Source organism: Microcoleus sp. B4-C1, assembly GCF_036705285.1.
Classification (GTDB): Bacteria; Cyanobacteriota; Cyanobacteriia; order Cyanobacteriales; family Microcoleaceae; genus Microcoleus.
The window spans coordinates 115,343-163,659 of the sequence record NZ_JAUBUC010000003.1; the positions used below are offsets into that span (position 1 = coordinate 115,343).

The window sequence follows — 48,317 nt, forward strand, 5'->3', positions numbered from 1 at the left end:
AGTAGATTTGTAAGGGATTAATTGAGGTTACTGTTATGATTTTATGACAAAACTAACAGCCTGCACCGCTAACCTGGATTTTTACCGTACAATCGAGGTCTACATATTATGTGTTAAGGAGCGATTCGTGAGTCCAGAAACCTTATTAAAAGAACCAAGCGTGCAAGCCGAAGCCAGTCTCTTCAGTTCTGAGAGCTTCGACAGCTATGTAATGACAACTTACGGGCGTTTTGCGATCGCCCTAGAACGGGGCCTCGGCTGCCGCGTTTGGGATACCGAGGGCCGCGAATATCTCGATTTTGTGGCTGGTATTGCTACCTGCACCCTGGGACACGCCCACCCGGCAATGATTGCAGCGGTAACTCAGCAAATTCAGACCCTGCACCACGTTTCTAACCTTTATTACATCCCCGTACAGGGCGAGCTGGCAAAGTGGCTTGTAGACCATTCTTGCGCGGACAGAGCCTTCTTTTGCAACTCCGGTGCGGAAGCTAATGAAGCGGCAATTAAACTCGCCCGCAAATACGCCCACGAAAAATTAAATATCTCGAATCCGACGATCATTACCGCTGTTGCGAGTTTCCACGGGCGGACTTTGGCGACAATTACGGCAACGGGACAGCCTAAATATCAGAAGGGTTTTAGTCCTTTGGTTCCCGGATTTCACTACGTGCCATACAACGATATTAGTGCGATCGAAAGTGCGATCGAGCAACTCGACAAAGACGAACGCCAAGTAGCAGCAATTATGCTGGAAGCGCTGCAAGGCGAAGGCGGAGTTCGCCCCGGAGATATCGCCTACTTCCAGCGCATTCGGGAAATTTGCGACGAAAAAGGCATTTTGCTGATTCTCGACGAAGTGCAAGTCGGGATGGGACGCAGTGGCAAATACTGGGGCTACGAAAACCTCGGCATTGAACCGGATATCTTTACGTCTGCCAAAGGATTGGGCGGCGGTATCCCGATCGGCGCTATGCTGTGCAAATCTTTCTGCGATGTATTTGAACCGGGAAGTCACGCCAGCACTTTCGGTGGCAATCCTTTTGCTTGCGCTGTAGCTTTGTGCGTTTGCCAAACTTTGGAACGGGAAAACCTTCTGGAAAACGTGCAGCAGCGCGGGGAACAGTTGAAAGCAGGCCTCAACAAGTTGGCGGCCACATATCCGCATTTAATTGCCGAAGTGCGCGGCTGGGGTTTGATTGTCGGGATGGAATTGCAAGCTGATATCGAACTTACATCCGCTGATATCGTCAAATCTGCCATCGCCGCCGGAGTGTTGTTGGTTCCCGCAGGGCCGAAAGTGCTGAGGTTTGTCCCGCCGCTGATTGTCACTGCTGCTGAAGTCGATCGAGCTCTGCAGGCAGTGGAATCAGCGCTGCGTTCTCAAGCGGTACAGTAAAATCTACTGAGTTGATTTTTGTTAGCTGTAGCGCTGAAACTCGCGATTGCCCATTGGTGTCAACTTAACGTCAAACCCATTTATAGACCAATACGGTTCACTTAAGACCGATCCCCCCTAACCCCCCTTAAAAAGGGGGGGACAAGAAAGCTCTCAAAGTCAACCCCTACTCCCCTTCTTAAGGGGGATTTAGGGGGATCTCCGGGCATAAATAGTGTTAAGTAAACCGTATTGATTTACAGACAGATGTTTGACTATTAAGGCAAGATTCCCCCTAGCCCTTAATCAGGGGGGGACAGGAATCTTCTCAAAGTCAACCCCTACTCCCCTTCTTAAGGGGGATTTAGGGGGATCTAGACTTTGCCTAAAAGCGAGATTTATCAGGGGTTTCAGGCGATTGTTGACACCAATGGCGATTGCCATATCTAGACCCACTCTTCCTCAGAAAGTCGGTTTCTTTCCAGATTTCTCGTTACTAAACCCAATAGTTTCCCAGAAACCGGGTTTCTTAGTCTAAAATCTATCAGGGTAAAATTAAACCCGCCCCGCTGCAAGTCTGTCGGGGCGGGTTTGTTAAGTTTAAGACTGGTGCAGAAGCCTGTTTTTTTAGGCAAATACGTTGTGGCGATGTGTATGGTGGAAAAATCAGGTTTGTTTAATCCTCTGGGCGACTCCTACCTCCGGTTAGAGATTGAAATTTAAACCAGGAAGTGATTTAATTGCTGCACAGAAGCAGCGATCCTATCGTTAATAATTCGGCGGAATGCACGATGGATGAACAGCGTCGCAAAACTGAGGTTAATATGCTCCAAGCGCTGCTGGAAAATCCTGGGGACTCAGGAATAGATTTGATTTTGAGAACGAACCCAAAGTCGATCGACTTTGAGTTCGTGCAAACGCTTTATGTGGAAGAAGTGGCGCTGACGCGAGAAAGCTTGCTGAAAGCTGCAAAATTTTTCCAAAGGGCGATCGCACCCTTAGAATCTGCAAAAGGGAATTCTAAATTGCCCGCAACCGGGGCAGCATATCTGGCTTTTTTAGCAGAAGTATTGCAGGCAGTGGCGCGCAGCGCTGATTCGCAGCACCTGTACTCGCTGCTGAGAAACAATTTAGATAAACTCGACCAGAATTTTGCACAACTACTGCGCTGCTGGGCAACTTTGGTGTTTTCTGCTGCCAAAGAATCCGAGAGAAGGCGCATTGCAGCGTTAATCGGCAATCTGAGCAACAAAATTGGGCGGTTTCCCCTCGGCAGCAAGGCTAATAACTTGGAAATCGAAATTGCCGGTTACGAAACAGTTGCTAAGGTGTTTACCCGCAAAGACTTTCCCCAAGAATGGGCGGTGATGCAAAACAATCTGGGCAACGCTTACAGCGATCGCCCCAAAGGTGATAAGGCTCAAAATATCGAACAGGCGATCGCTTGCTTTGAAAATGCCCTACAAGTACGCACGCCCGAACAGTACCCGGAACAGTGGGCGACGCTGCAAAATAATCTGGGCAACGCTTACAGCGAGCGTCTCAGGGGAGATCCGGCAGACAATCTAGAACACGCGATCGCCTGCTATCAAAACGCGCTGCAAGTTCGCACCCGCGAAACTTTCGGGGAAGAGTGGGCGAGCACTCAAAACAATCTCGGCCGTGCTTACAGTCGGCGACTGCAGGGCAACCGAGCCCAAAATCTGGAACTGGCAGTCGCTTGCTACCAAAATGCTTTGCAAGTCTACAACCGCAAGGTGTTTCCCCGGCGTTGGGCCACAACTCAAAATAATTTGGCAAATGCTTACTGCGAGTTGCTGCGGGGCAACCGAGCTGAAAATCTCGAATATGCGGTTACTTGCTATCAAAGAGCTTTGCAGGTGCGGACTCGGGAAGCTTTTCCGCAGCAGTGGGCGACGACTCAAAGGAATTTGGGCCGGGTGTTTGTCGATCGCATCAAAGGCGATCCGGTGGAAAATTTGGAAATGGCGATCGTCTGCTATCAAAATGCTTTACAAGTCTACACCCGCATCAAATTTCCCGAAGTCTGGGCTTCGATCCAAACTTACCTCGGTAGGATCTATACTCGGCGGGTGAAAGGGGAAAAAGCCGAAAATTTGGAAATGGCGATCGCCTGCTATCAAAATGCTTTGCTGTTTTGCAACCGCCAAAAATCTCCCGAACGCTGGGCAATGCTGTGTGCTTACCTTGGCCGCGCTTTCTGCGAACACGTGAAAGGGGAAAAAAACCGCAACCTCAAAAGCGCGATCGCCTGCTATCAAAATGCGGGCGAAGTCTACACCAGGCAGGCATATCCCAACCGCTGGGCAATGCTGCAAATTTATCTCGGTAGGGCTTATTCGCAACTGACGGAGGCGGAAAACTTGTCGCACATGGAAAGCGCGATCGGCTGCTATCACAGCGCCACCCAAGTCTACACTCGCGAAACCTATCCCCACCGCTGGGCTGAAATTTTATTTTATTTGGGTCAAGCTTACCGAGTTCGAGGCGACTTGCTTCGCGCTTACGGGGTTTTTACTGCTGCTGTCGATACTGTTGAATTCTTGCGTTGCGAAGTTGGGGTTGATACAGTCGATTTTGGCGATTCCCTACGGGATAGCTACGCTTCACGGACGAGTACCGCAAAAGTCAAATTAACCCGCACCTGGGCTGGACTCTATAAATGCCTGGTGCAAGTTTGCCTGGAACTAGGCGCCAGCCAACCTGAATATTACGCTAAGGCTCTGGAATACGCCGAACGCCACAAAAATCGGAATTTGGTAGAACTGCTGCTTAAATGCCACTTGACTCCGAAAGCCGAAATTCCTGCAGCGGTGCGAAGCGAGTTGGAGTCGCTGCAACTGGAAATAGCGGGGGAACAGCGGCACCAAGAAGAGGGAGAACCTGAGCCGAACACGACTTTGATTTCTGAGGGCGATAGCCAAGGTTTGAACAGCGGTTCTCTAATGCCGAACTTGGACTTCATGCACTTAAATCAATTGTGGAAGCAGTTTGATAGGTTGATTGCGCGGGAGGTGCAGGCAAACGACCCTTTCTTCAGCCTAGCTCACAAAGTTGAACCGATCGCTTTTGAGCAAATTCGCCAATTGTTGCCTGATGACAATTGCGCTGCTGTGGTGTGGGCGAGTTTGGGGGAGTTGCTGGTTGCTTTTGTGGTGGTAAAGAGTGCACAATATCCCGCCGTTCACCTGTGTTCGGCGGAAAATGCTTTGGCTGCCGAAAGTTGGGGCCAGGAGTACCTCACCGCTTATTCTGAACAAAAAGGTCGCTGGATCAATCATCTGCAGACTCGCCTCAAACGCTTGGCTACGATGCTGGAAATCGATCGAGTGGTGGCGCTGATTCCCGATAATTGCGATCGGCTGATTTTTGTGCCGCACCGATTTTTGCACGCTTTGCCACTCCACGCTTTGCCTCTGGCGGGGAGAGACGGATTTGAGGATGGTGGGGGAATTTTTAGGTCTGGGTGGAGCGATCGCAGCGGTTTTGAGGTGGAAACCTACAGCCTTTCGGATTTTTCTCAAAGTTCGTCTTTTGGCGACGTTGCAGCGCCTGCTACTTATTTGATCGATCGATTTCCCGGAGGAATTCGCTATGCTCCTAGCTGTCAGCTATTGCTGTTGAGACAAAGTGCACACGGAGCGGCTATTGGTCGGTACAGACCCCGTTTGCAGCAGCTTTTGGCCATTCCAACTTTCACCAGAGATGCGTTCTACAGCAACATTGAAATCGGCACTATTTCCCAGTATTTTGCCAGTACAGAAGTTGTGCGCCATAAGCCGGCAATTAAAGAGGCTTTTTCCCCAGAAATGTCTGCTAATAATGGGGAGTTGCCCCAACAAATAGGGCATTTGCAGCAGAAGAAATGCGCTCATTTTGCTTGTTTTAGTTTGCTTAATTTGGCTTGGCCACTGAAATCCGCAGTGTTTTTGAGGAATGATTCTCTGAGTTTGGAGGAAATTTTAAATCTGGATTTTAGACAATATTTTTTAGTTACTTTATCGGGTTGCGAAATTGCCGCTGGCGGAGTTAGCGGTGCTGGAGGAGATTTTGTGGGTTTGTCGGCGGGTTTGTTGTATGCTGGCACGTCTAGTGTGGTTAGCAGTCTTTGGAAGGTGAACGATGTTTCTACGCTGCTGCTGACGAGCAAGTTTTATGAAAATCTGGGACGGTTTTCTCGGTTGCAGGTGGGAGATGTGGCGATCGCACTCTTGGACGCTCAAAGGTGGCTGCGGGATTTGACTAGCGAGGAATTGGAGGTGTTGTTGGCGGATTTTCAACCTCAAATTTCGCAAATGTTCGATCGGCTTTCTCAAAGTTCTCGCCTGATTGCGGAGGCTTCTTTGCAGCAAATTCGCAACCGCAAACCCTATCCTTTTGCCAATCCTTATTATTGGGCGGCTTTTACTGCGGCTGGGGTTTAGTGATTAGTTATTAGTGATTAGTGATTAGTCATTAGTCATTAGTCATTAGTCATTAGTCATTAGTCAACAGTCATTAGTCATTAGTCATTAGTCAACAGTCATTAGTCAACAGTCATTAGTCATTAGTTATTAGTCATTTAAAAACCAGGGCGGTTTCATTCTCAGAAAAACCAGGATTTTGTAGGGGCGGTGCCCCCGTGCCCGCCCAGGCCCAGACACGATAAATTGGGCATTTCAGCGATCGGGGCAACCACGGGGGGTTTGCCCCTACAAAAGAATGAAACAGCCCTGATTTAAAAACCCGACACTAACAACTTATTTAAAGTTATCAGTGTCGGGCACAAATTCAACAAATTACCAGCAAAAGTTTAGGACTTTTTGCCGAAAACTTGTTCTTTCAAGGCTTGAATTTCTTGACCTAATTGTTGCCGATTGGACGATCGCAGCAAATAGCGGTAGACAAACCACCCGGTGTATCCGATACCAATTAGCTCGAATGTCGGTGCTAGCAGGGGGATGTCGTTGAGTTCATCTATTACGCCCAAAAGCACTTTCAAAGAGACAATCGAGGCTATAATTACACCGATAACAGTCAGGGGACTTTTGTACTGTTCGTAAAAGCTGCCGATGTAAGCGGGAAACTCGGACAAAATTGAGATAATTTGTTCTTTGATCTGCTGGGCCTGACTTGGCGGTTCGTCGGTAATTATGACTTTTGTGGTATCGCTGGAACTGTCTGCTTCATTTCCGGCAGGAATTTCGGTGATGATAACGGTTGTTTCTGGTTCGTTTGATGAAGTCATTTCTCCACTCGCAATAGTTTTTTGCTGGTTGGCGGCAGGTATTTCAACTGCTGCTGCGGCTGTTTCAAGAGCCGGTATTTCGACTGCTGCAACCTCCCCGTCGGTTGGTTCAAGAGCCGACACTTCGCCTGTTTCTGTAGTCGGTATTTCGACTGCTGAAACGGGCGCCGCCACTGCTTCAGGAGCCGATATTTCGACTGCTGAAACCTCTGGTGCTGAAGTCGGTATTTCGGCTGGTGAAACGGACGCTGCCGGCTGTTGTGCGACAGAAGTTTCGGTTGCAGTTTCCGCGTTTTGCTGTTCTGGGGTTGGAGTTTCGGCCGCCACACCAACACCAGGCAAATTCAAGTTGCTAATGGCATCAAGCAAACGGGTTTTAGCCGTTCCTCGCTGGTGAAGGATTACCCAAGATTCTATCAGGTCGGGGCCGTGCATTGCACCTGTCAGAGCGGCTCTGAGCGATCGCATAATTAGCCCTTTGTTAAGATTTTTCTCTTTACTGAGCTTTTTAGTGATTTTCTGAGCTTCCGCTGATGTCAGGGATGAATGACTTTCCATCGCTTCTACAACTGCTTGTAAAGCCTGTGCAGCCCCTGGTTGCTGCAATTGTGCGAGTGCTTCTTCTTCGTATTCCACCGTGGTGGAGAAGAAAACCTTGCACATATCCACAGCATCGGTTAAGCGAACGAGACTCGGGCCGATTAAAGCAGCTATTTGTTCGAGCCAGGGGCGATCGGCCTCTGAGTCAAACTCATAACCGCCTTTCTGCCACCAATAAGGTATCAGCAAATCTGTCAATTGCGGCACTGGCATTTTGTGCAGGTATTGACTGTTAAGCCAATTGAGTTTATCCCAATCAAATTTTGCGCCCGCTTTGTTGACTCGATAGAATGTAAATAATTCTGCTGCTTCCGACAGTGTAAATATTTCCTGCGTTGAATCCGGCGGAGTCCAACCGAGCAAAGTCATGTAATTAACTAAAGCTTCGGGCAGGTAGCCCATATCTTTGAAGTCAGAAATCGAGGTTACGCCGTCGCGTTTAGAAAGCTTTTGTCCTTGGGAGTTTAAAATCAGCGGCGTGTGGCCAAATTCTGGGATTGTCGCGCCCAAAGCTTCGTAGAGCAATATTTGTTTCGGAGTATTGCCGATGTGATCTTCGCCGCGGATGACGTGGGTGATGCCCATGTCGATGTCATCGACAACTACGGCGAGGTTGTAGAGTGGTTGGCCGATGACGCCGCCGCTGGATGCACGGGCAATCACCATATCGCCGCCGAGGTCGCTACCTTTCCAGGTTACGGTGTCGCGCACCATGTCGTTCCAAGAAATTGTGCGATCGTCGTCGATGATAAACCGAATCACAGCTTGTCGCCCTTCGCCTTCAAAAGCAGCGCGCTCTTTGCTGGTCAAGTTGCGGTGTCGGTTGTCGTAGCGGGGGGCTTGTTTGTTGGCTTTTTGTGCTTCCCGCATTTCGTCGAGTTCTTCCGACGTGGTGTAGCAGCGGTAGGCGAGTCCATTGTCGAGAAGGGTTTGGACTGCTTGGCGGTATATTTCCAGACGCTGTGACTGAAAACTCGGGCCTTCGTCCCACTCCATACCCAGCCAGGTGAGGCCTTCGAGGATGTTATCGGTGTATTCGCTTTTAGAACGTTCTACGTCTGTGTCTTCTACCCGCAGGATGAATTTGCCGCCTTGATTGCGGGCAAACAGCCAGTTGAATACGGCGGTTCTGGCGGTACCGATGTGTAGGTTTCCGGTGGGACTGGGGGCTAGACGGACTCTGACATTCATGTAGATTTTTGCTTTTAGATTGGGGGCAATTTGCTGGTTGGGGGAATAGCTGATGTTTAAGACTTTAAATTTTATTATATTTGGTTGCCGAATTAACAGTTGTGCTGGGCAGGTGCTTTGCCTCGAATTGTTTGATATTCGACTATCGGGCGATCGGGCGAAAGTCTCCGGCAAGGCAGGAGAGGGCATCTTGATGATAATAGCTTGCGGGTGGCCAAGACTGGATTCACCTTTGGGACTATTTTTCACACCACAAATAACTGCTTTAGGAGTACCGAAGGCGCACCTGATAACTATTGATGCTTGTAAAATGTTTGTGTGCGATCGACGACATTAAAATATATTTCCCTATGTCTGCTGCTAAAACTGAGTTTTCCGAATCTGTTGCGCCCTCACCCAACTCTGTTGCGCCTGCTTGGCAGATTGAGTTACTGTACGACGGTGAATGTCCTCTGTGCGTGCGAGAGGTTAATTTCTTGAAAAAACAGGACGCGGGGCGAGGTTTAGTCTCGTTTGTGGATATTGCGGAGGATGGCTACAACCCGGAGGCCCACGGCGGAATCGACTACGAAACGGCGATGGGGCGGATTCACGCGGTGTTACCCGACGGTACGGCAATTAAAAATGTGGAGGTTTTTCGCCGCACCTACGAGATTTTAGGGATGGGCTGGGTTTATGCTGTGACTAAGTTACCAGCGATCGGGGCGATCGCCAATTGGCTGTACGGAATTTGGGCTGACTGGCGGCTGCTGTTGACGGGAAGACCGGATTTAGCAACAATTATGAGCGATCGAACTCAGCGGATCGAGTGCGAAAGTCAAGGCCGCTGCCAACCAAACTCGAAATGAGTCATATTTAATAAGTTCGATCGGTCTATCTGAAGATGTCAGCAGAAACAGACTGCAACTAACCTTAAAGATGGACTACTATTAAAGGTCAAAAAAAATGCAAGATGCAGGCTATACAGTCTTCATGGGCTTCGGTGGTCTCTGGATACTTATGGGAATTGCCGCTGTGATTTTCCTCTTCAAATCGGACGGTCAAAAACTTAGGTTTGGCAAATGGGGACTACTTGTGGCGATTCCGATTCTCGTGCCCATCGTCCTGGTTTTGACATATCAGATAGCCCGACCGTTTATTTCCTCGCACCTTTGAGCGCTGCTGGGAGTCGATCGCGCGTGGGAGAAATGAATTAGTTAAATTAAGTTTAGTATTATTGCTCATTTTCGGGCGATCGCAACTGCTCCCTGACCCATACTCGCAAAGCGTCAATTATAGTCGTATCATCCTCCGTCTCGGCCATCTGCAAAAATTGATTGATTATTCCTGAAGAAACAATCGGAAAAGCGCCACTGTATTCACAGCTTGCATATTCTCCGTTCTGAAGTTGAAAAAATTGTACAGTCTCTCCGAGATATCTCCAAATTTCAGGAACTCCTAAGTTTTTATAGATAGTCAAGCGATTAGTAGATGGACTGGTGAGATCGACTTCGATGATTAAATCTGGTGGCGGGTCAATTGACAAGTTAATTTTTCGGCCACGAATGCGATCGACATTTTGGATATAAAAACAGGAATCTGGTTCTGCACCTTGTTTTAAATCTTCACGGTTGAGAGTCGTCGAACCAAATCCCTTGCGTTTCAATTTTAATTCGTCACTTAAAGTAGTCACAAACTGTTTCAACAAACAGTTAACAGTTTCATGCAAATCTGATGGCATGATAATTTCTAATACTTCTTGAAAATAGGAAAACCGCGAGGATCTCTTGTCTCCGGCTTCTGCTAACAAGCTTTGGTAAGTCTGCCAACTGATATTAGATAATACCACCCGTTGTGTGGTTTTTTCTGGGGAGGAGTTAATGAGCGTAACGGTCATACTTCCCTCCCTTTTAATCTATAAAAATCTTCAACTTTTTATTTTGGACTTCCGAGAGAACGGGACAGACGGGGCTCGAACCCGCAACTTCCGCCGTGACAGGGCGGTGCTCTAACCAATTGAACTACTGTCCCTCGTTTTGCCGTTTTTTCAGGCACAATTTCTATTATGCCTATAACTTCACCTTTTGTCAAGAGGTTTTTTGAACTTTTATTTGGAAGCCCAAAATCTGAGTCTCTTGCAGCGGACTGAAGTTGTTGTCGCTCACCAAAATCAGACCTCTGCTACCATCGCCTAACACCGGCCCAAATGTCAACCCCTCAATGTTGTCTAGGGGAATTTTCAGCGTTTCCAAATCCAGCAGCAGGCGTTTTTGAGCGGGAGAAACCTCGCCCAGACGGCTTTTGAGGCTTTCGAGTGCTTCAATACGATCGCCCTTTTCCAGAGAAATCTCAAAAATTCTGATAGTTGTGCCGGTTTCCAGGGAGAAAGCACGCTCTAAACTCAGCAAGCGGTTATCGTCGATCGCCAACAAATCCACTAAACCGTTAGTAGTTAATTTTCCCACAGGATTCGCACCGGTGGGTAGCGGTTCGGTGATGTAGAGAAACGATGCTTCTGGATTGCCACTCACCGCATCGTAGCGCAAAATCCGGCACGGGCTCCCGGTTTCCAGGGAAGCTACGGCGCCATCTTGAACCAAGGCATTTTCGGTGGCTGTAAATAGGTATTTGCGATCGGGCGTTAAAGTTAAACTTTCAAAAGCGAGATTGTTGCGGATGCCTTTACTGCCTTTGTCATCTGGCAAAAATAGTTGAGGAATTGCCAGCGTTTTCAGGAGTTTACCATCGAGGGAGAACTCTTTGATAAAAGGATTTATTTGGCGATCGACATCTCCCTCAGAAGAAACAAACACGCTCTTGCCAGTAAAAGCTATCCCTTCCGGGTCTAAACTTAATTCAGGAAAACCTTTGCCGTTTTCATCTAATAAAGTAGTGACACCAGTAAAAGTAATTTGCTCTTTTTCCAGTTTACCAGATTGCAAGTTAATTTTGAGAGTATAGAAGCGCGCCGGAGCCTTGCTGCTGCGGTCATCAGAAATGGCATAATAAACTTGTTTCTCGGCATCATAAGTAATGCCCGAAAGTCCGCCAATTTCCGTCCCCTGAAACGGAGAACCTGTAGGAAATATTGCTCTGCCGATAAAATCTATTTTCGTAACAGCGAAAGATTGAGCTGATTGATTTACCCAAATAGCAACAGTTGCTGCCATCAAAAAACAGACAATAAATATAGTTGCTTTTACTAGCTTTCGCATTTTACCAATAAATACATTATTACCTTTCTTCCTCTTCCCTTTCTTCCTTCGCGGTTCATTACATCTCAAAATCACGGCTCATGATTCAGCAAAAAATTGGTCAACCAATCTTTTACCACATAAGTAGCACGACAGTCGTCCTCATTGTACCGGACGATCGCCTCCAAGAGCGATCGATCGCCAGTTTTGAGCCAATCGTCGTACCAGCAGACGCACTGAGCACCATTCGCCTTAGCATCTCGCCAGTCAAAACCCAGCCAGCGGGCAATTGGTTTGAGTGCGTAACTTTCCACCGGCATAATCGCCTTTTGCGTCACTTGTTTGTGAATATCTACAAACCTTTTCAGCACGGGTTTCCACAAATAAGCTGGAGTATTGTAAAGTTTAGCCAGCCGCTTAAAAGTCTTGACTTCGTAGTCGCAAAAATGGAAAATCGGAGCAATAGGATAAGCCCACATTAATTCTAAGAATTGCTCCCAGATTGCACCTTCTTCTGCTGCTGATTCTGCTAAAAAACCGTGGAATTTTTCCGTATTGTTGTACCTGTCAACAACTAAGACTCCGTGGAGGTAATCTAAGTTTAACTCAGGTTCCGCTTCAATGTCAAAGTAGAGTTCGATTGGGGCGATCGGCAAAAACACAGATTGGGAATAGGGAATTGGTTTCTTGCGGAGAATTGGCGCAGGTATAGAAGATGTCGCAGTTTTATTTTCTCTAATTTTTACTTCCTCAACTGCGATGTCATTCAAGATATTGTCTACAATATCTGGTACTATTTCAGATGAGTTAATTTCTTCTGAATTCTCACTTCTACGTTCTTCTCGATCGTTAATCCGTGTATCCGTGTCAAAATCCGTGTCGTGCCTTCCTTCTTCCTTCTTCCCTCTTCCGACGGACATCGGACTGACATCCGTTACATCCGTTACATCCGTTACAGAATCCGTTGCCGAACTTCCTTCTTCCCGCAACAGCGGTTGATTTAGCAAATGCGATTGAGCTTGCTGCACCACATCAAAAGCAACTCTGTCGGGGAATTCTGGATACTCAGCAAGCAGTTTGGAACTAGCATTAGCGAGAGCTTCTACATGAGTAATTTCGAGAGTTTTTAGTCTAGCATAGCGGCTGGCAGTAACTCCCGGCAATAACGAAAGATGTTTAATAGATTCGGCTTCCGCGTGACAGATAGTATACCAACCGCAAAGATTGCACTTTTGCCGGGAAATGAACACCTCTGGTTTATCCCGATTTTCTATCATCTGAATGCAATCATCTAAAATCTCGAACATCTGAGGAGTTCGCTGGTCGAGATTCACCTGCCACAGCCCTTTTTTTCGCAGCATCAGCCACGCAGTCTCTGGCATTGTTTCCTGCACAGAAGCTAAAACTTGGGCGTGAAAAGCTGCGATAATTTGATACTCTTGTTTTGGTCGTTTGCTAAGCCAAATATCCGCAGTAATATAACTCCAATTGCCAAATTTTGATTGTCCCGGCTGTTTGATTAATAAATGGGGGCGGCTGATTAGGGTAATGTTTGAAGAGGGAAGATTGGAGGATGAAAGATGAACGGGAGTTTCGGGGATTTCGCCAAATTCTGGGAAATATGGACTGTCAATTCCTACCAGAGAATTTGTTGCGGCGTTGGTTTTGCCGAATTCGCCCTGGATCAGAACTCCTCGGTAAATGCGATCGACCCCTTGCTGCATTAAACTCAATGTAGCGGCCGCGCCGGCTTCCCAATCCCCTCTAGGATAATATGGTTGTTGGTAAGTCTCGTTTTCCAAAGCTTGCTGCTGGTATGTCGCGCTGTCGCGCATCAGTTTCAGCAAAAAGTCGCTGGGGGGATCTAGTTGTTTCCAGTCTCCGCAGGTGTCTAAAAATGCTCGGAGATGGCATCGTTGATAGGAAAGTAGCAGTTTGTCAGTTATTAACATTTAGTATTCGCAAGGCATAGAATAATTAGAAGGAAAGCACGACACGGATTTTGACACCGATACACGGATTGATTATTTAGCTTGAGGCAAAAGTCAAAGGATAGAAAGTTCACACCATCAGTTATTCAATATTAACGCTATCAATAATTCGCCAAAAAAAATGACAAAGGACAATCACCGGCAACAATTCCCAGCTTTGGCCAATAAAGCTTATTTTAACTACGGCGGACAAGGGCCGCTGCCTGAGCCTGCTTTAGAGGCGATTTATGAGGCTTACAAACGGGTGCAGCTTGGGGGGCCGTTTTCGGGGGAGGTGGGGGCTTGGGTGGTTCAGGAGGCGATGCTGACGCGACGTGCGATCGCATCTGAGTTGACGGTACCTCCTGAAACCATCGCCCTAACTGAAGATGTCACCGTCGGCTGCAATATTGCGCTGTGGGGCATTGACTGGAAAGCGGGCGACCATTTGCTGCTTTCTGATTGCGAACACCCCGGCATTGTAGCTAGTGTAATGGAACTTCAGCGCCGTTTCAACATTGAGGTTTCGGTTTGTCCGTTGGCGGCTACTTTGAATGAAGGTGATCCGGTGGCGGTGATTGCTGATAGTTTGCGGCCAAATACTCGCTTGTTGGTTATCAGTCACATTTTATGGAATACTGGCCAAGTTTTGCCTCTGGCTGAGATTGTGAAAGTGTGTCATGAACCCCCCCTAACCCCCCCTTGCCAAGGGGGGGGACAAGAGAGTTTTCATGCTAAAAGTCACAAAGTTAGAGTATTAGTTGATGCGGCTCAATCTGTGGGGGTTTTGCCTTTAAATTTGATTGAATCGGGGGTTGACTTTTATGCTTTTACTGGTCATAAATGGTGGTGCGGCCCGGAAGGTTTGGGGGGGCTTTATGTGAGTGCGGAAGCTTTGGCAGATTTGCATCCGGTGTTTATCGGTTGGCGGGGAATTGTGACCGATGCTAATGCTAAGGTGCTTGGGTGGAAGTCTGGATCGCAGCGCTATGAAATTGCGACTTCGGCTTATCCTTTGTATGCGGGTTTGCGGAGTGCGATCGCCCTGCAACATGAATGGGGTAAGATCGAGGAAAGGTATGCAGAAATTTGCCGTTTGAGCAAGTATCTCTGGCAGGGTTTGTCGGAACTTTCCGATGTGGAATGTTTGCGGACATCTGCGCCGGAAGCGGGTTTGGTTTCGTTTCGATTAACTAACGGGATGCCGCACAAAAAGCTGGTTGATTTGTTGGAAAAACAGGGAATTATGGTAAGAACTATTCTTAATCCTGATTGTGTGCGGGCTTGTGTTCACTATTTTACCACTGAGGCGGAGATTGATAAGTTGGTTGGGGCGATCGCTCTAGTGTAAACTGCGTCGCCTTGAGCTATTTCAAATAGCTGGAAAATCTCATAGCGACGCACCTACAAAATTAGGGGCGAGCACACTCCACTGCGAAAAATATTATTTCAAACTAGGATGCAAGAGGCGTTAGTTTTTTGTGGGGTTTACCTTATAATATGGTAAATATGTTGCAAGCACATTTTTTGAATTGGGTAAGTAAAAGCGTGAAGATAATTTTAGAGTAATTACGGAGGGCAATAAACGATGAATTTAGAGCAAGCAGTTTTAGATAAGTTGCGGGCATTGCCCCTAGAGCGACAGCAAGAAGTTTTAGATTTTGCTGAATTTCTTCAACAAAAAACTATGGCTAAACGACCGCTAAAGAGTGCCAAAGGGTTGTGTGCTGACTTAAAAGTAGATATTACGGAAGAAGACATCGCCCAAGCCCGACAAGAAATGTGGGGAAATTTTCCCAGGGAGATTGTTTGATGCCCTCAGTCGTAGCAGATACCCATACCCTAATTTGGTACATTTTTGAACTGCCAAGATTGTCGCCAGCAGCATTAACAGCATTAGAACAAGCGGTTAACGAGGGAAATTTTATCTACTTTTCCGCAATTACAATTGTAGAAATTTCTTACTTGATTGAGCGAGGGCGTTTGGCAGGCGAGGTGCTGACACGAGTTTTAAATGCTGCGGACGATCCAAATGTGGGGATTATGCTAGCACCTTTGGATCGCAATATCTCGGCAACTATTCAACAAATTGACAGGGCAACGGTTCCTGATATGCCAGACAGGATTATTGCCGCTACTGCTTTGTCTTTGAGTCTTCCGTTAGTCACCCGCGACGCGAAAATTCAAGCGTTAACTACTATTCAAACAATTTGGTGAGTATGACAGGAAACTTTCTTCGTTCCCTACAGTAATACCTTCGGGTGCGTCGCTCCCGGTAGCTATTTCAACTAGCAGGAAAATCTCACAGCGACGCACCATACAAATAGCAATATTGTGTCACCCAACTTCGTTCCCCATAGCAACTCCACTGTCAATCTCATTATGAAGATTCTCAAACGCGATCGCCTCAACCAACTCCTCAAGGGAATACCGCCGACGAGTTACGGGTTCGATAATTTGCTCAGCGGCAATAGAGGCATCTATTTCCTGACAGTGGACTGCATAAAAAGCGAAAACATCGTTCACTTGAGCTTCACTTAAATCATACTCAATGGCAATTTGGTTTGGCGAAAAACCCTATTTCTGGGCTGAAACTACTACTGTTTGCACCCGCAAGCGATTGCAAACAAAACGGGTACGAGTTCGCCGCTAGCGCCCCGCACATAGGTAATTTCAGGAAAAGTGCGATCGTCTGATTTATTCAGCCCCGTGAACTTCATGCTTTTAGAATAACAACGGCTCTATTTTAGCTTGTACCTCTTCAATTACATCTTGAGATACCGACTCAACCAATCGAATACCGCGAGCTTTCCAGTCTAAACACTTAATTTGATCGGCAAGAATTACTCCCTGAACTTTTAATCCAGTGGGTAGGATAACTTCAAAAGGATACCCTTTTTGTTGTTTTGTAATCGGCATAAATAGAGCTAAGGAGCTTTTCTCGTTGTAGGAGCGAGGCGACAGCACAAAAGCAGGTCTAAGTCCTTTTTGCTCGTGTCCCTTAGTTGGGTCAAAGTCTAAATAAACGATATCGCCTCGACTCGGAATGTAGGGATTTGATTGTGTCACCAAACTTCGTTCCCGACAGCAACTCCAGTATCAATCTCATTATGAAGATTCTCAGGCGTCATTGCCTCAATGAGATCCTCAAGCGAATACCGCCGACGAACGATAGGCTCGATTGTCAGCTTGCCATCTATCAAGACAAGCTTCACTTCAGAACCCTCAGCTAAGTTAATCTCTTTAGCTAAATTTTGTGGAATCCGAATAGCAAGACTGTTTCCCCATTTTGCGATCGTCGCAACCATAGCCTGAACCTCTAGTTAGTGATATCACTCTGAGGACTTCACCCTTTTTTTAAGGGCGTATATACAGAGTATCTACAGTGTAGCAACTAAGAAGAGGGTTGACAAGGCGTTGGTTTTTCCTACGCCGTTGCTCCGAAGCCGCGACTTTAGTCGTTGGGCTGAAAATATCGATTTTTAACATACTGTTTCATAACTGGATTGAGACTAAAAAATGTTGTTTTACCCTGCTCTTCCGCATCCAGAAATGATCGCATCCCCAATGATTGCATAGCATTTAATAAGTCTGATGTCGATAACTGTACTGTCTTGAAAATTGGCGGCAAAGAAAGGGGTTCATTTTCCTTAGCAAGCTGAATCATTATTGCCAGTTCCTGCTGCGTTAGACGCTGGAATTGTTGGTCTAATTGTGCTTGCAGAGATTCGCTTAAAACCACGCCGTCGCATTGTAAAAACTCGGAGACGCTACCACCAAACAAGTCTTGTACGATCGTGGTGGTTAACTCTAACCAGAGAGGATTTCCTTGATAAGTATTAATCAAAGTTTCCCAAGCATCCTCATCTGATAAGTTCTGCTGTTTCAGAATTTCTTTGGCTGCGATTCCTAAGCTACCCAAAACTAAGGAATGCACGTAGTTATTTACTCTTTCTAATTTAGCAATTTCTCTCGTTTTTTCCCAACTAATCAAGATCGAGCAACTGTGGTGACAAACTTCGGCAATTAGTTTAAAAAATAGCTGATAATCTTCATATCCAGTTTTATATTGTCCCGCCAGTTGTCCGCTGCTAAAAAGCATCTGTACGTCATCCAGGATAATCAGACAGCGATACTTCCGCAGGTTGTCGAGGAGTTGGGGAATTTGGGCTTCGATGTTTTGGGGGATGTCTGTTTTGTCGGAGAAGATTTGCAGGAGATTGATGAGAGTTGAATTGAGGGTGGGGGAAAAGCGGAGACTGCGATAAATTACGTAATCAAAATTAGTTTGGATTTGTTCTATGAGTCGGACTACAAGGATTGTTTTGCCTATTCCGCTGATTCCTAGGAGTGCGATGAGGCGAGTGCGATCGTGTAATATCCAGGTTTCGAGGGTGGCGAGTTGCGGAGTGCGATCGTAGAAGCTGAAGATTTCGGGTGCGTCGCCTAAGTCCATGTGCGGTTGGGTTTGGGTTTGTTGGGGTTTTTGCGCGACTTTTGAAGATTGAGATGTTTGTGGACAAATATTGATGTCACCAATTCGTAAAACATTTTTTCCGAAAGGAGATGAAATGTTTGCTAGTAAAGACCTTTCTAGTGTTACTCGAACATTTGTTTTACTAACGTTTTGTCCTAATACCTCTGAAAATATTTTCCACATCTCAGAAGCAACACCCCTAATGTATCCTTCGCTACAATTCCGGTCTTGTGCTATTTTTGCATATCTCTGACCTTGGAAGGTTTCCCTTAATATAGCCTGTTGCAGGTCATCTAAGTGGTTTCCAGTCTTGGAAAACACTAACTCGTCGGCAAATCTTAAAATTTCCTTAAGCTCCATAATTGTCGGCTCTGTTGGTTTTTAGCTATTTTATCTAATTTTTTATGACATTATCTTACATTTTATCTGACAGAATACAACTTTTTATCATGCTGCAAACTAAATTCCTCTCCGCATGATTGTATGATGTCTTAGTATAAAAACTTAATTCTTCACACATCCTAGTTAAATTCTACAAAACAATGCGTACAAAGTTTTTATTGGTTTCAACTTGTCTTGTTTTAGGTTTTTTAGTAACTGCGCCTGTATCTATTGCTAGAGATCCTTGGGCATTATCAGGCGATCAAAAAAGAGGACGTTGCCAATTTAGTGACGGTCAGGATGAATGTGGTTTTGGACAATATCCTGTAAGAGATAGAGGAAATGCTAGACAAATAGGAGGATTTTATATAGACCCTTTAAGCCCTTTCCAAGCAGGTGATTCAATAGCATTTTTTTACAATGTGCAATATTGCGGTAGCAATGATTGGTCAGGTGTTGATTTTCATATACTTTCTAATCGAGGAAAAAATTGGATCAAGTTTCCAGGAAATGTATGTAAATTTAGGTACGGTATTGGGAAACGTCAAGGAGGAGCTTCCACTCTTGAATTTGAAATGAACTATTATTTGGATTACTAGCAATATATTTTTCATTTTAAAAGCGATCGCCCTTTCTCTAAAAAAAGCAAAGGACGATCGGCTTTTTACCTCAATATCAAGATAGGATTAGGTTCGCCACTGATTAAGCCAGCGGACTTGCCCTTTCCAGTCAGCAGATTGTGTTTCTGAAAGCAGGCGATCGAGCGAAGCAATTAGACTAGATAATGTCCAACTGTTTTGAGCAGCCAAAATGATGCCACCATGTTCGGGATAACGCTGAGCTAAAACCTGAAAATCCCGGATATTAAACGTAAAAATACACCGCCCTCGCGCTGTTGCTTCTAGCAATTGAGCCTCATCGCTAGCATCTAAAGCCATCCACTCAGTCGGTGTCCGAGTGACATCGTGACTGTGAGATAAAAGGGCGGCTTGCAAAGCTTTAATAGAGGTATCGGCATCTAGATGCAATAGCGGTTTAGACATTAGCAGCTTCAATAATTTGCTCAGCGGCAATAGATGCGTCTATTTCTTGATGGTGAGCCGCATAAAAAGCGAGAACATCGTTCACTCGATCTTCACTTAAGTCATACTCAGTGGCAATTTGGTTTGGAGAAAAACCCCATTTCTGCGCTGCGATGACTACTGTTTGCACCCGCAACCGAGTGCCGCGCAAAACCGGAACGAGTTCGCCGCTAGCGCCGCGCACATAGGTGATTTCAGGAAAAGCCGGATCGTCATTCCGCTGCTTGAGAGTAGCGACTTTTTCGGCTACAGCCCAGAGAATAAACTGATCGAAGGAAATGCCTTGGAGTGTGGCCAATTTTTCAGCTTCTTGCTGTAACTGAACGGGTAAGTTTAAGGCGTAGGATGTCATTGATATAACTTCCGTTTGCTAAGAGAATGGCAGATGGGGCGGTGGTTGAGTTTAACAGTGTCTAAATTTTTCAAATCTTGGAAAAACTTTAGTTTTCATCTTAACGCAATATCTCTAGGGGGTGTTGCGTAATTCCTAAGAATTCATAGCTGCTTGTAAAAAAGTCGATCGCCCTTTCCCTAAAAACACCAAAGGACGATCGCCCTTTTCGCCCAAACTTCGACCTACGCACCCCAAAAAAAGAAACCGGGTTTTTCACTAAATCTGCCATTTCCATGCAGTATCTTCGCAAAAAACCCGGTTTCTGAGCTCTCAGGCCTAAGTCCTAATTAATGACTGTGCCCGTGCCCGCCATGAGAATGTCCGTGATCACCATGAGAATGCCCACCGTGAGAATGTCCACCGTGATTGTGTCCGTGATCGCCATGAGAATGCCCGTGTTCCCCGTGAGAATGGCTGTGCTCGCGGTGCGCCACAGCCAAACTCGGATTAACAGCGATCGCAGTTTCACTCAACAACGCTTCAATCTGCGGATTTGCCCACTCAGCCGCCATTTTCAGAAACTCTGGATGGTCGTTAACGCAAGGTAATTTGCGGTAAGTAACTCCTTGACGCTGTTTCTGCAAAGACTCAATAACATGGTCAACATCTAACAATGTTTCGTGATTTTCTGTCGCAAATCCGATCGGCATAAAGACGATCGCAGTTGCACCCAAATCAATCAAATTCTTCGCAGCCAACGTCGCATCCGGCTGTGTCCATTCAATCAGTGGCGTGTCGTGATTCAGCCAACCCACCGAAATCAAAGGATAGCGATACATCAAACGTTCCCGCACGCGATCGTACAAAGCTTGACTTTCCACAATACCCGAAGTAAAGCCCTTCGCCTTGTGCGGACAACCGTGATTCATCAGCACAATCCCAATCTGAGAAGGCAAATGCGCTACAGCTAAATCGTTCTTAATTTCCTGTTCAACCAAATCCGCCATTAGCTGGATGTAAGCAGGTTCATCGTAAAAAGAAGGAATGTAGCGTTGTCCTTTTACCCAATGTTCCTTACCATCAAAGGTTTGTGCTAAAGCTTTATTCACCTGTTCGACTGCAATGCCACTGGTGAAAACAGAATCAACTACCAACAGCGGATAAATCAGAATTTTGTCAAATCCTTCTGCTTGAATTTGCGGAATTACTTGTTCCGGCAAAAACGGCGCGCAAAAGTTAAAAGCTTTGAACACTTTTACTTTATCGCCCCATTTCTCCTGTAAATTCTTTTCAATCCCAGCGCGCTGCTGTTCAAAAATTGCATTGTGCGGCGAAACGAATTGACCGTGTTGGTGACTCCACTCGTGCAAGTCAAAGATTGCTAAAATCTTCGCCAGCGGCGGATAAATCCAAAGCGGTACTGGCGCAAACTTTGCCGTAAGCAAATTTAAAGCTTGTTCGTTGTAGTTGGCAAAATCGTCGTAGCTTTCGACTTCGCCATAACCCATCAGCAATACAGCAACGCGATCGTTACTTGCGGGTGCTGCAGATGTTTTGAAATCGATTTTTTCTGGAGAAGCAACCACTTTGTATTCCTCAATTTTATTTATTCTAAGAGATCCAAACAGGATGAAGGGTGAATCGGAGATTTTTCATTGTGTGCGATCGATCGCACGACTGACGTGCGCGGGGCTGATTCCCGGTTTCTGCGCCCATACTTCCCGGTTAAACCTCTTATTTATCCTAGAAACCGGATTGATGGGCATCAGTCCTAAGTAGGTTTTTTGACCAAGAATTTCAAAGGTGGTACCCGCCACGTGATTTATCCGTGGAATCAATCCCAAATCGAAAATCCTTGCCTCCCCCCCATTTATCTCGCGCAAGTCAATCTAAAATCTAAAATCTAAAATCTAAAATCGATTGACCCTGACCCGAAATTCGTAGGGCAGCTAAGCTGGCAGGCCTCTTAATTTTCACAATCCTGTTTGTTTAAGCTTTTGTGGGGTCAGCTTCGACGCCGCCCCAAAAGTTAAATCTAAATACAGAACTGCTTAAAACTAGAATCAGCCTTTGCTAAGCTTGACAGGAGATGGGGCGGGGGGGGATAAGTTTCATGTTTTCTTAAGACTCCCTGACCTTGCCTCAGATTAATGGGGTTTGGAGCGTTCCCAGGTTTTAACTTGGGGGGATACTCTTCAAACTTGACTCTATTATAAGTTTAACACCCTATCCCCTGGGGTAGTATATGATATAATAGCTATATGATAAAGTTATGTTGCGAACTATATTAACTTTCTTGACGAACTATGAGACTGGTAATTTGCCCCGGAGTTCACGAACCAAAGCTAACCGACTGTTTCCTGACGGGACTTTCGGGGCTTTGGGGAGTGGCAGCCGATCGCCAAAACCAGCAAATAGTCGATCGTGTCAAGATTTTTCCCGCTCATAAATATCCGCCTTTCTCAGCTCTTGACATATTGCACTTTTTGTGCAGCGAAAAGTTAGCAGGAGAAAGTCTAGTATTTGTCAGCTTTTCGGCAGGAGTAGCCGGGGCGATCGGGGCGGCTTGGATGTGGCAGCAACTTGGTGGCAAAGTCGGGGCTTTTTTTGCCTTAGACGGTTGGGGAGTACCCCTGGGGGGCAATTTTCCCATCCACCGAATCAGCCACGATCGCTTTACGCACTGGAGTTCGGCAATTCTCGGTGGCGGTGGAGAAAGCTTTTATGCAGATCCCGCGATCGAACATTTGGATTTATGGCGAGCTCCCCAAACGGCAAAAGGCTGGCACCTCAGCCAAACCGCCGCCGGCATTGAGACTCTCGCACCCACAACCGCAGCACAATTTTTAGTCCACCTATTGAAACAATACGGAGTCCAATCAGTTGTTTAATCTAAATTTAGTATCCTCAGCGATCGCACCTATTGCCACCATCGCCCGCCTCGACAATTCTGTCTCTTCAGCCACAACAAACAGCATCAAACAGTGGTTGATATTTAGCGCCTCAGCATTTTTAGTCTCAATTCCAGTCTTCGTGCAAGCACCCTTAGTGCGTTTATATCCAACCATCAGTTTGCTGTCAACTATCCCCTGGTTCGTTTTGAGTTTAATTCTAATTTTCCGCCCCAAAACACAACTTTGGGGAGATTTATTATTAGGATTTGCCGGATGCTGGCTGGCAGGTTCTATCTATTGGGGCTGGTTTAGATGGGAACCAATTTTACATCTACCTATAGAAGCAATTGGCTTGCCTTTTGCTATTTGGTGCTTGGGCAAATCTTGGGGAAAAGTTGGCAGCTATTTTTACTTGGGTTCCCTATTTGGCACTGCTATTACCGATTTATATTTTTATTTAACTGGGTTGATGCCCTACTGGCGGCAAGTGATGCACGCGGAACCGGAATTAGCTATGCCGATTTTTCAAAGTGCGATCGGTCAAATCGAAACTCCTTGGGGCATAGGCTGTGCTTTAGTTTTAATCGCTGTGTTGCTAACAGTCGGTTTGCTGAGTTTGCGCGATCGAGAACTGCACTGGCGCGCTTTCAGCGGCGCGGTGTTAAGCACGCTTTTGGTAGATGGTTTATTTTGGTTGGCTGCTTCTGCTGCTTAAGATTTATGATTAGTTTTTATGTTGGTATTTTTTGACTGCAGATGTGGGCAAATTGACGCAGATTAACGCAGAATTTTTTGAGGGATGTAGTCTTGAGATTCCTGACTTTTTAAAGAAGTCGGGAATTTTGGTATTTACTGAACAATTATGAGTTAAAATCTAAAATCTAAAATCTCAGAATCCCAAATCAATATCATGTCTTTCATTTCAATTCGCGGTGTAGAACATTATTACGAGTGGATAACGGCAGATAACAGTACCCAACCCAGCGGGAAACCAGTGATGGTATTTCTCCACGGCTGGGCGGGATCAGCGCGCTACTGGGAAAGCACGGCACGGGCTATTGCTGATGATTTTGATTGTTTGCTCTACGATATGAGAGGTTTTGGTCGATCGCCCTTGCCGAAAGAGCCTCCTGAGTCCAGCTACGAACTCGAAACCTACGCCCGCGACTTAGCTGAATTATTAGAATCTCTGAATTTAAGCCGCGTCTTTCTCAATGCTCACTCCACAGGAGCATCAATTGCTACTTTATTTCTCAACCTTTACCCCGAAAAAGTAGAAAAAGCAATTCTCACTTGCAGCGGGATTTTTGAATACGATGAAAAAGCCTTTACAACTTTTCACAAATTCGGTGGCTATGTGGTAAGATTTAGACCCTCTTGGTTGGCATCGATTCCCTTTGCCGATCGGCTATTTATGGCCCGGTTTTTGCGCCGTTCCCTGCCCACAGAGGTCAGTCTGGCGTTTCTCAAGGATTTTTTAATGGCAGACGAGCAAGCTGCTATAGGTACAATGGTGACGGCAGTCAGTAAAAGAGCAGCCGAGGAAATGCCCCAAGAATTTGCGCGGCTGAGTGTTCCCACACTGCTTGTGGCCGGAGAATTTGACCAAATTATTCCCGCCGCCATGGGAGAGCAAGCAGCCTCCCTCAGCAAAAAAGTAGAATTTGTTATAATTCCGAATACGGCTCACTTTCCGATGCTGGAGGATGCCGCAACATACTTGCAGCGAATTCGAGACTTTTTGCCAGCAGCGGCTTAGCTGAGTTATTGTTCATCTAATGTACGATCGGACACGCAAGCTTTGAGAACGGCTTTTGCTCCGATCTTAATTTTTAATTTCTAATTTCTTAAAGCGAAAGGTGGTACAATGAACGACCTCGACCAATACTATAAAGTGCTGGGACTGTTGCCGGGAGCTTCCAGAGAAGAAATTAGCCAAGCCTACAAGGATTTAGCGTTCATTTGGCACCCCGATCGCATCCCCAAAGACAATCCCAGACTACTACAGAAAGCTGAAGAGAAGATTAAGGAAATTAATCAAGCTCGCGAACAATTGCGATCGATTCAACCAAGAGGTCAGAATCAAAACGTTCAGCACAAACATACTCAGCACAAACACACCCAGCAACAAAACACCCAGCACAAACATACCCAGCACCAAAACACCCAGCAACAAAACGCTCAGTACAGAAACACTCAGCAACAAACTACCCAGCAACAAAACGCTCAGTACAGAAACACTCAGCAACAAACTACCCAGCAACAAAACGCTCAGTACAGAAATACTCAGCAACAAACTACCCAGCAACAAAATACTCAGTACAGAAACACTCAGCAACAAAACACTCAGTACCAAAACGCTCAGCAACCCAATACTCAGTACCAAAACACTCAGTACCAAAACGCTCAGCAACCCAATACTCAGTACCAAAACGCTCAGTACAGAAATACTCAGTATCCAAACACCCAGCAGCAAAACACTCAGCCACCACCGGCCACCCCAAAAGAACCCCGCTACTCTTCTGAACCCTCTTCAGGGAAATATCCTGGAAATTATGCGGGAAACTATGGGGGAAACCCTGCAGGGCCCTATTCAGAGGCGTCCCGCTACCAATCGCAGCCGCCGCCATCTCAGTCTTACCGCCAAGCTGGGCCCCAAGCTCCCGATTTGAGCGGTTCCAACTTCAAAGGAGCTTCCTTAAAAGAAAAGGATTTTTCAGGGAGAAACTTGAGCAATGCAAACCTGAGTGAAGCCGACTTAAGTGATGCTTTTCTACACAACGTCAATCTCACAGGCGCGAATTTGCACCAAGCTAACTTGTTCAGGGCTAATTTGTTAGGGGCTTGTTTGATCAATGCCAACTTGAGAGAAACCAACTTAATCGGAGCCGATTTGAGCGGTGCTGACTTGAGCGGTGCTGACTTAACAGGAGCGAAAATCGGTTACGGCGATCGAGTTATGGTCAAACTTACCCGGACTACATTAACAGGTACAATCTTACCCGACGGTACTGTTCATAGCTAAATTATTTAGTTTTTAGTCAGTGGTTGTAGACGCGGGTTTTACCCGCAATATTTGCTGCAACTCCAAATACAAAAAAATCCGCCCTTTGCGAATTTGGGATTAAAACTTATATTCTTTCCGCTAGCACAACCGCAATAAAATTGGTTCGTAGTGAGGGCATTCGTCGTCAGAATTCTATGAGGACTTGCATTCCTCGCTGCGTACCCATAATGCTTAAATTACTTGACATGATATTACGCGATCGCGATCGCACAAACCGAGTTTTTTTACCCGGTTCAACAACTGCAACGAGATTTGTTCGTTCATCAAACCCCCTTTCTGTCTCCCACACGGCTAATCGAGATTCATATTACAGCAACCGCCAACATGGTTCCTGTTCTGTTTTTTCCTTCTTCCTTCTTCCTTCTTCCTTCTTCCTTCTTCCTTCTTCCTTCTCCCCGACATCCGTTACATCTCGCGCCAGCGAATCCGTTGCCGAACTTCCTTCCCTTATTAATTACTTCCACCACGGCGATTGCGTAACTTTCGTCCAGCAGCCAGCATAGCGCCTCCCGCCATCAAACCCCCCACAGTCATCGGTTCGGGAACCGGCTCAGGTTGAACCGTCTCCAGAGAACCGCCTTTAATAAATACAGCAGAATCTAAATAGCCATCGCCCACATCTTTAATGCGGATGCTGAGAACATTCGTCTGATTTTGCTTGAGCAAACCCTCAAAACCTAAAACTTTAGTAAAACCGTCGAGCTTAATGATGTTAGCAGCAATACCTGTCCAACTTGGGTTGTCAATATAGTCGGGGTGATCTTTAGAGCGATTATATGGATCGGGAACAAGATTATTAATCGTAACAGTTTTTCCGTCGCTCAATTTTGCCAAATTAGTGCCGTTCAGCAGCAGTTCAAAATTGTCATTATATTTATTAGAACCGCCGAACTCAGGAAACTCCTCAGAAGCAAATACATATTGAAAGAATAACTTTTGAACAGTGCTATTAGCAAAAAAGCTGAGGTTTAGCTGAGTCGTATCCCCTTGTTCACCCTTAGCACCAAAATCCGTGCTTAAATCGCTGTCCTCTGTCGTGAAGTTATCTTTCCGATTCTGACCCGGTATATCGGTGACTCTACCAGTGCTCAGAACAACTCCTGATGTCAAACCGAAGGGGTCATTAGTGAAAGTACCAAAAGCAGCCGAATTACCCGTAATTGAAACAGAAAAATTACTCAAGCCGACTGTATTAGCTCCCAATAAATTATTTTTCAAAGTCTCAGTGTTATTCGTTGCCCCTACCGAAAATGCCATGGCTGGCGCTGCCAACAAACTCAGAGCAGTAGTTAATGTAGCTGTTAAGGCAGCAGTTTTGTGAGTAATTATCATAAATTTTTCCTAAAAGATACAAACCTGATTCTCTGCACACCTTAATTTTTACATTATATAACTATTAATGTCTAGTAGCTTTACAATAACTTTACATATAAGTAGATTTACGCTTTGTGTGGTTATTTTTTTGGGTAGTTATTGGCAGTTTGTCAGCCTATAAACCTCAGCGCAAAAATACGGAGGCAAAAATACAAGTACACAGACTAATAATTTTATGCCTTACGCACTGGCAACCCAAAAAACCTGGTTTTGATACCGTTGGCGCTCTCCCAAATGACTCATGACTAATGACTCATGACTAATGACTCATGACTCCTGACTAATAGCTAATGACTAATGACTCATTACCTCGCCAAAAAAAACCATACAAGCCCCCGATTCCTGTCGTAGAGAGATCAAAATTTTTGACCCTAGTTCAATATCCCAGATTGATCTCTGGAGTAAATCTAAAATCCTTCGACTGAGTGCGACTCGACGGCGCGTCGAAGTCTAAAATCTCTAATCGACTGACTGTTGACTAAAATCCCCTTGCTTCTCCTTCGCCGCGCCGATCTGCAGCCCCTTCCAACCAACCGTCTGCAGTCAGGACGATCGCATTGGCATTGCCCCAGCCATCACCTTCGACAATCTGGTGTCCCCGCCGCCGCAACTCCGAAAGCGTCGCAGCCTCAAAACCTCCCCGTTCCACCATCAGCCGATCGGGCAGCCACTGATGGTGAATCCTCGGTGCGGATACAGCCTCACCAACATTCATGTCGTAAACCAACACATTCAGCACAATTTGCAACACCGTAGTAATAATCGTGCTGCCTCCGGGAGCCCCCGCAGCGAGGCGAAATTTGCCATTTTCTGTCACGATGACCGGCGTCATGCTGGATAAAGGAGTTTTCCCAGGGGCGATCGAATTTGCCTCCCCGCCCACCAAACCAAACAAATTCGGCACTCCTGGCGCCGCTGCAAAATCATCCATCTCGTTGTTGAGCAAAATTCCCGTACCTGCAGCCACGACTCCAGCCCCAAAACCGCCATTCACTGTAAACGTCAAAGATACCACATTGCGCTCTTTGTCAACTACCGTGAGGTGGGTAGTTTCGGGAGACTCCCACAGGAGACGGTTCAAAGTTTCAGCGTCAACAGCTTTTACCTCGCTGGAGGGTCTGGCTTTTGACATTTGGATTTGCGATCGTCTCAATTTGGCATAATTGGTGCTAGTTAGAGCTTTGACTGGTACACTCACAAAATCCGGGTCGCCCAAATACTCAGCCCGATCAGCATAAGCAATCCTCATGCTCTCCGCCAGCAAGTGTAAAGTATCTGGACTTTGCCTTCCCAACCTCTTGAGATCCGTATCTCCCAGAATATTTAAGATTTGCAACAAATGAACGCCGCCGGAAGAAGGAGGCGACATCGCGCAAATTTCGTAAATCCGAAAGTTGCCACAAACCGGATTTCGCCAAATCGGCGTATAGTTTTTCAAATCTTCGAGAGTGATAATGCCGCCATTTTTAGCCATGTCGGCGGCGATCGCCCGCGCAATGTCCCCGGTATAAAAACTTTGCGGATTTTGTGCAATCTGTCGCAATGTCCGCGCCAAATCCCGCTGCACCAAAAGCTCACCCGGCTGGTATAAAATGCCACCACGAGTAAAAACCTCCCGCGCCGCCGGGTTTTTTTTGAGCACATCCTGTCGTCGCCCGGTAGCCGTGGTAAACCGCGAACTTACCGGAAAGCCTTTTTCAGCCAGGGCGATCGCCGGCGCCACCACCTGTGCCCACGGCAACTTACCATACTCGCGGTGCACCGTATAAAGTCCAGCAACAGTGCCCGGAATACCCGCCGCCAAATGCCCGTCCAGACTTGCCCTTTGGCGCACCTTGCCTTGCTTGTCGAGGTACATATCCCGCGTCGCCCGTTTCGGAGCTCGTTCCCGGAAATCCAGCGCTTGCACAGTCCCCGTTTCGGCCCGTCGCAGCAGTAAAAAACCCCCGCCACCGATACCCGCCGAAAAAGGCTCCACCACCGAAATCGCCAAAGCAGTAGCAGCCGCTGCATCCACTGCATTACCGCCCTGTTGCAGCAGGGCCAGCCCCGCAGCGCTCGCCAGAGGGTGAGCGGAAACTGCCATCCCCTGTTTGCTGCGCTGCTGCTGCAAGGTTGGCTGTAGCTGTTGCTGGCAGCCACCCAACACCAAGACTGTTAGGCAACAAGTATAAATTCGTACTTTACTCAATAAATTTGGCAACATTTTTTACGGGTGAGGCGAGGGTTTTTTATCAGAAGATTGGGTTTAAAACCCCGTCCTTTTACGACGGCTTTTTCCATTTTCAAGTAAATTAACACATCCATCTAAACAAATGAATATGGTACAATAAGCCCGGTAAGCTCATCTAATTTGGTATAGAACCCATTTGACATCTTGGAGGGTGCGAGTCGATCGCCCGTTGTCTGTCGATCGCCATAAATATCTCAAATGGGTTCAAAAGAACCGCTATTGACAGGATGCTCCTTTATATCTTGCCCTTAAAGTCAATCGATTTTAGATTTTAGATTTTAGATTTTAGATTAAAGAATTGACTTGCGCGAGATAAATGCTCTTTCTTGAGGATTTTCGATTTTCGATTTTGGATTGATTCCACGGGTAAATCCGGGGGCTTGATACCACCTTTGAAATTCGTGGTCAAGTACAATTTATAGAACCAATTTGGGATCTTTTCCCTCATCAAGTTATAATAACGCTCTGCGATCGCGGAGGGTGACAAGGGAGCATCTCAATGAAAGCAGACTAGCTAGAAATTAGAGTTTTGAGGCCATCTTGCTGCGGGGCAGGAGGAAAAAGTCAGAAGGAAGGAGCCAGAAGAAGTGTTTTTACAAATATTAAGATGCTCCCGAAAGATCGGATGAGTAGTACGAATACTCAACCCCTGCGCTTTAAGATTGATGGCTAACCAACTTGAAAATATCAGTGAGTTGCTTTTCGGTTTTCAGTGCCGAGATAAACCAGTTCAATCATTCAGGTAACGTCAGCAATTACTCCAATCAGCTTAGTTGATTTTTCCGAAAATTAATTCACCCTGATTAGCAAGGGGGATGCGAGGAGGATCTCGCCCGGAATAAACAGTTTTAACCCAAGCGTAAGCTGTTCGGCATTTAAAAGACGATAGTAGGGTGCCCAGCGTACAGAAGTGTTTCCCTTGTAAGCGTAAGTGTTCACTCCTGACGCACCATACAAGCCTCGTTAGTGGTTTAAATGCTCCACAGCTTATTGAGTTAAAACCGACTCAAAACTCAAACAGAAAATAAAAGAAAATATCCTCATCAGCCCTCATAGCGAGGACTTCCGCTTTCAGACAGGGATTTTTAACCCCAGGCGGACTCAACCGCATTTGCCAATGATGATTCCGCAAACCGAACCTCCACAGACGGATAACACCCTAATGGAAGCATTAACATCGCCGTTACGTTTCGTTACGATAAGGAGACAGAGAGAAAAACCTCTCCTTCGTAAAATCAGAGGTAGCCATTATGAACGGTACATTTCGCGTCGGCAACCTGTTTGGGATTCCCTTCTTTGTCAACGCATCTTGGTTTTTAGTTCTGGGTTTAGTAACCTGGCAGTACGGCGGCGCATTAGCTGCCCTGTTTCCCACATTGGGCCCCGTAGCGCCCTGGATGCTGGGATTATTCACAGCGTTACTGTTATTTGCTTCCGTCTTAGCCCACGAATTAGGACACAGTTGGGTAGCCATTAAACAGGGAATTGGCGTGAAATCGATTTCGCTATTTCTGTTTGGCGGACTGGCTAATTTAGAAAGAGAATCCAAAACCCCAGCCGAAGCATTTTGGGTAGCAATTGCGGGCCCGTTGGTTAGCTTATTTTTATCCGGTTTGTTAACAGCCATAGGCATCGGTGCTGGACTCACAGGCCCCGCAGCAGCCATCGTGGGACTTTTAGCTTCCATCAACTTAGTTCTAGCCTTATTTAACTTAATTCCCGGTTTGCCCCTCGACGGTGGCAACATCCTCAAAGCAATTGTCTGGAAAATTACTGGCAACCCTTACAAAGGTGTAATTTTTGCTAGCCGCGTCGGTCAAATAATTGGTTGGATTGCCATTGCTACAGGCGTGTTCGGCAATATTTGGAATTTAGTAATCGGTTGGTTCTTACTGCAAAATGCCGGTCAATCTGCCCAATATGCCACAGTCCAAAATCAACTGGCAGGATTGACAGCCGCAGATGCTGTTACCCCCGAAAGTCCGATCGTCTCCCAAGACTTGTCCCTCAGAGAATTTGCCAACAACTACGTTATCGGTAGCGCTCAAACCTGGCGCAGGTTCCTGGCAACAGATGATGCCGGACAATTGGTAGGTGCGATCGACCTTGATGACCTCAAAACCATTCCTACCGGACGCTGGCCCGAAGTTTTAGTCAAAGAACTCCTGAAGCCGATCGAATTTTCCACCACCGTCAAACCAGAATTATCCCTCCTTGAAGTCGTCACCCTTCTGGAACAACTCAAAGTACAAGAACTCCCCGTCATTCGCGAAAACGGTGTCCTAGTAGGACTTGTAGAAAAAGCTGAAATTGCCCGCCTGTTACAAAGACGAGCCGAAGCGAACCCTGCTTGATATCCTCAGATACTTGACAAATAAGAGTTAACCCCCTCGATTTACCCTTACCAAAAGGGCGATCGGGGGGGTTAACTTTAGCTTCAAAAAAGTCAAGTCAACCACTCAATTATTAGCAGTAAATCAAACATGATTATCATAGTGTATTGAGAGTCTGAACGAACACCTTATGCCATCTCATGACTCTTGTGGCAGCAGCTAAAATAACTGTTCGGGGAGCATCTATGCAGAACAGCTACTTTATAGATAAGGTGGGCTTCGGCGCACTCGAAAGCTCAGCCCCCTATCGCTCAATTTCATCAATCAAATCTAGTATTTTTTGATAATCAAAATTATATAGATGATTCATCAGAATTTCCGCAAAAACATCATTATCGCTGCCGATTTCCTCAATACTTGTGGCAATCAAGTCAAAGTCAGCCTCACGGACTGCCTGTTTTAGATTGCTCGTCCATTCTGGGGAAACTTTCGGCTTGGAGTCCAGCGTAAATATTGCAGCACTATCAGATATTTTTTCTTGTACCATTCTTGAACTTTGTGATAAATCATTGACTTCAACATATTTATTGATGACTTCACCAGCACCCGCTGCGGTAACAACTTGAATATCAAACTTGAAGACAGTCCCTTGTCCCACTTCGCTCTCGACGGTAATGTCGCCGCCCATTAATCTTATGAACTCGCGGCTGATATTTAATCCTAAACCCGTACCTGTTTGAACTTTTTTTTCAGATGCAGTTTGCACCAATAATTCAAATATGCTTTCTAATTTGTCCGGGAAAATACCAACTCCTGTATCTGCTATTGCAAAGGAAATAATGACTGTATTTTGAGTTTCCACAAAATCAAAAGCTTCGTTCAATATAGGCTTGATTATTTGTTTTTTATTCGGCTCCACAGTAACTGAAACTGAACCCGAAGTGGTAAATTTAACCGCATTATCTAATAAATTAATTAGGACTTGTCGCAACTTGACATCATCAGTTTGCACGTATTGGGGAACATCGGGAGAGCAGTCAATAATTAATTGCAATCCTTTATTTGTCGCCGGAATCTGAAACATATTTTGCACGTCCCCCAGCAAGCGGTACAAGTCAAAAAATTTGGCGTTGAGTGTCATGCGCCCCGCTTCAATTTTAGATAAGTCTAAGACTTGATTGATCAGTTGGAGCAGGTGTTCTCCGCTGCGGCGAATAATTTTGATATTTTCTTTTTCCGGCAAACTTAAATTAGCGCTGGGTTCCATTAATTGAGCGAAGCCGAGAATGGCGTTGAGGGGGGTTCGCAATTCGTGGCTCATGTTGGCGAGAAAGAGGCTTTTAGTTTTGTTGGCAGCTTCTGCGGCTTCTTTGGCTTGTTGGAGTTCTTGTTCTGCTTGTTTGCGATCGCTCGTATCAAGGATTATGCCGTGCCAGACAATATCTCCATTTTCGCGCAATTCTGGTCGAGAATAACCTTGCAGCCATTTGAGTTTTCCCGATGCTGTCACAATCCGCCACTCGTGGGAAAATAGTTCTAGATCAGTGGCACTTTTGACAATTGCCTCGAAGTGACTGGATCGATCGTCCGGGTGCATTTGTTCGTAGAGTAAAGCAGAGTTGTTCTGGATTGCCTCCGGCTCTAATTCTTGAATTTCTCGGCACAGAGGGCTGATATATTCCATCTTGACTGATCCGTCGGGATGCTGCACGAATATGTAAAGTTCTCCGGGAACAGTGTTGGCTAATTTGTGAAACAGAGCTTCGCTTTTTTGCAAGGCTAATTGTGCTTGTTTGCGCTCGCCAATATCAATCCCAAATCCAAACAAGAAATCCAGGCTGCCACCTTCGTCGAGCACCGGTGTGCCGTGCCACTCAACTAACAAAGTCCGATCGTCAGAAGTGAGAATGCGATGTTCGTTAACCGTTTGCTCCCGCGCTGTTACGCCCGTAAAAATCGAATGTAATCCGGCTCGATCGCTTGGGGGTACAAATGTCGCTAAGTAATCCTTGCCTACAACTTCTGTGGCAGTATAGCCCACCGCTTCCAGCATACAGTTATTCGCCAGCAGGATTTTACCCTCAGAGTCGATCGCCACAAAAAAAATCGGAGAATTTTCGATAATCTTTAAGTTAAAGTCGCGCTGTTGACGGATAATTTTTTCATCTTGCTTGCGCTCCTCAATTTCGAGCTGCAAGCGGGCATTGATCGAGGCTAGCTCGATCGTGCGATCGACTACTTCAATTTCGAGAGTACGGTTGTAGTCAGCCAATATTTGCTCTGCCTGTTTGCGAGCCGTAATATCTTTAAAAACATTAAGAACATAAAGGATATTCCCCGCACCGTCAAACACCGGCAGCGCTCGCACTTCCAAACGAATATTTTTCCCGTCTCGGCGAATATCCATATCTTCCGCAATCACCTCGAAGCCACTCAACGCCCGTGCAAACGGCATTTGAGCGGCCGGGTAAAGTTGATCGGTTCCTGTTATATAAGTTTGATAAGCTTGTGGTAGCTCTGCTGCGGTAGCATCGGGCATTTCTCCCCTGCCCAATATCTGCTCTCCCGCCGAATTCATGAAAATAACTGCGCCGCCCGGAGTCATCGCCGCGACTCCAACAGGCAAATTTTCTACCAGTTGGGCAAATTTTTCTTCACTTTCTGCCAAAGCTTGAAAAGACTTTTTCAGTTGAGCTGCCATCTCGTTGAAAGACTCGGCTAATTCGCCGACTTCCTCAAGCCTACTGACAGCAACAGGGCGATCGAACTCTCTGGCGGCAATATCTTTAGCTGCTTCGTTGAGCCGCAGCAGCGGCAGCGTTACCCACCTCGCTGTCAGCACTCCAGCCATGGTCGATAGCAGTAGCGCCACCAAACAAAGTAAAATTGTAGTGCGCGTATTTTTGTTAATTTGCCCCATGAAATCGGATTCGGGAACTGCGATCGCAATCAGCCAGTTCAAACCATAAACATCAGAAAACGGCAGCACTTCCACAAAATATTCCTGCCCGTCTCGGCTAAATTTCAGTTGCTGCCGCTGCTTAATGTCGCCAAAGCCCCCGAAGTGTTCGTACAAATATTTAGCTGCCGTGCGAATGACAGGAGTTTGGCTCTCTAAAACATTTAGCCGCTGCAGTTGCGGGTTTCCAGAAATCTTTCTAAAGGGTGATTCTTTACTCGAACTGGCAACCACCAAGCCCGATCGTTCGATCGCGAAAATTTGTCCCGTTTTGCTAAGCTTGATGCGATGGAGATATTGCTGAAGATCCGAGAGCGAGAAGTCTACGGCACTAACTCCCAGCAATTTACCATTTCGATCGCGAATCGGTTGGCTAGCAGCAATAAAAACAGTCCCTGGAGTAAAACCCGGATAAATGCTCGTCCAAATCGGTTTGTTAGCTGCGACAGCTTCTTTGTACCAGGGGCGGAGACGGGCATCGTAGGTTCCGGGTTCTGCCTTTAATTTAGCGGTGCGAGTGCCTCTGCCGTCTGTAGCGTAGTATATGCTCTGAAAGTTGGTAGACTTGTTCGCCGCGACAATTTGCAAGCTGTGATCCGTGGGGTTGCGCCAAATGCCGAGATATTCTCCTGATTTTTCAGCACCGAAGGATATCCATTGAATGTTTTTAAAAGATCGCATTTGTTGCCAGAGGAACTTCTCTCCCCCAGGCTGTGGCTTTTCTAAGTGTAAGTTTAATTCACCGCGCTCGATCGCCGAGGCGTTAAGTTGATTTACCCACTGGGTAGGTTCGAGAAAAGAAATCAGCTTTTCTTCAACTCTCTTCCCCGTCTCCGCGATCAATTTCTCGGCGAGCTCTTCGACTGCTTTGTCTCCGTTGCGAAAGGACAGATACCCGACAATCCCGACTACGGCGACGATTTGCAGCACAAAAGAGGCCACTAGAAGGTGACGCAGGGAGATTTTTGTTTGGTGTTGAGAAGTTTTACTCGCGAATTGGGGCAACGGCATAGGCTGATGACTAATTGCTCCCTAACACTTTAACTGTTCCAGCCTGTAATTTCACTTACGGGCGATCGAGGTGTTTCCTTCCCCTCAAAACCCCTCCCACACAGACACAACTCAGGAGCAAGCACGAGACTTATACAATTTTAGATTTTAGATTTTAGATTTTAGATTAAATAATTAGGGATGAATGAGGAAGCTCGTGCTTTGGAGTTTGCCGACAGTTGCATTATTTTTTTTAAATTTTAAACGGGTATTACGCACTCTTGGCCCAGAATACCTCCGCCATTTTCTTGCTTTGTTCGGTTTCGTAGCTCAACCTAACCTGCTTCTTGCCTGGAACCTCGACCATCGAAACTTAACATTCATCCGTTAAATCCGCTATACAATCCCTTGGTGAACATCCATGCCTTACATCCGTTAAATCCCGTACACAATCGGCTGCAGAACTTCTCTTCAACAGCTACGCGGAAAATCCCCCGCTTGTCCAAACGGATATAGCGAGGGGCGAGAATAGGTATTCTCGCAAAATATAAAGTGGTGGCAGTGGCTTTTGTCGAGCCATTGCCATCTATAGAAGCCATAGTGTTTTAGGCTCGCAGAAAGATTTCAGAGCCAATTCTCTGCTCGCAGTCAATGCTTGAAGTCAAACCAACCAGTTCAAGCAAGAAGTCAAAGCAAGTCGTAAAAGCCTAGGATTCTTCTTCTTCGCGATCGATTTGGCGCAGGTGAATGTGCTTGCGTCCCAGAGAGATTTCAAATTCATCTCCTGGCTGGAGTTCCATCTGTTTGGTGTAGGCAGCTCCAATCAGTAAGTTGCCGTTAGATTGAACGCTAATCCGATAGCTGGCAGAGCGTCCGCCGCGTCCATTGCCGTTTTGCTTCCCGTCTAGCTGAATGCCTTCTGCATCAATCAGCGCATTCAGGAATTTCATCATGTTGACCCGTTCTACGCCGTTCTTAGTAACGGTGTAGTAGCCACAGGCTCTAGCTTTTTCTTCCTTGGTAAGGTTCTCTAGGTCTTTGACCTTTTTGATCAGATCTTCGCCTTCAAGGGGTTCGATATTTTTCTTTTTAGCCATTTACTGAGTCCTGAAATATTCAACTGGTGTACGGATTTTTTCTCGGTTGGTTTTTGGTTTGACCAAGAAACTTTAGCTTTATAGCTGGTCGTAAAACTATATTACACCGATCGGCTCAATTGTTAACCACTATTATCTAAATATTTTTAACAACCTGCAGTCTTTCTTGAGGAGTAGCTGCAACCGGTGCGAGCAATCTCTAAACTCGGTAGCATAAGCTATCAGCTATCAGCTAGCTGAATATTTGCCCCGCTCTTAAAATCCCATGAAGTTAACCACACGCGGACACTACAGTGTCAAAGCATTACTGGATCTAAGTTTGCAACCTCGCTTTGGCCCGACATCGGTGAAATCGATAGCGAAGCGACAGGAGTTACCTGCTCCGTATCTAGAAAAATTGCTGATTGAAATGCGACGAGCAGGTTTAGTCCAATCTGTTCGGGGTTCCCAAGGTGGATATCAATTAGCCCGTATGCCCGCTCAAATCTCTTTAGGACAAATCTTAGAGGCTGTAGGTGAAACTATTGAACCTTTACCTCGACATTTTCCCGACGCGACGCAAGCAGAGGACTGGGTAACATTCAGTTTGTGGAACCGATTGCACAAAAAACTTGCCGAAGCGCTGTACAGTATTTCCCTCGAAGACTTATACTATGATGTCCGCAGTTGGCAAGCGGCTCTTGGGGAAGAAACTAGCTTTATCATTTAAATGGTAAGTTCATTCATTCGATCGCCAGCAATCACACATGGACGCAACACTTGTTACTTACTTTGGTGGCTGTCACTGCGGAGCTGTCCGCTTCCGTGTAGCCGTTGACAAACACGAAGCATCTGATTGCAACTGCTCTATCTGTCAAAAGAAGGGATTTTTGCATCTCATTGTGCCGCCGGAACGTTTTACCTTGCTCAGTGGCGAAGATGTTTTGACAACCTATACATTTAATACAGGAACTGCTCAACATACTTTCTGCCGAATTTGCGGCATTCACTCGTTCTATCGCCCCCGATCGCATCCAGATCATTTCGATGTCAACGTCCGCTGTCTTGACGACGATGCCATCAAACACTTTGAGATTCTACCGTTTGACGGTGTTAATTGGGAGGAGAACGTACACTTGCTGGGCGACTACAGTAATCTCAGCAGTTAGAGCAACCACGCCTGATGATGATGAGGTTTTGAATTGCTCAAACCCTTGCCTTTATTGCTTCTTCCTTCTTTCTTCTACTATAAAATCGCCCCTCAAAAAATCAAAGTCCGCAAGGGTAGCAGGAGTTAAAATCTGCTCTCTGGGGCGATAACTCCTGCTGTGACAATGAAGGAAGATGGTTCGGCCCCCCGGATTCATCCGTGGAGCGAGAAAAAAGATCCTCGCTCCCCATCGCCAGTCCCCGGATCGATCGGTGGAGTCGCTTTCTTCAATTCTAAAATCTAAAATCTAAAATCTAAAATCTAAAATGGATTGACGGACTATCAAGTTTGACACAATATATAATGATGCCGGATGAATTTCCTGTTTTAATTTTAGCTGCGGTGTTGGATTATTCGATCGGCGATCCTTGGGGTTGGCCGCATCCCGTGCAGGCGATGGGTTGGGCGATCGACCGTTATACTCGACTTGTCTTTAATATATGGAATAATCCCGCAGGCAAAATGCCTGAAGCCGGGGATAGTCCCGCTGGCGAGCAGCACAAACTGCTGCTACGAGGTGCTGGTACAATACTAGCGATCGGGCTGATTGTAGGCAGTTATACTGTCAGTTGGTCGATCGCCCAAGCTGCTAGTTGGGTACATCCTCTTTTAGGTATTGCCATACAGACCATTTTGCTGGCAAGCTGTTTTGCAGGTCGCAGTTTGAGGGCGGCAGCAGAGGATGTGCTAGCACCTTTAAATGTTGGAGATTTAGTCAAGGCGCGAGAAAGGTTGAGCCTTTACGTCGGCCGGGATACCGAAAACTTATCCGAGCCAGAAATTCTGCGAGCATTGTTAGAAACTGTAACAGAGAATGCAGTCGATGGCGTGACAGCACCGCTATTTTATGCCTTACTTGGGTTCGCTCTGCCACATCTATTATTAAGTGTTACCGGTGCGCCGATCGATCCTAACTCGATGTGGGCGAGTGCTATAGTCCCCTTGGCGATCGCTTACAAAGCAGCCAGCACATTAGATTCTACGATCGGCTACAAAGAAGCGCCATACACTGATTTAGGATGGTTTAGCGCCAAACTAGAAGACGTGCTGACGTGGATTCCTTGCCGGCTAACAGTGATTACTTTAGCCGTTATATCGGGCAAACCGATTTACATTTGGCAGATTTGTCAGAGAGATGCTGTTAAAGATGCCAGCCCCAATTCCGGTTGGAGCGAGTGCGTTTACGCCGCCATCTTGGGAGTGCAACTAGGAGGTACTAATTCCTATCGCGGAGTTCTCAAACACAAACCGCTGTTAGGCGAGCCGGTTCACCCGATCGCAGCGCCGCTAATTTGCCAAGCATTGCAATTAACTCGGTATTGCTTTCTGATTTGGTTGGGACTATCATTGCTTTTTTATACCTTATTATGTTTGAGTCGCTAACTGATGACCTCACTAGAACAGTCCAGCAGGCATAAATAACGTATTTCTGTGATTGTTCGTCCTCGGCTAAGCAATCGCAGCATCTGCTTTTCATCCGTTCCGGGTAAGCCCAGCAGAAGACAGATATAAGCCACCGACAGAAGCAAAAAAAGTTTTGACAATTCCCGCATCCAGGATACCCGCCACGTGATTCATCCGTCCAGAAATAAAAAACCTGTATCCGAGAAACTTGCCGAACGTATTTATCTCGCGCAAGTCAATGCTAAAATCTAAAATCTAAAATCTAAAATCGCGCAATCGATTGACCTTAGTTCAAACCCCCAGATTCATCTGTCAAGTCAATCTCAAATCTCAAATCTCAAATCTCAAATTGTTCGATATGCCAACAGCCAACAATTAGCTCGCAGCAACCCATGACTAAAATTATCCAAATTTTATCCCCTGATGAAGTGAGGCGCACTCTCACCCGCGTCGCTTCCCAGATTGTCGAAAAATCAGGGAATCCCTCGGAGTTAGTGCTGTTGGGCATTCATAGTAGAGGAGTGCCTTTAGCTCAAATTTTGGCAGATCAAATTGAAGTCCTCGAACAAGTCAAAGTATCCGTGGGCGCTTTGGATATTACCTTTTATCGAGATGACTTGGATCGAGTTGCGATGCGGACACCGGCTAAAACAGAAATTCCTTTCGATTTGACGGGCAAAACTGTGGTGTTGGTAGATGACGTTATATATAAAGGCAGAACGAGTCGAGCGGCTTTGAATGCGGTAAACGATTACGGGCGGCCGGAGAAAATTTGGTTAGCGGTATTAGTCGATCGCGGCCACCGAGAAGTACCGATTCAGCCGGATTTTACGGGTAAAAAGTTGCCGACTGCAAAGGAAGAACAAGTTAAGGTTTACGTTCAAGATATCGACGGGCGCGACGGAGTGGAGTTAATTAAGGGATAATACGATTTTAGATTTTAGATTTTAGATTTTAGATTTTAGATTTTAGATTGGGCACAAATGACTGTTAAACAATGTCCAGCTAAATAAACTACTTAGGGTGCGCTGTAAGTAGCGCGTCAAGCCACTTTTTGCGTCCATCACCGAGCAAAATACTTCGTTTCCGCCCGCTGACAACGTAAAAAACCCGGTTTCTACCAGAATAGGGGCTTTTGGGTAAGCAATCCTCTAGGAAGAAACGGGGTTTTTCGGGCGCTGAGCGTCCTAAGTTATTAAAAATCGGCAGTGCAGGAGTTGAACCTGCCTGGGGCGAATTATGAGTTCGCTGCCTAAACCGCTCGGCCAACTGCCGTTAAATCGATTTCTTCGACCTAACTCAAAATGAATTATAACATAATTTCTCAGTCCGTGCTAGAACTAGAGAACAAAAATCAAAATCTTTAGAGCGGCTGAGTCCCGATCGCCTGTTAGCCAATGTTAGGCAAGCCGATCGACCGGACAAAGCAGTTTCTAGGACTCGGCATAAACTTATAGGCAATGGCAGTGAATTCGACGGTAGTGCTGACTCTAATTCTGCTCGCTCTCATGTTTGGAGCAGGCGTGACGAGTTCTGTTTGGGGATTTACTATAGGTCGCGAAGCCTTGCAAGGAACGACTCAACCCGATGTTCGTCCCAGCAACAATGCTGGCAGCGGCAAGCCTGGAAAGACCGCTAGCAAAGACCAAGTGAGCATTTTGAAAGAAAAAGACATTCTCACAACCGTCAAAGCACGGGTAGAAGGTCGCGATCCCGAAAAAACGGCCGGGGCAAATACTAAAACAGAGAAGGCAAGCTCTAAACCAGCCGCGGCCAAAAAACCGGCTGCACAAAATGCCAGCGCCAAGTTTCCCCTGAACAGTCGCGACGGGGGAATAACTCTGGAAGTGAGCGCGGCCAGTCAGCGCAACAATTCCATGCTGCTAGACGTGAGCATGAAAAATGAAGGCTCCCAAGCTGTGAGGTTTCTCTACAGTTTCTTGAACGTCACTGACGATCGTGGCCGGGCCCTGAGCGCGACTGCCGAGGATTTGCCGTCGGAACTGCCCCCCAACGGGCAGGTGTTTTACGGTACGGTGAGTATTCCCACAGCTTTGCTAGAAAATGCTAAGGAAGTTTCGTTGACGCTGACAGATTATCCAGGTCAAAAACTTCAGTTGCAAATATCTGGCATTCCAGTGGCGAAGTAATATAAAAGAAGACCAAACCTGCAGACTGATTCTCAGGTTTGATCGAGAAAGTTTTTTTAGGGAGCATTGTGTCACTTTTAGGGGCGAGAGTGCAGGAGATATCTGATTTACCCGCGATGAGTTGGACAGAGGTGCTGTCGCGGTTGCTGTCAGTGCTGTTGCTGATTGCGATTAATGCTTTTTTTGTGGCGGCTGAGTTTTCGATGGTGACGGTACGCCGATCGCGCATCAATCAGTTAGTGGAAGCTGGCGACGTTGCAGCTTTAACTGTGCAATCTTTGCAGCAAAGTATTGAGCGATTGCTCTCAACAATGCAGTTGGGAATCACTCTTTCTAGTTTAGCTCTCGGCTGGATTGGAGAAAGCACGATCGCCGTGCTAGTGAGAATGTCGATCGGCTATTTGCCACTGCCAATTTACATCAAGTCGGCGATCGCCCATTCTTTTAGCATATCAATAGTAACTTTTTTGTTGCTAGCTTACGTGCAAATCGTACTGGGCGAACTCTTTCCCAAATCTGTAGCGTTGCTGTATTCCGAACAGCTAGCCAGAAGTTTAGGGCCTCCGAGTTTATTGATTGCCCGTTTGTTCAAGCCCTTTGTGTCGTTTCTCAATCAATCTACTCGATCGCTTTTGCGGTTTGCGGGCATCGAATACGATCTAAGACACCGACCGGTTACGCCCGAAGAACTGCAATTAATTATAGCTACTTCCAGCGAATCCAGCGGCCTGGAAGCAGAAAAGCGAGAATTGCTCAACAACGTGTTTGAATTTGGCGAAGTTTGGGTAGAAGAAGTAATGGTGCCGAGGCCTAGCATTGTCGCACTTCCCAAGACGGCCACATTTCAAAATTTGCTCGACGAAATGGCGATTTCTAACCATTCCCGCTATCCCGTGACGGGAGATTCCTTAGACGACATTATCGGCATTATTGGCTTCAAACAACTTGCAAAACCCCTAGCTGAAGGTTTGCTATCTCCCGACACGCCAATTGTAAATTGGATGGGTTCGGTGAGGTTTGTGCCGGAGATGATGCTGCTGGGGGAACTGCTGCCTTTGATGCAGAGTTCGTCGGAAGAAATTGCGATCGTAGTTGATGAATTTGGCGGCATTTCCGGGTTAGTGACGCTGAGGGATTTGATTGCGGAAATTATCGGCCGCAGCTACGAGTCGCCCGACAGCAAAGAAATTGCTTTGCAAGTATTGGACGATCGCACTTATTTAGTGCAAGCGCAGTTAAATTTAGATGATGTGAATCAAATATTGAATGTGGATTTGCCAGTAACTGACGAATATCAGACAATTGGAGGTTTTCTGAGTTATCAGTTGCAAAGAATGCCGGCAGTTGGGGAAGTTTGGCGCGGCGAAAATGTGGAACTTACGGTTATTTCTGTGTCCGGGCCGCGGTTGGATCAACTTCAAATTCACTTGTTGGAAGGGGCTGCGGGCGATCGAGCTTTAGATGGAATTGCAGCAGCGGATGAGGAAGTTGTGGGGAAAGGGCGCAAGAATAGCGGGTTGAGTGGTGTGGCGAAATTTTCTAGTTGAGCATATTTTAGCTAATGCCTACATAATCTACTCGCTCGAAGTCGCTGCGTACTAAATCATCTAACGTCGGGCCTTTGGGGCGTAAATTAATGCGATCGCCAACCTTCACATTTTCGTAATGTGCGTTGGGAATATATATATCTTGCTCCTGCATAAAAGCGTAAGTAAAGCGAAAGGCACTGTCAATGTCCTCAGCTTTGACCTCACGAAAGTCAGAGAGGAATAGGAGATCCATTTCTGCTTCAAAGTACAGCATCTCTGCAAATGCACCTCCGTCGTAGCAGTTATAACCAATATAGCCGCAAGTGTCGCTACCTGTGTAGTAGAGGGCGCGAGTGGATGGGAAGCTGGAAAGGGTGATAGCATCTCCTACTCCAAATACAAGGTGACCGGGCTGATAATTCAGTTGTTCAACGATCGTCCAAGGATGTCCTCGGAACTGAAATACAATATAGCTTTCGGCCGTAATTTCGATTTCGCGATCGTAGATATCCCGTTCCCAGACATCCGCGCGTCTCGCCCTACTAAGCTTTTGCGCTACTGATTCAATAGGAGCCCGAACGAGAAGTAGATTTTGGTTTCTGTCAATTGTTTCAATACCTCGGCGCTCTTCAATAGACATATCTTTTAACTTGGGAAAAACAATCAATAATTAGTCTACCTCTTTTTCTGACTGTAGCGACTGATCAGGAAGAACCAGGGTGCTTTATAATTGATTCATCAGGTCAAGTAAATAGACTCGATCCTTTATGCAAGCGCGATGAACAGCAGAAATTAAGAAATGCTATGAAAGCTCAAGAACTTTATCAACAAGGATTCGACCTTGCTCGCAAAGGACAATATAAAGAATCAGTTGAACTTTTAACTCAAGCAATTAATCTCAATCCTAGCTTTCCAGAAGCGCATATTGTTCGCGCTGATGCTCAAACTTTATTAGGAAACCTACAGGGTGCAGCAGAAGATTTTCAGAAAGCTATAGATATCTACAGGGCTAGAGGACAATCGCAAATAGCTGATATGCTTTTAGTCCCATTGAATTCGCTGCAAAATGAAATTAAGGATGAACAGGAAGACCAGGGTCAACCGGAAGTTGAGGATGAGCCGGAAGGTAAATAAGCACTCGGATGATTCAAAACTAACTAAGAATCAATTTTAAAAATTTTAGTCATGCAGGACTTACGCATCAAAACCCAAGAAACCGGGTTTTTGGCAGTTTCTGCCATCTGTAATATATTCTTGCGAAAAAACCCGGTTTCTGACCACCCGCTGCGATGCTTAGAAACCGGGTTTTTTACCGTTTCGGCGGGCGGAAGCGAAGAGACTCGAAAAAACCAGGTTTCTGGGCCGTCGTGTAAGTCATATTTAAGCGTAAGGCACCGGATCTTTCAAGCCCAATTCCTCAAAAGCCGCCAGCCGCAGCCGACAAGAATCGCAAACGCCACAGGCATTTTCCCCGCCTGCATAGCAAGACCAAGTTTGCTCCCAAGGTACTCCTAATTTGTTGCCCAATTGAATAATTTCTGTTTTTTTAAGTTCGATCAAAGGTGTTATAATATTAATAGCATTTCCTTCTCTACCCTGCTTGGTTCCTAACCGAAATACTTCCTGCATGGCTTGGATGTAATCGAGGCGACAGTCGGGATAGCCGGAATAATCTAAAGCGTTGACACCGATGTAAATACGATCGGCTTCTAGAGTTTCTGCGTAGGCAAGGGCAAAACTGAGAAAGATTGTATTTCTAGCTGGAACGTAGGTAATGGGGATGTTTTGAGACATTTCTGCAAGATTGCGATCGATCGGCAATTCCATCTCATTATCCGTCAAAGCCGAACCGCCCCACAGTGTTAAGTCAAAGTTTACTATCTGATGTGCCTTAACCGCTGCCGAAAGTGCGATCGCCCTTGCTGATTCCAACTCCCGCCGATGTCTTTGCTTGTAGTCAAACGAAATCGCGTAACACTCGCAGCCGTCGGCTTTGGCTTGATACAAAACAGTTGAGGAATCCAGCCCTCCCGACAATAAAATAACTGCTTTCACTTAAAACATCCTCACTCGACTTAGCTTTTATATTTATATCAAATTAGTTGCAATTTGACAATAATAATAGTTGTGCAGAACATCTAAATGTAGCGTATGCACTGCACGCCTTACCCTAAAAACTAACTGGTTCCTAGGCTCTGCCTGGGAACCATATCTAGAGGCTCTGCCTCGCATTGCGATAGAGAAAATTGGAGGCAGAGCCTCCGGATCTACGTTACCAGGCAGAGCCTAGTAACGAGTAGAACCAGTAGAAAGAAAATTTATCTTTTGTGGAACAGGCCGGAGAGCCTGTTCTTGAGATTGATGCAGCCAGTAGAAAGAAAATTCATCTTTTGTGGAACAGGCCGGAAAGCCTGTTCTTGATATTGGTGCAAAATGTCAGATTTCAGTTGCTAACAAGTCGTCTAGTTCGCGGTAATCGGGCAAAGTTGTATCAATTTTAATTCCCTGCCGTAAAACTGTGCGATCGCCCTGCGCTCTAGATAACAATTCGCTGAAATTCCGCGCCTTAAACAAAATCAAATCTGCTGGTAAACCAACTGCAATTCGTCCTAAATTCGGCAATCCCATTAAATCGGCTGGAGTCTTTGTCACTGCACAGGGCCAGTCTCCATAGGGTCTATCTAAATGGGCGATGCGGACTGCCATATTAAAGACTTCCAAAACATCATGATCGCCAAATCCGTAAAACGGATCGCGACAATTGTCGCTAGCAACTGCAACGGGAATTCCGGCTGCTTTGAGTTCGTGCAGCAGTGTCACACCTCGCCAGCGAGGTGTACGCTGAGATTCTCGGTCTTGCAGGTAAAGGTTACACATCGGCAAGCTGACAATGCCAATATTTGCTTCCTTGACTAATGCGATAGTTTCTGTTACTAAATCTGGCGGTTGTACAGCTAAACTACAGCAGTGTCCGCAGATTATTTGACCGGAAAATTGATGGCGGATGGCGGTTTTTGCGACTTCCCGCAGTGTTACTGAATCTGGATCGTCGTTTTCGTCGGTGTGGAAGTCGAGGTTTAAATTTCGTTCTTTGGCTAAGGCAAAAACTCGATCGAGTTGTTTGTCTAAGTCGGGATTCATATAGGCGACGCCACCGAGTATACCGCCGATTTCGGCTATGCGATCGGCTAATTTTTCGCCGGCGGGTGTCAGGTAATAGTCGAGGGAAACCAAGGAAGCTGCTTGCAAGATCAGCCGATCGCCCCATTCGGCTTGCAGCGCTTCAAATACTCCCCAACTAACGGTTCCCTGTTTGCCCGCGCTATCTATGTGAGTGCGGATGGCCTTGGTTCCGTGGGCGTAGCTGCATTTGAGGCCGAACTCCATTCGCCGGTAAACATCGTCTGCATTCCAGTTTTTTTGAGCGTCAGCGCCCACTGCTTCGATCGCGCTGGCAAAAGTTCCATCGGGATTGGGCGATCGTTCCCAAATGTGGCCTTTGTCTAAATGCGTGTGCATATCCACAAAACAAGGCCAAACTAAGCCGCGGTGCAAATCTACAACTGGGATATCTCCATAGGAGGATACAGGTTTTCTACCTACTGGGATAATTTGGGCGATCGTCCCTGCTGCAATTTCCAAATCCACCAAACAAAAATTGTTCTCACTCCCCGTTGTGGCGACAGTAGAAGCTGACGGGGCGATCGATTTCATCTCTAGAAGAGAGGCGGGCACGCGAGCATTTTTGAGCAAATAATTAGATGTACTTGGCAACATTAATTTTGTGAGTTAGTATTTTTGTAAGAATTTAGCCCAACCGCAAAAACGCTACCGACAATCATTGTCTGTTGAGCGTCGGTTGTCTTATAGGTAACAAATGCTACCTTCTCAGTCTAACCATTTAGACATAAAATTGTACAGCGCCGCTTAATCGGGGGGCGAGCGCCAACAACCCAAGCATCTACTACAAATACTAATTCGCAAATAAACCTAGTTTTCGATCTGCTTGCAGTGGTGCACTCTACCAGCTCAGCTAATGGTAATAAATTGTGGTCGTTCCACTGCCCTTAGCAACTGTACAAATCGTGAAACTGAACCATGCAAAAATTTACAAATTGCCCTGTTTGCAGCTCCCAAAAAATCAGCTTCCAGTACACAGCCGGGACAGCCCGCCAACCAAAAGAGGCTCCTAAATGGTCAGTTTACGGATGCGAAGATTGTGGCTTAGTATTCGTAAATCCCCGCCCGACATGGGATGAACTGAGCGATTATTACCCCGAGGGCTGGCAGTGCTACAATACTTACGTACCAGAGGAAGAAGACGTAGTAAAAGAAGCCAAAAAACTCAATGAATACCGACACATTCCTATCCCTGTAGGCAAGCGGCTGTTAGACGTAGGATGCGGGGGAGGTTCCATTATCCAAGTCTTCAAAAAACTCGGAGTTGAGGTAGCAGGAATTGAGCCTAGCTCCTCAGCAGCAGCAGCAGCCAGGGAATGCGGTGTCGATGTTTTCACCGGCACTGTAGAAGAATACGTTGCAGAAAAAGGTACTGACGAAAAGTTTGATGTCATACTCTGTTCACACGTTTTGGGAGCAACGCCTTTGCCTGCAGAAACACTCGACTGCATGAGGCAATTGCTGGCTCCAAACGGTTACATTTGGGTGGCTGTACCGAACGCGGACAGCCCATACGCGCGGCAACTGGGCTGGCGCTGGCACAGCACCGATTATCCCTACAATCTGATCGGTTACACTCCAAAAACTTTGGCTCTAGCCGGGGAAAAGGCAGGTTTGGCAATTCAGCGAAATTACACATACTCTTTGCCGGATGCCCTTCGTTACTCTATCTGTTTGTGGCAGCGCTATCGGTGGTTTGTACCGCACAAAGTTACCCGCTTCTTCCTTTCGGAAGAACGTGTTGAGTGCATGGCGAAGGAATTGGACTCGCGCGGCGAAGGTGAGGCAATTTTAATGGAATTCTGTCACCCTCAAAGCCTGGATTAAGACGTTTTTACCAACAGTATTTGATTTGAAATTTGAGATTTGAGATTTGAGATTGACTGCACGTCGGCGGCTCAGAATCTCAAATCTTTTTTTTTCGCGCATCTCTTAAAACTTCACACTTGCCGTTTGGCAGTTGTGCTGTCTTTGGTGTTGGCTATACTGTCCAAGATCGAACTCTGGACTTAGGAATGAGAATTAAATAACTTCCACTCTTGAAAGTGGGATGGGCGTCGGGCCCGTCCAAAAAGGACGGGCCC

General features: G+C 46.3%; 42 protein-coding genes, 2 tRNA genes and 1 pseudogene. 21 read left to right on the forward strand and 24 right to left on the reverse strand.

Annotation, left to right across the window (positions count from 1 at the left end; translation table 11 throughout):
- The first annotated feature begins 127 nt into the window (after positions 1-127).
- A complete protein-coding gene (locus QUB26_RS02150; protein WP_333243903.1) occupies positions 128-1,399 on the forward strand; it encodes an aspartate aminotransferase family protein in 1,272 nt (423 codons plus the stop codon).
- Between the two features lie 770 nt (positions 1,400-2,169).
- Entirely contained in the window at positions 2,170-5,823 is a 3,654-nt protein-coding gene (locus tag QUB26_RS02155) for a CHAT domain-containing tetratricopeptide repeat protein (protein ID WP_333316355.1), read from the forward strand.
- A gap of 368 nt (positions 5,824-6,191) precedes the next feature.
- Here QUB26_RS02155 and QUB26_RS02160 read toward each other — a convergent pair whose 3' ends face one another.
- Positions 6,192-6,626, reverse strand: coding sequence for a CAAD domain-containing protein (locus QUB26_RS02160; RefSeq protein WP_333243985.1), 435 nt, complete (start codon positions 6,624-6,626; stop codon positions 6,192-6,194).
- Between the two features lie 348 nt (positions 6,627-6,974).
- A pseudogene (gene gltX, locus QUB26_RS02165) lies at positions 6,975-8,417 on the reverse strand (glutamate--tRNA ligase); the annotation flags it as partial.
- A gap of 299 nt (positions 8,418-8,716) precedes the next feature.
- Here gltX and QUB26_RS02170 point away from each other — a divergent pair.
- Both QUB26_RS02170 and QUB26_RS02175 read left to right on the forward strand, forming a co-directional pair.
- Positions 8,717-9,265, forward strand: a complete 549-nt coding sequence (locus tag QUB26_RS02170) for a DUF393 domain-containing protein (RefSeq protein WP_333316357.1) — start codon at positions 8,717-8,719, stop codon at positions 9,263-9,265.
- Positions 9,266-9,362: 97 nt separating this feature from the next.
- On the forward strand, positions 9,363-9,572 hold the full coding sequence (locus QUB26_RS02175) for a hypothetical protein (protein WP_006632034.1): 210 nt from the start codon (positions 9,363-9,365) through the stop codon (positions 9,570-9,572).
- 58 nt (positions 9,573-9,630) lie between these two features.
- Here QUB26_RS02175 and QUB26_RS02180 read toward each other — a convergent pair whose 3' ends face one another.
- The 4 genes from QUB26_RS02180 to QUB26_RS02195 form a co-directional block, all read right to left on the reverse strand.
- Positions 9,631-10,293: a Uma2 family endonuclease gene (locus tag QUB26_RS02180; RefSeq protein ID WP_333243911.1), complete on the reverse strand. Its 663-nt coding sequence runs from the start codon at positions 10,291-10,293 to the stop codon at positions 9,631-9,633.
- A 60-nt stretch (positions 10,294-10,353) separates the two neighbouring features.
- Positions 10,354-10,427 (reverse strand) — tRNA-Asp (locus tag QUB26_RS02185).
- Between the two features lie 56 nt (positions 10,428-10,483).
- Positions 10,484-11,611: an esterase-like activity of phytase family protein gene (locus tag QUB26_RS02190; protein ID WP_333316359.1), complete on the reverse strand. Its 1,128-nt coding sequence runs from the start codon at positions 11,609-11,611 to the stop codon at positions 10,484-10,486.
- A 71-nt stretch (positions 11,612-11,682) separates the two neighbouring features.
- Positions 11,683-13,542: a TM0106 family RecB-like putative nuclease gene (locus QUB26_RS02195; RefSeq protein WP_333316361.1), complete on the reverse strand. Its 1,860-nt coding sequence runs from the start codon at positions 13,540-13,542 to the stop codon at positions 11,683-11,685.
- Between the two features lie 160 nt (positions 13,543-13,702).
- On the opposite strand from QUB26_RS02195, the gene QUB26_RS02200 reads away from it, so the two are divergent.
- The 3 genes from QUB26_RS02200 (at position 13,703) to QUB26_RS02210 (ending at position 15,777) form a co-directional block, all read left to right on the forward strand.
- Positions 13,703-14,911 carry an aminotransferase class V-fold PLP-dependent enzyme gene (locus QUB26_RS02200; RefSeq protein WP_333316363.1) on the forward strand — a complete coding sequence of 403 codons (1,209 nt, stop codon included), beginning with the start codon at positions 13,703-13,705 and terminating at the stop codon, positions 14,909-14,911.
- Positions 14,912-15,148: 237 nt separating this feature from the next.
- Positions 15,149-15,373, forward strand: coding sequence for a DUF2281 domain-containing protein (locus QUB26_RS02205; RefSeq protein WP_333316365.1), 225 nt, complete (start codon positions 15,149-15,151; stop codon positions 15,371-15,373).
- Positions 15,373-15,777 carry a type II toxin-antitoxin system VapC family toxin gene (locus QUB26_RS02210; RefSeq protein WP_333141637.1) on the forward strand — a complete coding sequence of 135 codons (405 nt, stop codon included), beginning with the start codon at positions 15,373-15,375 and terminating at the stop codon, positions 15,775-15,777. Before QUB26_RS02205 ends, QUB26_RS02210 begins: the two co-directional genes overlap by 1 nt.
- 120 nt (positions 15,778-15,897) lie before the next feature.
- Here QUB26_RS02210 and QUB26_RS02215 read toward each other — a convergent pair whose 3' ends face one another.
- From QUB26_RS02215 to QUB26_RS02230, 4 genes are all read right to left on the reverse strand, one after another.
- A complete protein-coding gene (locus tag QUB26_RS02215) occupies positions 15,898-16,086 on the reverse strand; it encodes a hypothetical protein (protein WP_333316367.1) in 189 nt (62 codons plus the stop codon).
- 198 nt (positions 16,087-16,284) lie between these two features.
- Positions 16,285-16,629, reverse strand: a complete 345-nt coding sequence (gene mazF, locus QUB26_RS02220) for an endoribonuclease MazF (protein WP_333243988.1) — start codon at positions 16,627-16,629, stop codon at positions 16,285-16,287.
- On the reverse strand, positions 16,626-16,868 hold the full coding sequence (locus tag QUB26_RS02225; RefSeq protein ID WP_333243931.1) for an AbrB/MazE/SpoVT family DNA-binding domain-containing protein: 243 nt from the start codon (positions 16,866-16,868) through the stop codon (positions 16,626-16,628). Before QUB26_RS02225 ends, mazF begins: the two co-directional genes overlap by 4 nt.
- 146 nt (positions 16,869-17,014) lie before the next feature.
- Positions 17,015-18,397, reverse strand: a complete 1,383-nt coding sequence (locus QUB26_RS02230) for an ATP-binding protein (protein ID WP_333316369.1) — start codon at positions 18,395-18,397, stop codon at positions 17,015-17,017.
- A gap of 182 nt (positions 18,398-18,579) precedes the next feature.
- Here QUB26_RS02230 and QUB26_RS02235 point away from each other — a divergent pair, with 182 nt between their 5' ends.
- Entirely contained in the window at positions 18,580-19,017 is a 438-nt protein-coding gene (locus QUB26_RS02235; protein ID WP_333316371.1) for a hypothetical protein, read from the forward strand.
- Positions 19,018-19,104: 87 nt separating this feature from the next.
- Here QUB26_RS02235 and QUB26_RS02240 read toward each other — a convergent pair whose 3' ends face one another.
- The 5 genes from QUB26_RS02240 to QUB26_RS02260 all read right to left on the reverse strand — a co-directional run bounded on the left by QUB26_RS02240 (position 19,105) and on the right by QUB26_RS02260 (position 21,651).
- Positions 19,105-19,461: a DUF5615 family PIN-like protein gene (locus QUB26_RS02240; protein WP_333316373.1), complete on the reverse strand. Its 357-nt coding sequence runs from the start codon at positions 19,459-19,461 to the stop codon at positions 19,105-19,107.
- Entirely contained in the window at positions 19,454-19,852 is a 399-nt protein-coding gene (locus QUB26_RS02245; protein WP_333133341.1) for a DUF433 domain-containing protein, read from the reverse strand. The genes QUB26_RS02240 and QUB26_RS02245 overlap by 8 nt, the downstream gene beginning before the upstream one ends.
- Before the next feature lie 100 nt (positions 19,853-19,952).
- Complete coding sequence (locus QUB26_RS02250) at positions 19,953-20,129, reverse strand: hypothetical protein (protein WP_333316375.1); 177 nt, start codon at positions 20,127-20,129, stop codon at positions 19,953-19,955.
- Between the two features lie 52 nt (positions 20,130-20,181).
- A complete protein-coding gene (locus QUB26_RS02255) occupies positions 20,182-21,420 on the reverse strand; it encodes a ferrochelatase (RefSeq protein WP_333316377.1) in 1,239 nt (412 codons plus the stop codon).
- Positions 21,421-21,486: 66 nt separating this feature from the next.
- Positions 21,487-21,651: a hypothetical protein gene (locus QUB26_RS02260; RefSeq protein ID WP_333316379.1), complete on the reverse strand. Its 165-nt coding sequence runs from the start codon at positions 21,649-21,651 to the stop codon at positions 21,487-21,489.
- Positions 21,652-22,140: 489 nt separating this feature from the next.
- Between QUB26_RS02260 and QUB26_RS02265 the strand changes: the two genes are divergently transcribed.
- From QUB26_RS02265 to QUB26_RS02280, 4 genes are all read left to right on the forward strand, one after another.
- A complete protein-coding gene (locus QUB26_RS02265) occupies positions 22,141-22,725 on the forward strand; it encodes a hypothetical protein (RefSeq protein WP_333316382.1) in 585 nt (194 codons plus the stop codon).
- The gene (locus QUB26_RS02270; protein WP_333243942.1) at positions 22,718-23,443 is read left to right on the forward strand and encodes a DUF3120 domain-containing protein; all 726 of its coding nucleotides are present in this window, start codon (positions 22,718-22,720) and stop codon (positions 23,441-23,443) included. Before QUB26_RS02265 ends, QUB26_RS02270 begins: the two co-directional genes overlap by 8 nt.
- Before the next feature lie 195 nt (positions 23,444-23,638).
- Entirely contained in the window at positions 23,639-24,487 is an 849-nt protein-coding gene (locus QUB26_RS02275; RefSeq protein ID WP_333316384.1) for an alpha/beta hydrolase, read from the forward strand.
- 108 nt (positions 24,488-24,595) lie between these two features.
- Entirely contained in the window at positions 24,596-25,753 is a 1,158-nt protein-coding gene (locus QUB26_RS02280; protein ID WP_333316386.1) for a pentapeptide repeat-containing protein, read from the forward strand.
- Between the two features lie 492 nt (positions 25,754-26,245).
- On the opposite strand, the gene QUB26_RS02285 is transcribed toward QUB26_RS02280, so the two are convergent.
- The gene (locus tag QUB26_RS02285) at positions 26,246-27,127 is read right to left on the reverse strand and encodes a choice-of-anchor L family PEP-CTERM protein (protein WP_333316387.1); all 882 of its coding nucleotides are present in this window, start codon (positions 27,125-27,127) and stop codon (positions 26,246-26,248) included.
- 520 nt (positions 27,128-27,647) lie between these two features.
- The gene (gene ggt, locus QUB26_RS02290; protein WP_333316389.1) at positions 27,648-29,375 is read right to left on the reverse strand and encodes a gamma-glutamyltransferase; all 1,728 of its coding nucleotides are present in this window, start codon (positions 29,373-29,375) and stop codon (positions 27,648-27,650) included.
- Between the two features lie 1,277 nt (positions 29,376-30,652).
- On the opposite strand from ggt, the gene QUB26_RS02295 reads away from it, so the two are divergent.
- A complete protein-coding gene (locus QUB26_RS02295) occupies positions 30,653-31,756 on the forward strand; it encodes a site-2 protease family protein (RefSeq protein WP_333208807.1) in 1,104 nt (367 codons plus the stop codon).
- A gap of 283 nt (positions 31,757-32,039) precedes the next feature.
- Here QUB26_RS02295 and QUB26_RS02300 read toward each other — a convergent pair whose 3' ends face one another.
- From QUB26_RS02300 to QUB26_RS02310, 3 genes are all read right to left on the reverse strand, one after another.
- On the reverse strand, positions 32,040-35,705 hold the full coding sequence (locus tag QUB26_RS02300) for a PAS domain S-box protein (protein WP_333316391.1): 3,666 nt from the start codon (positions 35,703-35,705) through the stop codon (positions 32,040-32,042).
- 359 nt (positions 35,706-36,064) lie between these two features.
- The gene (locus tag QUB26_RS02305; RefSeq protein WP_333291687.1) at positions 36,065-36,283 is read right to left on the reverse strand and encodes a hypothetical protein; all 219 of its coding nucleotides are present in this window, start codon (positions 36,281-36,283) and stop codon (positions 36,065-36,067) included.
- Between the two features lie 108 nt (positions 36,284-36,391).
- The gene (locus QUB26_RS02310; protein ID WP_015179394.1) at positions 36,392-36,781 is read right to left on the reverse strand and encodes an AbrB family transcriptional regulator; all 390 of its coding nucleotides are present in this window, start codon (positions 36,779-36,781) and stop codon (positions 36,392-36,394) included.
- Positions 36,782-37,046: 265 nt separating this feature from the next.
- Between QUB26_RS02310 and QUB26_RS02315 the strand changes: the two genes are divergently transcribed.
- The 4 genes from QUB26_RS02315 to pyrR all read left to right on the forward strand — a co-directional run bounded on the left by QUB26_RS02315 (position 37,047) and on the right by pyrR (position 40,300).
- Positions 37,047-37,490 carry an Rrf2 family transcriptional regulator gene (locus QUB26_RS02315; protein ID WP_333149870.1) on the forward strand — a complete coding sequence of 148 codons (444 nt, stop codon included), beginning with the start codon at positions 37,047-37,049 and terminating at the stop codon, positions 37,488-37,490.
- Between the two features lie 37 nt (positions 37,491-37,527).
- Positions 37,528-37,929, forward strand: a complete 402-nt coding sequence (locus QUB26_RS02320) for a GFA family protein (RefSeq protein ID WP_333055028.1) — start codon at positions 37,528-37,530, stop codon at positions 37,927-37,929.
- A gap of 344 nt (positions 37,930-38,273) precedes the next feature.
- Positions 38,274-39,353 carry an adenosylcobinamide-phosphate synthase CbiB gene (gene cbiB, locus QUB26_RS02325; protein ID WP_333243991.1) on the forward strand — a complete coding sequence of 360 codons (1,080 nt, stop codon included), beginning with the start codon at positions 38,274-38,276 and terminating at the stop codon, positions 39,351-39,353.
- Between the two features lie 413 nt (positions 39,354-39,766).
- The gene (pyrR, locus tag QUB26_RS02330; protein ID WP_333055026.1) at positions 39,767-40,300 is read left to right on the forward strand and encodes a bifunctional pyr operon transcriptional regulator/uracil phosphoribosyltransferase PyrR; all 534 of its coding nucleotides are present in this window, start codon (positions 39,767-39,769) and stop codon (positions 40,298-40,300) included.
- Positions 40,301-40,576: 276 nt separating this feature from the next.
- Here pyrR and QUB26_RS02335 read toward each other — a convergent pair.
- Positions 40,577-40,649 (reverse strand) — tRNA-Ile (locus QUB26_RS02335).
- Between the two features lie 185 nt (positions 40,650-40,834).
- Here QUB26_RS02335 and QUB26_RS02340 point away from each other — a divergent pair.
- Both QUB26_RS02340 and QUB26_RS02345 read left to right on the forward strand, forming a co-directional pair.
- Entirely contained in the window at positions 40,835-41,524 is a 690-nt protein-coding gene (locus QUB26_RS02340; RefSeq protein WP_333083996.1) for a hypothetical protein, read from the forward strand.
- Positions 41,525-41,592: 68 nt separating this feature from the next.
- A complete protein-coding gene (locus tag QUB26_RS02345) occupies positions 41,593-43,071 on the forward strand; it encodes a hemolysin family protein (RefSeq protein ID WP_333316393.1) in 1,479 nt (492 codons plus the stop codon).
- Between the two features lie 7 nt (positions 43,072-43,078).
- Here the strand turns inward: QUB26_RS02345 and QUB26_RS02350 are convergent, their stop codons facing one another.
- Complete coding sequence (locus QUB26_RS02350; RefSeq protein ID WP_333316395.1) at positions 43,079-43,693, reverse strand: hypothetical protein; 615 nt, start codon at positions 43,691-43,693, stop codon at positions 43,079-43,081.
- Between the two features lie 164 nt (positions 43,694-43,857).
- Here QUB26_RS02350 and QUB26_RS02355 point away from each other — a divergent pair, with 164 nt between their 5' ends.
- Complete coding sequence (locus tag QUB26_RS02355; protein ID WP_333243975.1) at positions 43,858-44,187, forward strand: tetratricopeptide repeat protein; 330 nt, start codon at positions 43,858-43,860, stop codon at positions 44,185-44,187.
- A 246-nt stretch (positions 44,188-44,433) separates the two neighbouring features.
- Here the strand turns inward: QUB26_RS02355 and queC are convergent, their stop codons facing one another.
- A complete protein-coding gene (gene queC, locus QUB26_RS02360; RefSeq protein WP_333243978.1) occupies positions 44,434-45,108 on the reverse strand; it encodes a 7-cyano-7-deazaguanine synthase QueC in 675 nt (224 codons plus the stop codon).
- A 381-nt stretch (positions 45,109-45,489) separates the two neighbouring features.
- Positions 45,490-46,830, reverse strand: a complete 1,341-nt coding sequence (locus tag QUB26_RS02365) for a cytosine deaminase (RefSeq protein ID WP_333316397.1) — start codon at positions 46,828-46,830, stop codon at positions 45,490-45,492.
- A 321-nt stretch (positions 46,831-47,151) separates the two neighbouring features.
- On the opposite strand from QUB26_RS02365, the gene QUB26_RS02370 reads away from it, so the two are divergent.
- The gene (locus QUB26_RS02370; RefSeq protein ID WP_333055019.1) at positions 47,152-48,060 is read left to right on the forward strand and encodes a class I SAM-dependent methyltransferase; all 909 of its coding nucleotides are present in this window, start codon (positions 47,152-47,154) and stop codon (positions 48,058-48,060) included.
- Positions 48,061-48,317: the final 257 nt, after the last annotated feature.

Coding starts and splice junctions, on each gene's coding strand:
- QUB26_RS02195 (WP_333316361.1), bottom strand. CDS start 13,542: ATGTTAATAACTGACAAACTGCTACTTTCCTATCAACGATGCCATCTC.
- QUB26_RS02170 (WP_333316357.1), top strand. CDS start 8,717: ATGCTTGTAAAATGTTTGTGTGCGATCGACGACATTAAAATATATTTC.
- QUB26_RS02225 (WP_333243931.1), bottom strand. CDS start 16,868: ATGGTTGCGACGATCGCAAAATGGGGAAACAGTCTTGCTATTCGGATT.
- QUB26_RS02315 (WP_333149870.1), top strand. CDS start 37,047: ATGAAGTTAACCACACGCGGACACTACAGTGTCAAAGCATTACTGGAT.
- QUB26_RS02300 (WP_333316391.1), bottom strand. CDS start 35,705: ATGCCGTTGCCCCAATTCGCGAGTAAAACTTCTCAACACCAAACAAAA.
- QUB26_RS02175 (WP_006632034.1), top strand. CDS start 9,363: ATGCAAGATGCAGGCTATACAGTCTTCATGGGCTTCGGTGGTCTCTGG.
- QUB26_RS02160 (WP_333243985.1), bottom strand. CDS start 6,626: ATGACTTCATCAAACGAACCAGAAACAACCGTTATCATCACCGAAATT.
- QUB26_RS02235 (WP_333316371.1), top strand. CDS start 18,580: ATGCGTACAAAGTTTTTATTGGTTTCAACTTGTCTTGTTTTAGGTTTT.
- QUB26_RS02155 (WP_333316355.1), top strand. CDS start 2,170: ATGGATGAACAGCGTCGCAAAACTGAGGTTAATATGCTCCAAGCGCTG.
- QUB26_RS02245 (WP_333133341.1), bottom strand. CDS start 19,852: ATGACATCCTACGCCTTAAACTTACCCGTTCAGTTACAGCAAGAAGCT.
- pyrR (WP_333055026.1), top strand. CDS start 39,767: ATGACTAAAATTATCCAAATTTTATCCCCTGATGAAGTGAGGCGCACT.
- QUB26_RS02280 (WP_333316386.1), top strand. CDS start 24,596: ATGAACGACCTCGACCAATACTATAAAGTGCTGGGACTGTTGCCGGGA.
- QUB26_RS02200 (WP_333316363.1), top strand. CDS start 13,703: ATGACAAAGGACAATCACCGGCAACAATTCCCAGCTTTGGCCAATAAA.
- QUB26_RS02285 (WP_333316387.1), bottom strand. CDS start 27,127: ATGATAATTACTCACAAAACTGCTGCCTTAACAGCTACATTAACTACT.
- QUB26_RS02205 (WP_333316365.1), top strand. CDS start 15,149: ATGAATTTAGAGCAAGCAGTTTTAGATAAGTTGCGGGCATTGCCCCTA.
- ggt (WP_333316389.1), bottom strand. CDS start 29,375: ATGTTGCCAAATTTATTGAGTAAAGTACGAATTTATACTTGTTGCCTA.
- QUB26_RS02310 (WP_015179394.1), bottom strand. CDS start 36,781: ATGGCTAAAAAGAAAAATATCGAACCCCTTGAAGGCGAAGATCTGATC.
- QUB26_RS02180 (WP_333243911.1), bottom strand. CDS start 10,293: ATGACCGTTACGCTCATTAACTCCTCCCCAGAAAAAACCACACAACGG.
- cbiB (WP_333243991.1), top strand. CDS start 38,274: ATGATGCCGGATGAATTTCCTGTTTTAATTTTAGCTGCGGTGTTGGAT.
- QUB26_RS02275 (WP_333316384.1), top strand. CDS start 23,639: ATGTCTTTCATTTCAATTCGCGGTGTAGAACATTATTACGAGTGGATA.
- QUB26_RS02295 (WP_333208807.1), top strand. CDS start 30,653: ATGAACGGTACATTTCGCGTCGGCAACCTGTTTGGGATTCCCTTCTTT.
- QUB26_RS02365 (WP_333316397.1), bottom strand. CDS start 46,830: ATGTTGCCAAGTACATCTAATTATTTGCTCAAAAATGCTCGCGTGCCC.
- QUB26_RS02240 (WP_333316373.1), bottom strand. CDS start 19,461: ATGTCTAAACCGCTATTGCATCTAGATGCCGATACCTCTATTAAAGCT.
- QUB26_RS02305 (WP_333291687.1), bottom strand. CDS start 36,283: ATGGCTTCTATAGATGGCAATGGCTCGACAAAAGCCACTGCCACCACT.
- QUB26_RS02230 (WP_333316369.1), bottom strand. CDS start 18,397: ATGGAGCTTAAGGAAATTTTAAGATTTGCCGACGAGTTAGTGTTTTCC.
- QUB26_RS02355 (WP_333243975.1), top strand. CDS start 43,858: ATGAAAGCTCAAGAACTTTATCAACAAGGATTCGACCTTGCTCGCAAA.
- QUB26_RS02265 (WP_333316382.1), top strand. CDS start 22,141: ATGAGACTGGTAATTTGCCCCGGAGTTCACGAACCAAAGCTAACCGAC.
- QUB26_RS02320 (WP_333055028.1), top strand. CDS start 37,528: ATGGACGCAACACTTGTTACTTACTTTGGTGGCTGTCACTGCGGAGCT.
- QUB26_RS02340 (WP_333083996.1), top strand. CDS start 40,835: ATGGCAGTGAATTCGACGGTAGTGCTGACTCTAATTCTGCTCGCTCTC.
- QUB26_RS02250 (WP_333316375.1), bottom strand. CDS start 20,129: ATGGAAATGGCAGATTTAGTGAAAAACCCGGTTTCTTTTTTTGGGGTG.
- QUB26_RS02350 (WP_333316395.1), bottom strand. CDS start 43,693: ATGTCTATTGAAGAGCGCCGAGGTATTGAAACAATTGACAGAAACCAA.
- QUB26_RS02190 (WP_333316359.1), bottom strand. CDS start 11,611: ATGCGAAAGCTAGTAAAAGCAACTATATTTATTGTCTGTTTTTTGATG.
- QUB26_RS02370 (WP_333055019.1), top strand. CDS start 47,152: ATGCAAAAATTTACAAATTGCCCTGTTTGCAGCTCCCAAAAAATCAGC.
- QUB26_RS02210 (WP_333141637.1), top strand. CDS start 15,373: ATGCCCTCAGTCGTAGCAGATACCCATACCCTAATTTGGTACATTTTT.